This is a genomic window from Streptomyces sp. NPDC032721 (assembly GCF_055579625.1).
In genome coordinates this window covers 1-56,104 of record NZ_JBVIMX010000007.1, presented here as the reverse complement: position 1 = coordinate 56,104, position 56,104 = coordinate 1, and the positions used below count along the sequence as shown (strand labels likewise).

Annotated in this window: 51 protein-coding genes and 1 tRNA gene (1 of these 52 cut by a window edge); 27 read left to right on the top strand and 25 right to left on the bottom strand. The window is 71.2% G+C overall.

The genetic code is table 11. The features are described from left to right. A protein-coding gene (locus ACZ5PB_RS16340; RefSeq protein ID WP_468692092.1) for an ABC transporter ATP-binding protein crosses the window boundary here: on the bottom strand, positions 1-136 show its 5' end (the start). It extends 623 nt beyond the left edge of the window; the window shows 136 of its 759 coding nt (coding positions 1-136); the start codon lies at positions 134-136; its stop codon lies beyond the left edge, outside the window. A 451-nt stretch (positions 137-587) separates the two neighbouring features. On the opposite strand from ACZ5PB_RS16340, the gene ACZ5PB_RS16335 reads away from it, so the two are divergent. Together ACZ5PB_RS16335 and ACZ5PB_RS16330 are read left to right on the top strand one after the other, a co-directional pair. Continuing rightward, positions 588-670, top strand: a tRNA-Leu gene (locus ACZ5PB_RS16335). A gap of 164 nt (positions 671-834) precedes the next feature. Further along, the gene (locus tag ACZ5PB_RS16330) at positions 835-1,719 is read left to right on the top strand and encodes a Bax inhibitor-1/YccA family protein (RefSeq protein WP_468691646.1); all 885 of its coding nucleotides are present in this window, start codon (positions 835-837) and stop codon (positions 1,717-1,719) included. A gap of 143 nt (positions 1,720-1,862) precedes the next feature. Here ACZ5PB_RS16330 and ACZ5PB_RS16325 read toward each other — a convergent pair whose 3' ends face one another. Beyond that, complete coding sequence (locus ACZ5PB_RS16325) at positions 1,863-2,093, bottom strand: DUF4287 domain-containing protein (protein WP_398419646.1); 231 nt, start codon at positions 2,091-2,093, stop codon at positions 1,863-1,865. Between the two features lie 100 nt (positions 2,094-2,193). Here ACZ5PB_RS16325 and ACZ5PB_RS16320 point away from each other — a divergent pair, with 100 nt between their 5' ends. Then, on the top strand, positions 2,194-2,514 hold the full coding sequence (locus ACZ5PB_RS16320; RefSeq protein ID WP_468691644.1) for a hypothetical protein: 321 nt from the start codon (positions 2,194-2,196) through the stop codon (positions 2,512-2,514). 59 nt (positions 2,515-2,573) lie between these two features. Here ACZ5PB_RS16320 and ACZ5PB_RS16315 read toward each other — a convergent pair whose 3' ends face one another. The 3 genes from ACZ5PB_RS16315 to ACZ5PB_RS16305 form a co-directional block, all read right to left on the bottom strand. Beyond that, on the bottom strand, positions 2,574-3,467 hold the full coding sequence (locus tag ACZ5PB_RS16315) for a hypothetical protein (protein ID WP_468692091.1): 894 nt from the start codon (positions 3,465-3,467) through the stop codon (positions 2,574-2,576). A gap of 464 nt (positions 3,468-3,931) precedes the next feature. After that, positions 3,932-5,152, bottom strand: coding sequence for an acetyl-CoA C-acetyltransferase (locus tag ACZ5PB_RS16310; RefSeq protein ID WP_468691642.1), 1,221 nt, complete (start codon positions 5,150-5,152; stop codon positions 3,932-3,934). A 560-nt stretch (positions 5,153-5,712) separates the two neighbouring features. Continuing rightward, positions 5,713-6,708 carry an SGNH/GDSL hydrolase family protein gene (locus tag ACZ5PB_RS16305; RefSeq protein ID WP_468691641.1) on the bottom strand — a complete coding sequence of 332 codons (996 nt, stop codon included), beginning with the start codon at positions 6,706-6,708 and terminating at the stop codon, positions 5,713-5,715. 188 nt (positions 6,709-6,896) lie between these two features. On the opposite strand from ACZ5PB_RS16305, the gene ACZ5PB_RS16300 reads away from it, so the two are divergent. After that, positions 6,897-8,288 (top strand): cystathionine beta-synthase, encoded by a 1,392-nt coding sequence (locus ACZ5PB_RS16300; RefSeq protein ID WP_468691640.1) that lies wholly within the window; start codon positions 6,897-6,899, stop codon positions 8,286-8,288. A gap of 356 nt (positions 8,289-8,644) precedes the next feature. Here ACZ5PB_RS16300 and ACZ5PB_RS16295 read toward each other — a convergent pair whose 3' ends face one another. Together ACZ5PB_RS16295 and ACZ5PB_RS16290 are read right to left on the bottom strand one after the other, a co-directional pair. Next, positions 8,645-9,091, bottom strand: a complete 447-nt coding sequence (locus ACZ5PB_RS16295; protein ID WP_468691639.1) for a hypothetical protein — start codon at positions 9,089-9,091, stop codon at positions 8,645-8,647. Positions 9,092-9,101: 10 nt separating this feature from the next. Next, on the bottom strand, positions 9,102-10,577 hold the full coding sequence (locus tag ACZ5PB_RS16290) for a purine-cytosine permease family protein (protein WP_468691637.1): 1,476 nt from the start codon (positions 10,575-10,577) through the stop codon (positions 9,102-9,104). A 102-nt stretch (positions 10,578-10,679) separates the two neighbouring features. Here ACZ5PB_RS16290 and ACZ5PB_RS16285 point away from each other — a divergent pair, with 102 nt between their 5' ends. Next, positions 10,680-11,615: a MurR/RpiR family transcriptional regulator gene (locus ACZ5PB_RS16285; protein ID WP_468691636.1), complete on the top strand. Its 936-nt coding sequence runs from the start codon at positions 10,680-10,682 to the stop codon at positions 11,613-11,615. A gap of 81 nt (positions 11,616-11,696) precedes the next feature. Here ACZ5PB_RS16285 and ACZ5PB_RS16280 read toward each other — a convergent pair whose 3' ends face one another. The 6 genes from ACZ5PB_RS16280 to ACZ5PB_RS16255 form a co-directional block, all read right to left on the bottom strand. Then, positions 11,697-12,068: a hypothetical protein gene (locus ACZ5PB_RS16280; RefSeq protein ID WP_468691634.1), complete on the bottom strand. Its 372-nt coding sequence runs from the start codon at positions 12,066-12,068 to the stop codon at positions 11,697-11,699. 40 nt (positions 12,069-12,108) lie between these two features. Further along, positions 12,109-12,615, bottom strand: coding sequence for a roadblock/LC7 domain-containing protein (locus ACZ5PB_RS16275; protein ID WP_468691632.1), 507 nt, complete (start codon positions 12,613-12,615; stop codon positions 12,109-12,111). Beyond that, a complete protein-coding gene (locus ACZ5PB_RS16270; protein WP_468691631.1) occupies positions 12,612-13,415 on the bottom strand; it encodes a transcriptional regulator in 804 nt (267 codons plus the stop codon). The genes ACZ5PB_RS16275 and ACZ5PB_RS16270 overlap by 4 nt, the downstream gene beginning before the upstream one ends. Continuing rightward, positions 13,412-13,846 carry a hypothetical protein gene (locus ACZ5PB_RS16265; protein ID WP_468691630.1) on the bottom strand — a complete coding sequence of 145 codons (435 nt, stop codon included), beginning with the start codon at positions 13,844-13,846 and terminating at the stop codon, positions 13,412-13,414. Before ACZ5PB_RS16265 ends, ACZ5PB_RS16270 begins: the two co-directional genes overlap by 4 nt. 186 nt (positions 13,847-14,032) lie before the next feature. Further along, on the bottom strand, positions 14,033-15,397 hold the full coding sequence (locus ACZ5PB_RS16260; RefSeq protein ID WP_468691628.1) for a type III PLP-dependent enzyme domain-containing protein: 1,365 nt from the start codon (positions 15,395-15,397) through the stop codon (positions 14,033-14,035). A gap of 254 nt (positions 15,398-15,651) precedes the next feature. Next, entirely contained in the window at positions 15,652-16,164 is a 513-nt protein-coding gene (locus ACZ5PB_RS16255) for a pyridoxamine 5'-phosphate oxidase family protein (protein WP_468691626.1), read from the bottom strand. A gap of 144 nt (positions 16,165-16,308) precedes the next feature. Between ACZ5PB_RS16255 and hutU the strand changes: the two genes are divergently transcribed. From hutU to hutI, 4 genes are read left to right on the top strand one after another with little or no spacing between them, the layout of a single operon-like run. Further along, a complete protein-coding gene (hutU, locus tag ACZ5PB_RS16250; RefSeq protein WP_468691624.1) occupies positions 16,309-18,003 on the top strand; it encodes a urocanate hydratase in 1,695 nt (564 codons plus the stop codon). A gap of 17 nt (positions 18,004-18,020) precedes the next feature. Then, positions 18,021-19,211: an allantoate amidohydrolase gene (locus ACZ5PB_RS16245; protein ID WP_468692089.1), complete on the top strand. Its 1,191-nt coding sequence runs from the start codon at positions 18,021-18,023 to the stop codon at positions 19,209-19,211. Beyond that, entirely contained in the window at positions 19,208-20,551 is a 1,344-nt protein-coding gene (locus ACZ5PB_RS16240) for a formimidoylglutamate deiminase (protein WP_468691622.1), read from the top strand. Before ACZ5PB_RS16245 ends, ACZ5PB_RS16240 begins: the two co-directional genes overlap by 4 nt. A 50-nt stretch (positions 20,552-20,601) precedes the next feature. Then, positions 20,602-21,774 (top strand): imidazolonepropionase, encoded by a 1,173-nt coding sequence (gene hutI / locus ACZ5PB_RS16235; RefSeq protein ID WP_468691620.1) that lies wholly within the window; start codon positions 20,602-20,604, stop codon positions 21,772-21,774. A gap of 120 nt (positions 21,775-21,894) precedes the next feature. Here the strand turns inward: hutI and ACZ5PB_RS16230 are convergent, their stop codons facing one another. Then, positions 21,895-22,878, bottom strand: coding sequence for an RNA polymerase sigma factor SigF (locus ACZ5PB_RS16230; RefSeq protein WP_468691618.1), 984 nt, complete (start codon positions 22,876-22,878; stop codon positions 21,895-21,897). Positions 22,879-23,208: 330 nt separating this feature from the next. Between ACZ5PB_RS16230 and ACZ5PB_RS16225 the strand changes: the two genes are divergently transcribed. From ACZ5PB_RS16225 to ACZ5PB_RS16200, 6 genes are all read left to right on the top strand, one after another. Beyond that, positions 23,209-23,577, top strand: coding sequence for an STAS domain-containing protein (locus tag ACZ5PB_RS16225; RefSeq protein ID WP_468691616.1), 369 nt, complete (start codon positions 23,209-23,211; stop codon positions 23,575-23,577). A 146-nt stretch (positions 23,578-23,723) separates the two neighbouring features. Beyond that, the gene (locus ACZ5PB_RS16220) at positions 23,724-24,446 is read left to right on the top strand and encodes an ATP-binding protein (RefSeq protein WP_468691614.1); all 723 of its coding nucleotides are present in this window, start codon (positions 23,724-23,726) and stop codon (positions 24,444-24,446) included. A 176-nt stretch (positions 24,447-24,622) separates the two neighbouring features. Beyond that, on the top strand, positions 24,623-25,351 hold the full coding sequence (locus ACZ5PB_RS16215; RefSeq protein WP_468691613.1) for a peptidase: 729 nt from the start codon (positions 24,623-24,625) through the stop codon (positions 25,349-25,351). Between the two features lie 21 nt (positions 25,352-25,372). Further along, complete coding sequence (locus ACZ5PB_RS16210; RefSeq protein WP_468691611.1) at positions 25,373-26,257, top strand: COG1470 family protein; 885 nt, start codon at positions 25,373-25,375, stop codon at positions 26,255-26,257. Beyond that, complete coding sequence (locus ACZ5PB_RS16205; RefSeq protein ID WP_468691609.1) at positions 26,247-27,458, top strand: hypothetical protein; 1,212 nt, start codon at positions 26,247-26,249, stop codon at positions 27,456-27,458. Before ACZ5PB_RS16210 ends, ACZ5PB_RS16205 begins: the two co-directional genes overlap by 11 nt. A 14-nt stretch (positions 27,459-27,472) precedes the next feature. Next, a complete protein-coding gene (locus tag ACZ5PB_RS16200; protein ID WP_468691607.1) occupies positions 27,473-28,867 on the top strand; it encodes a hypothetical protein in 1,395 nt (464 codons plus the stop codon). Positions 28,868-28,951: 84 nt separating this feature from the next. On the opposite strand, the gene ACZ5PB_RS16195 is transcribed toward ACZ5PB_RS16200, so the two are convergent. Continuing rightward, positions 28,952-30,472 carry a peptide MFS transporter gene (locus ACZ5PB_RS16195; RefSeq protein ID WP_468691605.1) on the bottom strand — a complete coding sequence of 507 codons (1,521 nt, stop codon included), beginning with the start codon at positions 30,470-30,472 and terminating at the stop codon, positions 28,952-28,954. A 435-nt stretch (positions 30,473-30,907) separates the two neighbouring features. Between ACZ5PB_RS16195 and ACZ5PB_RS16190 the strand changes: the two genes are divergently transcribed. Together ACZ5PB_RS16190 and ACZ5PB_RS16185 are read left to right on the top strand one after the other, a co-directional pair. Next, on the top strand, positions 30,908-31,585 hold the full coding sequence (locus ACZ5PB_RS16190; protein ID WP_468691603.1) for a response regulator transcription factor: 678 nt from the start codon (positions 30,908-30,910) through the stop codon (positions 31,583-31,585). A gap of 223 nt (positions 31,586-31,808) precedes the next feature. Continuing rightward, positions 31,809-33,086, top strand: a complete 1,278-nt coding sequence (locus ACZ5PB_RS16185) for an ATP-binding protein (protein ID WP_468691602.1) — start codon at positions 31,809-31,811, stop codon at positions 33,084-33,086. Here ACZ5PB_RS16185 and ACZ5PB_RS16180 read toward each other — a convergent pair. After that, entirely contained in the window at positions 33,079-33,633 is a 555-nt protein-coding gene (locus ACZ5PB_RS16180; protein ID WP_468691600.1) for a GtrA family protein, read from the bottom strand. The two genes, ACZ5PB_RS16185 and ACZ5PB_RS16180, sit on opposite strands and share 8 nt — an antisense overlap. Positions 33,634-33,851: 218 nt before the next feature. On the opposite strand from ACZ5PB_RS16180, the gene ACZ5PB_RS16175 reads away from it, so the two are divergent. The 5 genes from ACZ5PB_RS16175 to ACZ5PB_RS16155 are packed head-to-tail and all read left to right on the top strand — an operon-like array spanning position 33,852 to position 37,342. Then, a complete protein-coding gene (locus ACZ5PB_RS16175; protein ID WP_468691599.1) occupies positions 33,852-34,991 on the top strand; it encodes a 5-(carboxyamino)imidazole ribonucleotide synthase in 1,140 nt (379 codons plus the stop codon). After that, complete coding sequence (gene purE, locus ACZ5PB_RS16170; RefSeq protein WP_468691597.1) at positions 34,988-35,521, top strand: 5-(carboxyamino)imidazole ribonucleotide mutase; 534 nt, start codon at positions 34,988-34,990, stop codon at positions 35,519-35,521. The genes ACZ5PB_RS16175 and purE overlap by 4 nt, the downstream gene beginning before the upstream one ends. A gap of 5 nt (positions 35,522-35,526) precedes the next feature. After that, a complete protein-coding gene (locus tag ACZ5PB_RS16165; protein ID WP_468692088.1) occupies positions 35,527-36,726 on the top strand; it encodes a dipeptidase in 1,200 nt (399 codons plus the stop codon). 29 nt (positions 36,727-36,755) lie between these two features. Beyond that, positions 36,756-37,040: a type II toxin-antitoxin system RelE/ParE family toxin gene (locus tag ACZ5PB_RS16160; protein WP_468692087.1), complete on the top strand. Its 285-nt coding sequence runs from the start codon at positions 36,756-36,758 to the stop codon at positions 37,038-37,040. After that, the gene (locus ACZ5PB_RS16155; protein WP_468691595.1) at positions 37,037-37,342 is read left to right on the top strand and encodes a helix-turn-helix domain-containing protein; all 306 of its coding nucleotides are present in this window, start codon (positions 37,037-37,039) and stop codon (positions 37,340-37,342) included. Before ACZ5PB_RS16160 ends, ACZ5PB_RS16155 begins: the two co-directional genes overlap by 4 nt. Positions 37,343-37,424: 82 nt before the next feature. Here ACZ5PB_RS16155 and ACZ5PB_RS16150 read toward each other — a convergent pair whose 3' ends face one another. Then, positions 37,425-38,600 carry an acyl-CoA dehydrogenase family protein gene (locus ACZ5PB_RS16150; RefSeq protein ID WP_468691593.1) on the bottom strand — a complete coding sequence of 392 codons (1,176 nt, stop codon included), beginning with the start codon at positions 38,598-38,600 and terminating at the stop codon, positions 37,425-37,427. 219 nt (positions 38,601-38,819) lie between these two features. Between ACZ5PB_RS16150 and ACZ5PB_RS16145 the strand changes: the two genes are divergently transcribed. Beyond that, positions 38,820-40,157, top strand: a complete 1,338-nt coding sequence (locus ACZ5PB_RS16145) for a UDP-glucose dehydrogenase family protein (protein WP_468691592.1) — start codon at positions 38,820-38,822, stop codon at positions 40,155-40,157. A 24-nt stretch (positions 40,158-40,181) separates the two neighbouring features. Here ACZ5PB_RS16145 and ACZ5PB_RS16140 read toward each other — a convergent pair whose 3' ends face one another. Then, the gene (locus tag ACZ5PB_RS16140; protein ID WP_468691591.1) at positions 40,182-41,282 is read right to left on the bottom strand and encodes a dipeptidase; all 1,101 of its coding nucleotides are present in this window, start codon (positions 41,280-41,282) and stop codon (positions 40,182-40,184) included. A 159-nt stretch (positions 41,283-41,441) separates the two neighbouring features. After that, positions 41,442-41,990: an acyl-CoA thioesterase gene (locus tag ACZ5PB_RS16135; RefSeq protein ID WP_468691590.1), complete on the bottom strand. Its 549-nt coding sequence runs from the start codon at positions 41,988-41,990 to the stop codon at positions 41,442-41,444. Between the two features lie 106 nt (positions 41,991-42,096). Between ACZ5PB_RS16135 and ACZ5PB_RS16130 the strand changes: the two genes are divergently transcribed. After that, positions 42,097-43,419: an LCP family protein gene (locus ACZ5PB_RS16130; protein WP_468691588.1), complete on the top strand. Its 1,323-nt coding sequence runs from the start codon at positions 42,097-42,099 to the stop codon at positions 43,417-43,419. A 73-nt stretch (positions 43,420-43,492) separates the two neighbouring features. On the opposite strand, the gene ACZ5PB_RS16125 is transcribed toward ACZ5PB_RS16130, so the two are convergent. Next, on the bottom strand, positions 43,493-44,983 hold the full coding sequence (locus ACZ5PB_RS16125; RefSeq protein WP_468691586.1) for an LCP family protein: 1,491 nt from the start codon (positions 44,981-44,983) through the stop codon (positions 43,493-43,495). 135 nt (positions 44,984-45,118) lie between these two features. Between ACZ5PB_RS16125 and ACZ5PB_RS16120 the strand changes: the two genes are divergently transcribed. Then, positions 45,119-46,153, top strand: coding sequence for a glycosyltransferase family 2 protein (locus ACZ5PB_RS16120; protein ID WP_468692085.1), 1,035 nt, complete (start codon positions 45,119-45,121; stop codon positions 46,151-46,153). An 82-nt stretch (positions 46,154-46,235) separates the two neighbouring features. On the opposite strand, the gene ACZ5PB_RS16115 is transcribed toward ACZ5PB_RS16120, so the two are convergent. The 4 genes from ACZ5PB_RS16115 to ACZ5PB_RS16100 all read right to left on the bottom strand — a co-directional run bounded on the left by ACZ5PB_RS16115 (position 46,236) and on the right by ACZ5PB_RS16100 (position 52,347). Beyond that, positions 46,236-47,942 carry an LCP family protein gene (locus ACZ5PB_RS16115; protein WP_468691585.1) on the bottom strand — a complete coding sequence of 569 codons (1,707 nt, stop codon included), beginning with the start codon at positions 47,940-47,942 and terminating at the stop codon, positions 46,236-46,238. Positions 47,943-47,995: 53 nt separating this feature from the next. Beyond that, the gene (locus tag ACZ5PB_RS16110; RefSeq protein ID WP_468691583.1) at positions 47,996-49,789 is read right to left on the bottom strand and encodes an LCP family protein; all 1,794 of its coding nucleotides are present in this window, start codon (positions 49,787-49,789) and stop codon (positions 47,996-47,998) included. Positions 49,790-50,017: 228 nt separating this feature from the next. After that, entirely contained in the window at positions 50,018-51,412 is a 1,395-nt protein-coding gene (locus tag ACZ5PB_RS16105) for an LCP family protein (RefSeq protein ID WP_468691582.1), read from the bottom strand. Positions 51,413-51,576: 164 nt separating this feature from the next. After that, positions 51,577-52,347 (bottom strand): TIGR03089 family protein, encoded by a 771-nt coding sequence (locus ACZ5PB_RS16100; RefSeq protein ID WP_468691580.1) that lies wholly within the window; start codon positions 52,345-52,347, stop codon positions 51,577-51,579. Positions 52,348-52,475: 128 nt separating this feature from the next. Here ACZ5PB_RS16100 and ACZ5PB_RS16095 point away from each other — a divergent pair, with 128 nt between their 5' ends. Both ACZ5PB_RS16095 and manB read left to right on the top strand, forming a co-directional pair. After that, positions 52,476-53,780 (top strand): N-acetylmuramoyl-L-alanine amidase, encoded by a 1,305-nt coding sequence (locus ACZ5PB_RS16095; RefSeq protein WP_468691579.1) that lies wholly within the window; start codon positions 52,476-52,478, stop codon positions 53,778-53,780. A 130-nt stretch (positions 53,781-53,910) separates the two neighbouring features. Continuing rightward, positions 53,911-54,993, top strand: a complete 1,083-nt coding sequence (manB, locus tag ACZ5PB_RS16090) for a mannose-1-phosphate guanylyltransferase (RefSeq protein WP_468691578.1) — start codon at positions 53,911-53,913, stop codon at positions 54,991-54,993. Positions 54,994-54,997: 4 nt separating this feature from the next. Here the strand turns inward: manB and ACZ5PB_RS16085 are convergent, their stop codons facing one another. Beyond that, on the bottom strand, positions 54,998-55,909 hold the full coding sequence (locus tag ACZ5PB_RS16085; RefSeq protein WP_468692084.1) for a DNA-3-methyladenine glycosylase family protein: 912 nt from the start codon (positions 55,907-55,909) through the stop codon (positions 54,998-55,000). Positions 55,910-56,104: the final 195 nt, after the last annotated feature.

Sequence of the window (56,104 nt, the reverse complement as noted above, 5' to 3'; positions counted from 1 at the left end):
TGATCGCCGTGAACTCGCCCTGCCGGAAGTCCACCGAGACCCGGTCCAGCGCGACGACCTGCGTCTCACCGTGCCCGTAGACCTTGGACAGCTCGGTGGCGCGGGCCGCCACCGCTACGGCGCGGTGCTGCTGCATGGCGTGGGGGAACGTGGTCACAGTGGTGCTCCTGTCGGGACGCTTGGGGGGACGTTTCCCATCCTCACCTCGCTTTTACGTCCGCGAGTCAGTCCGCGTGCCCGTTCCCCGGCCCCTCTCGGGTCTGACCCGGGCAGGCCTCCGTCCTCCTTGAGTATGACGGCGACCCCGAGAGCGGGGCAGGGCTCCGGAGCGGGGGCGCCCGTGGCCGGCGGGAAGGGCGAAAGGACGGTCCGACCCGAGCGGAAGAGGGCTACTTTCCGTCAATCCCGTACACGCACCGACAGCGGACGGTACGGCTCCGCACCTGGTCGGGCATGCGACGGAGGTTCCGTCCACTGTGTGACGGTCCATCAAGCGCCCATAAAATAAGACAGCATTGGGGCGATGTACCGCTGTTCGGGGGATGCCTGCGGATAGGCTCTGAGCCATTGTCGCGGCCGCGCGCCCTGCCCGGATGGTGGAATGCAGACACGGCGAGCTTAAACCTCGCTGCCCCTCGGGGGCGTACCGGTTCGAGTCCGGTTCCGGGCACATTCGCGCCTGAAGCGGAGCGCGCCGGCCCCTCTTCTCCTTGTCCTCTCCTCCGCATCGATCACTGCGATCGGGGAAAGATCCTCCTCTGGTACAGGGGTGGTTTCTTTGCGACCCCATTACTCTTGAGTCAAGGCCGCATACGGTGGCCATGGAGGAGTGAAATGAGGAGCAGCAACCCGGTCTTCTCGCGACGGGGGTTCAGCCGCGACAACGGCTCCGCGGGCTTCAACGCGCAGCAGCCGCAGGCCGGGGGCCCCGCCGTCGGAACCGCGGGCAACCCGTACGCCCAGGGCAACCCCTACGCCCAGGACGCCACGAACCCGTACGCGACGAACCCGTACGCACAGCAGGACCAGTACGGCGCCCCCGTGGCGCCCCCGCGCGGCAGCGTCATGACCATGGACGACGTGGTCAGCCGTACGGCGATCACGCTCGGCACCGTGATCGCGGGCGCGACTGTCGCCTGGGTCACACAGATGGGCCTCGGCCTGGCCATCGGCGCCGCGCTCGTGGCGATGGTGCTCGGCCTGATCCAGTCGTTCAAGCGCAAGCCGATGCCGCCGCTGATCCTGGCGTACGCGGCATTCGAGGGACTCTTCCTCGGTGCGCTCAGCAACTACGTCAACACCTTCATCGCGCCGGGCGCGGCGATGCAGGCGGTACTGGGCACGATGGCGGTCTTCGTCACCATGCTCGTGCTGTACAAGACCCGGATCATCCGGGTCACCGCCCGCTTCACCCGCTTCGTGATCATCGCCGCGATCAGCTTCATGGTGCTCACCGCCGTGAACCTGCTGTTCATGGTGTTCGCGGGCGGTGACGGCCTCGGCTTCCGCAGCGGTGGCCTGGGCATCCTGTTCGGCGTGGTCGGCGTGCTGCTCGGCGCGTTCTTCCTGGCGCTGGACTTCAAGCAGGTCGAGGACGGCGTCGCCTACGGCGCCCCCCGCGAGGAGTCCTGGATGGCGGCCTTCGGCCTCACCATGACCCTGGTGTGGATCTACCTCGAAATGCTGCGTCTCGTCTCGATCCTGAGCGGCGACGACTAGCAGCACCCCGCTCCCGCCCGCCGGGAGCGAAGCGAAACGAAGGGCCCGCAGACCGTCTCGTACGGACTGCGGGCCCTTTTCGATGTCGATGTCGGGGTGGGGGTCGGGATCGCTCGGGGACCGGGGTCGTGGGGGGAACGGGGTCAGAGGAACTTGCGGGCGGCTCGCCTCAGGTCGTACTCGTGGATGATCGCCTTGGCGTGACCATGAGCGAGGTTGTGCTCGCTGCGGAGCCAGCTCACCTTTTCCTCGAAGCGGAAGAGGGAGGGACCGTCATCGACAGTGCGCAGCCAGTCGGACACTTCACGACCGGTGCAGTGGGGGATGCGGGAGAGCAGGTTGCGGTGGGTCTCTTCGGAGAAGACTTGGGACATCGGCGCCTCCGGAGGCATTGCGCTTGCTGGTCCTTCACGCCACCGTGCCTGAGGGTTGGCCTGTTGGCAACAGTCCGCGGCAGGCGCGTAGGGTCGCGATGTGCTGGATACGACACCCCTGTTGACCGCCGTGGAGCGGCTCGCCGACCGCCTGCGGACCACCCCCGAGAGCCGGCTGAGGCAAGGTGCGGCGGCCGAGGGACTGGCGCTGGCCAGGGAACTCGCGCTGCGCGCCCAGCGCCTGGAGTTCCCCGGCCGGGACCCGCTGCCGATGCCGGACGCGGGCATGTTCGTCGTCGCCGACCAACTCGCGGTCGCCGGACGGGATTTGGCAATGATCATGGGAACGGCCCCGTCCGGTGAACTGGACGAGGCCGTGGCGCTGGTGGAGGCGGCCGGGGCGAGGATCGCGAGGATCTAGCCGATCCGGCCGCGGGACCCGGACAGGGCTTCGGGACCCCGGACGGGGCTCCGGGACCCCTAGTCGGGCATCGAGGCGATGACGCGGTCCGCGAGGATGTAGACGTTCTCCTCGCCGCAGGAGAAGGTCAGCGCGTACGCCCCGGAGAGGCTGGAGCCGCCGAGCAGCACCGGCGGGTTGCCGTCGCGCAGGGCCTGGCCCAGCAGCTCCGCGGTGTCGCGGTGGCCGGGGGTCATGCCCAGCGTCGTACCGTCCGTGAAGACGTACATGTCGAGGGTGCCGAGCGGGCCGGGGCGGATGTCGGAGAGGACCACCCGGGCCTCCGCGAGCTCCTCCAGGCGACGCAGCGTGGACTCGTCGTCACCGGCGATGGCCGTGGGCCTGCGGACCGGTACGAAGTCGGGGTGCGAGGGGTGCCGGCGGCGGGCGGCGGCCAGCTCGGCGGAGTCCTCGGGGAAGTCCTCGGCGGCCTCGGCCGCGTCCTCGGCGTCGACCCGGGCCTGGGCGGCCTGGAGCATCCGCTGGAGCTCGCTGTCGTCCATGCCCTCGAACTCGAAGAACTCGGCGGGCTCCGGGCCGAGATAGGTGAAGCCGTCCTGCTCGGCGGCGGTGAAGCCGGTCAGCAGGGACGGGGCGTCGGCGGCGTCGCGGGCCTCCTGTGCGGCCCAGAACGCCCGCGCCTCGGCGAGCTCCCGCTCCCGCTCCTCGGCCAGGGCCTCGGTGACGGCTGCCCGTATCTCGGCGGCCGGCGTGAGCTGCGTCTCGCCGCTGCGGGTCTGGTGGGGGAGAGCGGCGAGCGCTGCCCGATCACGCTGCTCGGCGGCCTCCGCGCGGTCGGCCGCACGGTCGGCGCGCAGGGCGGCGACCTCCTTGCGGAGGCCGGCGACGGTGTGCAGGGCGGCGCCGCCGACGGCTGCGGTGGCAGCGGTGGCGAGCAGCAGGGCAACAGACATGGCGCTCACTGACGTACTCCTGAATTCATTGCGATCCCCTGACCGACATCGGTCCCCCGACCGATCCCCCGGACTTCCTACCTCAGCTTCCCGTGTACGTCTGCTCACCGGCAGTGCATTACGTCATGAAATGGACAGGTCTTTGGACCTGGTATTTCGTCCGTAAACCGCTGTGACCTGCGATGACCCACCTCCCCCAGGTGAGAGGTCACATCCTGGGGGAGATTGGGTCACGACTGGGACGCGAAGCGTGTGACGGGGCGCGTGGGGGAGCGGAAGGGTGGGTGCTCCCCGGGTGCGCTCAGACGATTGTGCGCTTCGGGCGCCGTGCGCGCGCGGTGATCGGGGGGATTCGTGAGGCGTCACACATTGAGGGCGAACGCGGGCGTGTGCGGGGGCCGGTGGGACAGGGTGGGTCCGGCGTGCACCGGCGTCACCCGGTGTGATCCGCCGGACCCGGTGGGTCAGCTGAGGCGCTCGATGACCATGGCCATGCCCTGGCCGCCGCCGACGCACATCGTCTCCAGGCCGAACTGCTTGTCGTGGAACTGGAGGCTGTTGATGAGGGTGCCCGTGATACGGGCGCCGGTCATGCCGAAGGGGTGGCCGACGGCGATCGCGCCACCGTTGACGTTGACCTTGTCCAGGTCCAGGCCGAGGTCCTGGTACGAGGGGATCACCTGGGCGGCGAAGGCCTCGTTGAGCTCGGCGAGGTCGATGTCGCCGATGGTCAGCCCGGCGCGCTTGAGTGCCTGCTTGCTCGCCTCGACCGGCCCGTAACCCATGATCTCGGGGGACAGTCCGGAGACACCGGTGGACACGATCCGGGCCAGCGGGGTGAGGCCCAGCTCCCGGGCCTTGGTGTCGGACATGATCACCAGGGCGGCGGCGCCGTCGTTGAGCGGGCAGCAGTTGCCGGCGGTGACCAGGCCGTCGGGGCGGAAGACCGGCTTCAGGCCTGCGACGCCTTCCAGCGTCACGCCCGCGCGGGGGCCGTCGTCCTTGCTGACGACCGTGCCGTCCGGGGTGGTGACCGGGGTGATCTCGCGCTCCCAGAACCCGTTCTTGAGGGCTTCCTCGGCGAGGTTCTGCGAGCGGACACCGAAGGCGTCCATGTCGGCGCGGGTCACGCCCTTGAGGCGGGCCAGGTTCTCGGCGGTCTGCCCCATGGAGATGTACGCGTCCGGCACGAGGCCGTCCTCGCGGGGGTCGTGCCAGTCGGTGCCCTCGCGCTCGGCGTTGGCGGCGGTGCGGGCCTCGGCCTCGGCGAAGAGGGGGTTGTGCGTGTCCGGGAGGGAGTCCGAGTTGCCCTTGGTGAAGCGCGACACCATCTCCACCCCGGCGGAGATGAACACGTCGCCCTCGCCGGCCTTGATGGCGTGCATGGCCATGCGGGAGGTCTGGAGCGAGGAGGAACAGTAGCGGGTGACGGTGCAGCCCGGGAGGTGGTCCATGCCCATCGTCACGGCGACGATGCGGCCGAGGTTGTTGCCCTGCTCGCCGCCGGGGAGGCCGCAGCCGAGCATCAGGTCGTCGATGTCGCGGGGGTCGAGCTCGGGGACCTTGGCGAGGGCGGCCTGGATGATGGTCGCGGTGAGGTCGTCGGCGCGGAGGTCCTTGAGGGAGCCCTTGAAGGCGCGGCCGATGGGGGAGCGGGCGGTCGAGACGATGACGGCTTCGGGCATCGGGGGCTCCTGGGGTGCGCGGGTGGTGAAGTGGGCGGTCCTCTTTCGAAGTTACCGGGCCGTACCGGGGGTGGTCACCGGGTGGGTGGTGTGACGCGGGCCGCACTTCTAAGCGGTTGCTCAGGGGTGGGGGAGGTGGCGGGCCCGGCCACGGCCGGTGGTCATGTGCGGGTGCGATGTGGCTGGCCGCGCAGTTCCCCGCGCCCCTGAGTACTCGTAGTCAACGCGCGCCGGGAACTGTGCGGCGCTGGACACGAGTACCTGGGGGCGCGGGGAACTGCGCGAGCAACCACCCACCGGCCCGCGCGTGCGGACCCCTGACCCCGCGGCCAGCGGTCTAGGGAAGGGGCGGGGAGGGGCACAGTCCGCCGCAGGCGCGACACGCTCGCCAGCTCGCACTGCCAGCGCCACGCGGCGGCAGCCGCAAATCCAGCGCAGCGGGAAGGGGCGGGGAGGGGCATCGCCCGCCGCAGGCGCGGCGCCGCACGAGGCTTGGGGTGCCGCGCGGCGGCGGCCGGATGCCTCGCACGCCGCTCGGCGAGTTCGGCCCGGCAGGATCCCTAGTGCGCCGCGTCCTGCGTCCTCGCCGGGTCCGGAGCCGTCGGGATCCGCCTCCGGCGGCGGTGTTTGAGGAGGGCCCAGGGGGCGCGGGCGCCCGTGACCTCTGTGCCCGCTTCGGCCGCCGCCTTGGTCGCGGCGCGTGCCACCGGCAGCATTCCCTCGTCCCGCGAGCCGTCCAGACGGTCGGATTCCGGCCATAGACCGAGCGCCGCGCACAGCGTGGGCAGAACCGCCATGGCCGCCGTGGAATAGCCCTCCGCCGAGGGATGGTAATTGTCCGGACCGAACAACTCCCGCGGATTGGCGGCGAATTCGGGACCCAGGAGGTCGCCCAGCGAAACCGTCCGGCCGCCCTGTTCCACCACCCCGATCGTCTGCGCCGCCGCCAGCTGCCGCGAGACCCGGCGGGCCAGCCACCGCAGCGGCTGGTAGACGGGCTCGATCGTGCCCAGGTCGGGGCAGGTGCCCACGACGACCTCCGCGCCCGCCGTACGCAGCCTCCGTACCGCCGCGGACAGATGCCGTACCGACTGCGTCGGAGGCATCCGGTGCGTCACGTCGTTCGCGCCGATCATGATCACGCATACGTCCGGGGGCCGGAGCGGATCCCGCACGAGGAGCGAGACCTGGCGGTCCAGGTCGTCGGACATGGCCCCGGGCAGCGCCACGTTCCGCAGCTCGACCGGCCGTTCGGCCACCGCCGCGAGCCCCGACGCGAGCAGGGCGCCCGGCGTGTGGCCCGCTCGCCGTACGCCCTGACCTGCGGCGGTCGAGTCCCCGAGGACGGCGAGCCGCAGCGCGGGCAGGTCCGAGCAGCGCCCTGCGAAGGCGGTGCCGTACAGACCGTCCGCGGGCGGTGCGATCGGCGCCACCCCGCCGCCCACCGCACGTTTCGCCAGCTGCACCTCCGCAATCACCAGTCCCACCGTCGCGGCCCCGATCAGCCCGATGCCACCGCCGCCGTACGCCGCGCCCGCGGCGATTCGCCGTGCCACCCTCGCCCTCGACACAGTCGCAGCCACCTCCTCGAAGAACCATGCGCAGGAACATCCGTACGGTTGCCGGTCCGTACATCTGCTAACTGCCCGGTAGGGGGTGTTGCTCAATCTCACCCGAAGGTGAATACGGACGGACGGGGGGCGGTCTAGTCTGGCCGCACCATCACGGAGACCCCGGAGAAGACGTGCGATTTCACGACTCGATGATCAGCCTCGTAGGCAACACCCCGCTGGTGAAGCTGAACCGAGTGACGGCAGGCATTCAGGCGACAGTCCTTGCGAAGGTCGAATACTTCAACCCCGGCGGGTCCGTGAAGGACCGGATCGCCGTCCGCATGATCGAGGCCGCCGAACAGAGCGGTGCGCTCCAGCCCGGCGGCACCATCGTCGAGCCGACCTCCGGCAACACCGGCGTCGGACTCGCGATCGTGGCCCAGCAGAAGGGCTACAAGTGCATCTTCGTCTGTCCCGACAAGGTGTCGCTCGACAAGATCAACGTGCTGCGGGCGTACGGCGCGGAGGTCGTGGTCTGCCCGACCGCCGTCGACCCCGAGCACCCCGACTCGTACTACAACGTCTCCGACCGGCTGGTCCGCGAGACCCCCGGTGCCTGGAAGCCCGACCAGTACAGCAACCCGAACAACCCGCGCTCGCACTACGAGACGACGGGCCCGGAGCTGTGGGACCAGACGGACGGGAAGATCACCCATTTCGTCGCAGGCGTCGGCACCGGAGGCACCATCTCCGGCACCGGCCGCTACCTCAAGGAGATCAGCGGCGGCAAGGTCACCGTCATCGGCGCCGACCCGGAGGGCTCGGTCTACTCCGGCGGCTCCGGCCGGCCGTACCTCGTCGAGGGCGTCGGTGAGGACTTCTGGCCGACCGCGTACGACAAGACCGTCACGGACGAGATCGTCGCGGTCTCCGACAAGGACTCCTTCCAGATGACGCGGCGGCTCGCCAAGGAGGAGGGCCTCCTCGTCGGCGGCTCCTGCGGAATGGCGGTCGTGGGCGCGCTGCGGGTGGCGGAGCGGCTCGGCCCGGACGACGTGGTCGTCGTCCTGCTCCCGGACAGCGGGCGCGGCTACATGAGCAAGATCTTCAACGACGAGTGGATGGCCGACTACGGCTTCCTGGAGGACGCGGGCCCCTCCGCGCGCGTCGGCGACGTGCTCCAGTACAAGGAGGGCGGCGCGATGCCGCACCTGGTGCACATGCACCCGGAGGAGACCGTCGGCGAGGCCATCGACGTGCTGCGCGAGTACGGCGTCTCGCAGATGCCGATCGTGAAGCCGGGCGCCGGGCACCCGGACGTGATGGCCGCCGAGGTCATCGGCTCGGTCGTCGAAAGGGAGCTGCTGGACGCACTGTTCGCCCAGCGCGCCTCGCTGAGCGACCCGCTGGAGAAGCACATGTCCGACCCGCTGCCGCAGGTCGGTTCCGGCGAGCCGGTCGAGGACCTGATGGTCGTCCTCGGCGGCAAGGGCGGGGCGGACGCGGCGATCGTGCTGGTCGAGGGCAAGCCGACCGGGGTGGTGAGCAGGCAGGACCTGCTGGCCTTCCTCGCGAAGGGCTGATGACCGGTCACGGCTGCGGCCGCTGATGCCGTACGGGCCCGGACCGGCCGTCGGGGCTCAGGCTTTGGCCTGAGCCTCACGGGACGGTTCGGGCCTGTGTGCGACCGGACTTCGTACGAACGGTACGAGCACGTCATGCCGTCGCAGCACTCGCTTAACACGGCTGCGGCACAGTGGTCCTTGTCGGCGTCACGGACAACCGGAGCGGCTCCCGGGCCTTCGTGGACGTCGGAACACGGCATCCGGCCCTGACCCGGGCCGTGTTCCTGGCGGGGACCGTCGTCGTCCCGCCCCCTGGGCAGCCGGGGGTGCGTCGGTCCCCGCGCCAGACACCTGCGGCGGCCGGGCGCCCGGTGCTAGAGGTCCCACTCGGAGGTCTTCGCGCGGTCGCGGTCCCCGTGGAGCCACCTCCACCCCCTGGACGCGTGCACCGCGTTCACGCCGAAGATGCCCACCCAGCTGACCAGCAGCCCCGGCAGCCCGGCGTTGACCACGGCGATCGCGGACAGCGGGACGGCGAGGATCAGCGAGATGATGGCGAAGCCGAAGCGTTCGCCGAAGCCGCCGTCGCCGGACGGGGCCCTGGCCGGGCTGGACGCGCCCCTCGCCACGACGAGCTGCTGTTCGGCCAGCTGCCGGCGGACGCGGCGGTCGACCGTGGTGTCGAGGCGCTGCTCGACCTTCTCCAGGAACGATTCGACGAGGGCCGCCTCGTAGTCCGCCCCGAGTTCCCTGCGGGCGTTCACCGTGGCGTCCAGGTCCTTCTTCAGCTCGGCGTCGCGAGCGCGGCCTGATGCTTCCATGCCTTCGACGTTACGGAGCGGGAGCGCCCTTGGCAGTGGGGGAAGCCCCCGTATTCGGCTGCGGAATACCCCCGCCGCCCCCTGCGGTGTTCCCCGGAATGTGTGCGGTGTTCCTCCTTGCCAGCAGCCAGTACAGGAGTGCGGGCACCGCCAGGCCGATGATCCAGGAGATGTCCGCGCCGCCCAGCGGAGCCACAAGCGGGCCCGTGTAGAAGTGCGTGACCAGGAAGGGGAGCTGGGCCAGGACGCCGAGCACGTACACCGACAGCGCGTCCCACCGCCAGGCACCGTACCGGCCTCCGGGGTCCGACAGCGCCTCGATGTCGTAGCGCTCGCGCGAGATCAGGTAGAAGTCGACCAGGTTGATCGCCGACCACGGGGTGAAGAAGGTCAGCAGGAAGAGCAGGAAGTCCTTGAACGAGGTCAGGAAGCTGTCCTTGCCGAGGAGCGCGACCACCGTGCCCGCGACCATGATCCCCGCGATGTACGCCGACCTGGCGCGCGGCGACAGCGTCCGCTGCCCCCGGAAGCCGCTGATGCTGGTCACCATCGACATGAAGCCGCCGTAGGTGTTGAGCACGTTGATCGTCAGCTTGCCCAGCGCGATCACGAAGTACAGGAAGGACGCGATCAGGCCCGCGCCGCCGAGCCCGACCACGTACGACACCTGGCTCTTCATGAACGCGCCGCCCGAGGTGGCCGCCACCAGGACACCGAAGGTCATCGACCACTGTGACCCGATCCCGGAGCCCGCCAGGGTCCACCAGAAAGTGGCCTTGCCGGAGGTGCTGCGCGGCAGGTAGCGGGAGTAGTCCGCGACGTACGGGCCGAAGGCGAGCTGCCAGGAGGCCGAGAGGGAGACGGCCAGCAGGAACATCGGCAGGTCGAAGCCGGGGTCCGTGGTGAGGACCGCGCCCAGGTCGATGTCGCCCAGCAGGCGGATGCCCAGGTAGACGAAGGCCAGGGCGCAGATCACGCTGGCGACCCGGCCCAGCGCGTGGATCACCCGGTAGCCGACCGCCGCCATCACCGCCGTGATCACCGCGAAGACGATGATGCCGGTGGTGTCGCCGAGGTGGGTCAGCTCGCCGACCGCCTGGCCCGCCAGGACACTGCCGCTCGCGAAGAAGCCGACGTACATCACGATGACCAGCAGGAGCGGCACGACCGCCCCCTTGACGCCGAACTGGGCGCGGGACTGGATCATTTGGGGCAGGCCCAGCTTCGGGCCCTGTGCCGAGTGCAGGGCCATGACGGCGCCGCCGAGGACGTTGCCGAGGAGGAGACCGATGATCGACCAGAGCGGGCCGCCGCCGAAGACGACGGCCAGCGCGCCGGTGACCACGGCGGTGATCTGGAGGTTCGCGCCGAGCCAGAGGGTGAACTGGGAGAAGGCGGTGCCGTGGCGTTCCCCGTCCGGGACGACGTCGATCGAGCGCCGCTCGACGAGTGAAGCAGCCGGTACGTCAGCCGGTGAGCCAGCCATGTGTGTGCCCCTCCCATGCAGTCTGTATATGGTCATGCAGGGTTCTGGGTGACTGAATAGATGTCAATGGGTCGGCTGAAAATCGTGGAGGCGGGGTCGGTTATGGAGGGTTCGAGTGGGAAATCGGACGTGGATTCCGGTACGGACCGGGAGGCGGGGCGGACCGCCGGACAGGCTGCCGGACGGGCTACCGGACGGGCTGCCGGGTCGGCCGCCGCGCGGCTCCAGCAGCTCTTCGAGGGGCGGCGGCTCACCCCGACCCAGCGGCGGATCGCGCACAGCATGGTGCGGCGGGCGGGTGACGTGCCGTTCCTGTCGAGCGTGGAGCTGGCCGAGCTCGCGGGGGTCAGCCAGCCGTCGGTGACCCGGTTCGCCGTCGCGCTCGGCTTCGACGGGTACCCGGCACTGCGCAAGCACCTGCGGGAGGTCGCGCCCGCCGGAGCGGCGGCGGGCGCCTCGGCCTCGTACAACGAGTACCAGCAGGCGGTCCTCGGCGAGATGGAGAACCTGCGGCACCTCGCCGAGCTGCTCGCCGACCCGGCCCCGGTCGAGCGTGCCGGTCAACTCCTCGCCCGGTCACAGGTGTTGCCGGTGCTCGGGCTGCGGGCCGCGTCCTCGCAGGCGCGTGGCTTCGCCTACTTCGCGGCCAAGGTGCACCCGGACGTACGGCTGCTCGACGAGGGCGGCTCCATGCTGGCCGACCGGATCGACGCGGCCCGGCGGGCGGGCGCCGAGGTGCTGCTGTGCTTCGCGCTGCCGCGCCATCCGCGCGAGGTGGTGGAGGCGCTGGCGTACGCGCGTGAGCAGGGGCTGACCGTCATCACGGTCGCCGATTCCGCGTTCGCGCCGGTGGCCGCCCACAGTGACCTGCTGATCCCGGCCGCGGTCGGCACCGGGCTGGCCTTCGACACCGCGTGCGCGCCGATGCTGCTGGGGCGGGTGCTGCTGGAGGCGATGTGCGACGGGCTGCCGGACGCGCAGGCGCGGCTGGAGGAGTTCGACGTACGGGCCGGGGTGCGCGGGCTCTTCGTCGAGTAGCCGCAGGAGTGGAGTGGAGTGGAGTGGAGTGGCGGGGCGGAGGCGCGGTGCCGGGGATGCGCCTCCGCCCCCGGTGGCGGCTCAGACCTCCAACTCGCTCTCGATGCGCTTGAGTTGGTGACGGGCCATCGCGAGGTTCGCGCGGTCCTTGTCGAGCGCCAGGTAGAGGAACAGGCCGTTGGTGCCCCGGCCCTTGAGCAGCCGGATCAGGTGGTACTGGCTGCCGAGCGTGATCAGGATGTCCTCGATCTCGTCGTTCATGCCGAGGTGCTCCAGGGTGCGGACCTTGGCCCGCACCACGTCGGTGTTGCCCGCGGAGGCGACCGTGAGGTCGAGCTCCTTGCTGCCGCCCGCGGTGCCCAGCGCCATGCCGCTGGTGTAGTCGACGAGGGCGACGCCGAGGGTGCCCTCGATGGTCATTGCCTCTTTGAGAGCGGCTTCGGTGTTGGCCATGAGTGGTCGCACTTCCTTCTGTCGGTTGGGTGGGACGAGTTCAGGTGGTGGCGGTCGTGGTGGTCGAGGCGGTCGTGTCCGGTGCGGAGGGGTCCGTACGGTCGACGAGTTCGCCGATCCGGGCACCCGCCCGCCGGGCTTCGAGGTGCAGCCGGCCCACGTTGATCCGGGGCTCGGCGAGCAGGGTCAGTACGGCCGAGGCGCCCGCCGCGTAGGTGGCGACGTAACCCTCCTCGCCCCGTACCAGCAGCTCCTTGAAGCCGCCCTGGCCGGTGGCGTCGGCCAGCCGCACCGAGACGCCGAGTGCGGCGGCGGTGAGGGCGGCGATGCCCTCCGCCTCGACGGGGCCCGCGTCCTCGGCGAGGACGAGACCGTCGACGCTGGCGGCCAGCACCCCGGTCAGCTGGGGGAGCCGGGCCCTCAACCGCCGCAGTTCCTCAAGGACGTCGGGGTCCGGCGGCCTCGGCGCGGGCACCGTCCGCCTGCGCTCCGGGCGGGGCCGGTCGACGGCGGCACGGACCGTGAGGGTGCGCAGAGCTCTTTTCACAGTGCCTCCAGGGCGTTGCGGAGCCGGCGCAGCAGGGCGACGTCCGGGTCCTCGGTGACCTGGCCGACCCATTCCGGTACGGCGACGGGGGCGGGCAGCGGTGCCTCGCGCGGGGTCGCCACCGCACCGGCCGCCGCCAGGCGCCGTACGTCGATCAAGGTGTGGAAGGCGGGCCTGCCGAGGGCCCGGGCGATGTCGGCGGGGGTGCGCACCCCGTCCGCGAGGTCGAGCACGTCCTGCTGGCGGCGGGTGATGTGGGCGTCCGAAGTGCCGCGTACGACGGGGGAGTTGTCGGTGTCGGGGTAGGGCCACAGCTCGTCCAGGAGTTCGCGGCGGCGCTGGCACTCGCGGGCCACCAGGCGGGCGGAGACCGGGCGTACCGGGCCCATCCAGTGCGCCACGCCGTGCCGGAAGCGGGTCGGGCCGCTGCCCGGTGCGAGGGCGAAGAACGCGGCGTCGAACAGGGCTCCCAGATGGGCGAGTTCGAGCTCGCCGCCCGCGAGGCGCCCGCTGTCGACCAGGAAGCGGCCCACCCGGCCGTGCGGTCCGGCCCGGTCGAAGGCCTCCTGCCAGCCCTCGCGAGGCAGCCGGTTGGTGAGCAGCACCTCCAGGCCGGGTGCGGCCGGGCTCTCGGCGTGCACCACCTGTCCTTCGTCGAGGTAGAGGGTGCCGTGGTCACGCAGCAGGGCGCCGGTGGCGCGCTCGTCGGCGAGGCGAACGAGCATGGGGGACAGGGCACTTGGTGCGTCCGCGGTCGCGGTGCGTGCGGTCGTTGCGCCGGTCGTCGTGGTCGCGGTCATCCCAGTACCAGCCGTTCTGCGAGGTCGGCGAGGCGCAGTCGGGCGAGGGCGAGGTTGCCCAGTTCCCGGTCGAGCCAGAGGTGGAGGAAGACGCTGCTGTCGAAGGAGGTCTCCACGTACCGCAGCAGGTGGTAGTCGGTGCGGGTGGTGATGATGACGTCCTCGACGGGGAGCCCCTTGGCCTGGCTCTGGCTCTGGCCCCCGCCCTCCCCGCTGTGCGCGGGACCGGCTCCGGGGCCGGGGGCGAAGGTGCCGTGCTCGGCGGCCATCCTGGCCAGCTCGGCGGACTCGGCGGCGGCCGTCTCGCTGTCACCGCCGGCGGCCTCCCCGGCGGTGCCGAGCGCGAGTCCGCTGGTCCAGTCGACGAGGGCCGCCCCGCGTGCACCGGGCAACTCCATCGCTTCGACCAGGCATGCATCGATTCCCGACACGCGGAACTCCCCTCTCCCCAGGCCCCACCGGGGGCGGCGCGATGGGCCAGAGATTACGCAACCGGCATGCGCTTGAGGGGAGTTCTGGCATATTCCAACGGAACACCCGTGCGGCTGGCTAGGGTGTCCGCACCGCCGCTCCGGGGCAATTCTCCGGCCACGAAGCGCGCGCGGGATTGGGCGGGGTTAGAAGCGCTCGCGAAGCCCCCCGCCCGCCTCCGCGACGATCTCCCGCATGCTCTGCGCCGCCCGCGCGAGGACGAACCGCACCCCGGTCGGGGTCGCGTCGAAGCCGTAAAGGGCAGGCCGGGGAAGGGAGTTGTACGCGTAGTGCGCCGCCATCGCGTATGCCCCGACGTCCAGCACCGCCACGTGATCGTCGGCCTCCAGGGCAGGCAGCGCACGGTTCTCGGCGAGCAGGTCGCCCGAGAAGCAGGCGGGCCCGGCGATGTCCTGCGGAACGGCCGGTCCCGGCTTGGGCCGGCCCTTCTCGTCGTACGCGGCGACCCTCAGCGGCCACACCTCCGGCAGGTACACACTGCGGGTCGCGACCTGAACTCCCGCGTGGGTCACGGCGATCGGCCGCCCGCCGGACGTCTTCACGTACTCCACCCGGGTCAGCAGCGTGCCGTGCTTGGCGACGAGGGCGCGCCCGAACTCGGTGACCAGCCCGTACCGCCCGTCGAACAGCCCCGGCACCTCGCGGGCGAGCAGCGCGGCGTACTCCGCGAACGACGGGGTGTGCGTGTCGGAGGCGAAATTGACCGGCAGCCCGCCCCCGATGTCGATCGTGTCGACCCGCCGCTCTCCCGCCAACTCATTGATCTCCTCGGCCAGTTCATAGGTGGCACGCACCCCCGCCGCCATCCGCTCCAGCGGAACGCCCTGCGACCCGGTGTGGGTGTGCAGTCGGGTCAGCCAGGGCCGCTCCTGATACGCCCGGACCACCCATTCACGGGCCCCCGGGTCCAGGAGCGCGACGCCGAACTTCGAGGTGGCGGTGGAGGTGGAGGTCGCCGCGATGCTCCCCGCCCCGACCTGCGGATTGACCCGAATGCCGAGCGGGGAACGGGTCGGCGCTGACCGGACGAGAGCGTCGATACGGGCCAGCTCCTGGGCGGAGTCGGCGTTCACGGCGATCCCGAGGGCGAGTGCCTCGCGCAGTTCTGCGGGGGTCTTGGCGGGCGAGTCGAAGACGGTGTGGGCGGGCAGCACCCCCGCGGTCCGCGCGAGCGCCAGCTCACCGGGGCTCGCCACTTCCGCGCCGATCTGCCCGTCCTCGTACAGCATCCGCAGCAGCGGTACGAGCGGTGCGGCCTTGACGGCGAAGGTGTGCAGGACGGGAGTGCCGGGCGCCGTGACCTGAGCGAAGGCGTCCCGCAGGGCTTGGGCCCCCGCCCGGATCCCGGCGAGGTCGAGGAGCCCGACGACGGGACTCCCCGCCCCGGTCAGCCCCTGCTCCACCGCCGCCCGCACGGCCTGCTCCCGCCGGACGACGGCCTCGGGGACGGGGGAGGGGACACCGGAGTCGTGCGCATCGGATGTGGTCATCCCCCCAGCCAAGCAGGCGTGAGGCGCCGACACCGGCAATTCCCACACCCCCCGCCCCCTTGGGCGGCGGGGCCGCACCCACCCCCTAGCCCCCTTGGGCGGCGGGGCCGCACCCACCCCCGAGCCCCCTTGGGCGGCGGGGCCGCCCCCCGGGGGCGGAACGGGCGGGCAAGGGGGCGGCCCCCGGCGGAGCCGAACCCCCCGACCCCGCCCCACCTGCGCCCCGGCCCCCACCCCGGGACCCGCCCCGCCCCTCACCCCCCAAAACGCCACCGCGTCTGGCTGAACGGGGTGCCCTTGCCGAAGCCGAAGACGGTTTTCGGGGGGACCTCGAAGACCACCGCGCGGCCCTCGCCATGGCCGAAGTGGCCGTCGGCGACGTCGAAGTGCCAGTCGCTGCCGTACTTGGTCTCCCAGGCCTCGGCGAGTACCTGGAGGCGGGCGTCGTCCGTGACGCGGGTCGCCGTGCCTTCGTAGACGAGGTCGAAGCCCTCGTTCCAGCGGTTGTTTCCGGTGGTCAGGACCAGGTGGGGATTGGCGGCCAGGTTCTTCGCCTTGCGTTCGCCCGGGCCGGTGCAGAAGTGCAGCCGGCCGTCCAGCCACACGGCGGGCAGCGGCGTCACATGGGGCCGGCCGTCGCTCCGTACCGTCGAGATCCAGAAGAGCTCGGCCGAACGGAGGATCTCCTCGGCCCGGGACCAGGGTGCCGCGACCGCCTTCTCCTCGCTGTAGTCGGTGCTGAGGGTCGTGTCAGGTGTCTGCGTCATGCCATGAGGACTCCCCGGAGGGGCGGAAATCATCGGTGCGGCGGGGTGCGAGTGCCGTCGGGCCCGCCCGGGGTGTTGACTGGATCTATTCATCTCGCCAGGATGTGAATAACAAATCAACGGCTCTGCCCCAGGAGGCACTCCATGTCAGGACCCCGACCCGTACGAGCCCCGCGCGGTACGGAGCTCAGCGCCCTGGGATGGCAGCAGGAGGCCGCCCTGCGCATGCTCCAGAACAACCTCGACCCCGAGGTCGCCGAGCACCCCGACAAGCTCGTCGTCTACGGCGGCACCGGCAAGGCGGCCCGCGACTGGCGCTCCTTCGACGCCATGGTGCGGACCCTGAAGACGCTCAAGCAGGACGAGACGATGCTCGTCCAGTCCGGGCGTCCGGTCGGCGTCATGCAGACCCACGAGTGGGCGCCGCGCGTGCTCATCGCCAACTCCAACCTGGTGGGCGACTGGGCGAACTGGGAGGAGTTCCGCCGCCTGGAGCAGCTCGGACTCACCATGTACGGGCAGATGACCGCCGGTTCGTGGATCTACATCGGTACGCAGGGAATCCTCCAGGGGACGTACGAGACCTTCGCCGCCGTCGCCGCGAAGAGGTTCAACGGCACCCTCGCCGGGACCATCACCCTCACCGCCGGGCTCGGCGGCATGGGCGGCGCCCAGCCGCTCGCCGTGACGATGAACGACGGCGTCGCGATCTGTATCGACGTCGACCCGCGCGCCATCGAGCGCCGGATCGAGCACAAGTACCTGGACGTGAAGGCCGACTCCCTGGAACACGCACTCCAGCTCGCCGTCGAGGCCCGTGACCAGCGCAAGCCGCTCTCCATCGGCCTGCTCGGCAACGCCGCCGAACTGCTGCCCCGGATGCTCGCCGAGGGCGCGCCCGTCGACATCGTCACCGACCAGACCTCCGCCCACGACCCGCTCGCCTACCTCCCCGTCGGCATCGGCTTCGACGACATGGCGGACGCGGCGGCCAAGGACCCGGCCGGGTTCACCACCCGCGCCCGCGAGTCCATGGCCAAGCACGTCGAAGCCATGGTCGGCTTCATGGACGCCGGTGCCGAGGTCTTCGACTACGGCAACTCCATCCGCGGCGAGGCCCAACTCGCGGGCTACAGCCGGGCGTTCGACTTCCCCGGCTTCGTCCCCGCGTACATCCGCCCGCTCTTCTGCGAGGGCAGGGGCCCGTTCCGCTGGGCCGCGCTGTCCGGCGAGGCGTCCGACATCCACAAGACGGACCGCGAGCTGCTCAAGCTCTTCCCCGAGAACGAATCCCTGCACCGCTGGATCAAGATGGCCGGCGAGCGCGTCCACTTCCAGGGCCTGCCCGCCCGGATCTGCTGGCTCGGCCAGGGCGAGCGCGACAAGGCGGGCGAGCTCTTCAACAACATGGTGGCCGACGGCACCCTCGCCGCCCCGCTCGCCATCGGCCGCGACCACCTCGACTGCGGCTCGGTGGCCTCCCCGTACCGCGAGACCGAGGCCATGCGCGACGGCTCCGACGCCATCGCCGACTGGCCGCTGCTCAACGCCATGGTCAACGTCGCCTCCGGCGCCTCCTGGGTCTCCATCCACCACGGCGGCGGCGTCGGCATGGGCCGCTCGATCCACGCGGGCCAGGTGTCCGTCGCCGACGGCACCAAGCTCGCGGGCGAGAAGATCCGCCGCGTGCTGACGAACGACCCCGGCATGGGCGTCATCCGGCACGTCGACGCCGGTTACGAGGAGGCGGAGGCCACCGCCGACGCCCAGGGTGTCCGCGTCCCGATGCGCGAGGGCGACAGCAGCGAGGGCGACAGCAGCAAGGGCGACGACGCGTGAGCGACAGCTTCCACAGCATGTGGGCGGAGCTGCTGCCGATCGGCCGCAGCTCCGCCACCGGCGGGTACCGCAGGTACGCCTGGACGGCCGCCGACGCCGACTGCCGCGCCTGGTTCAAGGCACAGGCCGAGTCCAGGGGCCTGACCTACGAGCTCGACCGCAACGGCAACCAGTGGGCCTGGCAGGGCGACCCCCTCGCCGGGGACGCCGTCGTCATCGGCTCGCACCTCGACTCGGTGCCGGACGGCGGCGCCTTCGACGGCCCGCTCGGCGTCGTCTCCTCCTTCGCCGCGCTCGACGAACTCCGCCACAGGGGAGTGGAGTTCGCCAGACCGGTCGCCATCACCAACTTCGGCGACGAGGAGGGCGCCCGGTTCGGCCTCGCCTGCGTCGGCTCGCGGCTGGCCGCCGGCCAGCTCACCCCCGAGAAGGCCTGCGAGCTCCGCGACGGCGACGGCATCACGCTGCCGCAGGCGATGGAGGCGGCCGGCTACGACCCGGCCGCCATCGGCCCGGACCCCGAGCGTCTCGCCCGTATCGGCGCCTTCGTCGAGCTCCACGTCGAGCAGGGCCGCGCCCTCGACCTCACCGGCGACCCGGTCGGCCTCGCCTCCGCGATCTGGCCGCACGGCCGCTGGCGGTACGACTTCCACGGCGAGGCCAACCACGCGGGCACCACCCGCCTCGTGGACCGCCGCGACCCCATGCTCACCTACGCGGAGACCGTCCTCGCCGCCCGCCGCGAGGCCGAACTCGCGGGCGCCGTCGCCACGTTCGGCAAGATCAGCGTCGAGCCGAACGGCGTCAACGCGATCCCGTCGCTGGTCAGGGGCTGGCTCGACTCCCGGGCCGCCGACCAGTCCACCCTGGACAAGGTGATCGCGGGCATCGAGACCGCCGCCCAGGAAGCCGCCTCCCGGTCCGGCATCGACCTCAAGGTCGTACGGGAGTCCTTCACCCCGGTCGTCGAGTTCGAGCACGCCCTGCGCGACGAACTCGCCCGGCTGCTGGGGGAGAACATCCCCGTCCTGGGCACGGGCGCGGGACACGACGCGGGAATCCTCTCCGCGTCCGTCCCGACCGCCATGCTGTTCGTACGCAACCCCACCGGCGTCTCGCACTCCCCGGCGGAGTACGCAGCCGAGGACGACTGCGTCGCCGGGGTGCGCGCACTCGCCGACGTCACCGAAGGGCTCGCCTGCGCATGACACGTACGACGACGTACTGGATGGAACACGCCTGGCTCGACCCGGTCGTCGAGCCCGGCGTCGCGGTGGACGTCGCGGACGGCCGGATCACCGCGGTGCGCAAGGGAGTTGTGGCCCCGCCGCCGGACTCCGTCGCGCTGCGCGGACTGACCCTCCCCGGCCTCGCCAACACCCACTCGCACGCCTTCCACCGGGCGCTGCGCGGAGCCGTCCAGGTCGGCTCGGGCACCTTCTGGACCTGGCGCGAGGTCATGTACTCCGTCGCCTCCCGCCTCACCCCGGACTCGTACCACGCACTCGCCCGCGCGGTGTACGCGGAGATGGCGCTCACCGGGATCACGGCGGTCGGCGAATTCCACTACGTGCACCACGCCCCGGGCGGCAAGCCCTACGCCCACCCCAACGCCATGGGCGAGGCCCTGATCGCGGCGGCCCATGACGCGGGCATCCGCCTGACCCTCCTCGACACCGCCTACCTCTCCTCCGGCTTCGGCGAACCCCCCAACTCCCACCAGCTCCGCTTCTCGGACGGTACGGCCGAGGCGTGGGCGGAGCGGGTGTCGTCGGGCCTGACCGATTCCGCGTACGTACGGCACGGAGCGGCCATCCACTCGGTACGGGCGGTCCCGGCGGCGGAACTGGCCACCGTCGCCAAATGGGCCCAGGACCGTCAGGCCCCCCTGCACGTCCACCTCTCGGAACAGACCGCCGAGAACGACGCCTGCCGGGCCGCCCACGGCTGCACCCCCACCCAGCTCCTCGCCGACCACGGCGTGCTGGGCCCGCACACCACCGGCGTCCACAACACCCACCTCACCCCCGGGGACATCGCCCTGCTCGGCGAATCGGGCACCGGCACCTGCATGTGCCCCACCACGGAACGCGACCTCGCGGACGGCATCGGCCCCGCCGTCGCCCTCCAGCGGGCGGGCTCCCCGCTCTCCCTCGGCAGCGACAGCCACGCGGTCGTCGACCTCTTCGAGGAAGCCCGCGCCATGGAGCTGAACGAACGCCTCCGCTCCCGCACCCGGGGCCACTGGACGGCGGCGGCACTGCTGCGCGCCGCCTCCGCCGACGGCCACGCCGCCCTCGGCCGGCCGGACGCGGGCACCATCGAGCCCGGCGCCCTCGCCGACCTCACGACGATCGCCCTGGACACGGTCCGCACGGCGGGCCCGGTCCCGATACTGGGCGCCGAAACGGCCGTCTTCGCCGCCTCCGGCGCGGACGTCCGCCACACGGTCGTCGGCGGCCGGGAGGTCGTCAGGGACGGCGTGCACCTGTCCGTACCGGACGTGGGGGCCGAACTGGCGCGGACGGTGGCCGCGTTGAGGGCATGACGGCCCCCCTCCGCCCGCCCCGAACCTCCCCACCCCCACCAGGAGCGACCATGACCACCACCCTCCTCACCCACATCGGCAGCCTCGTCACCAACGACCCCTCCCTCGGCGCGGGCGGCCCCCTCGGCCTGGTCGAGGACGCGGCCGTCGTCATCGACGGCGACCGGGTCGCCTGGGTCGGCGAGGCGGCCCACGCGCCCGACGCGGACACCAGGGTCGACGCGGGCGGCCGGGCCGTCGTCCCGGGGTTCGTCGACTCGCACTCGCACCTCGTCTTCGGCGGCGACCGCACGGCCGAGTTCAACGCCCGGATGTCCGGCCGGCCGTACCAGGCGGGCGGGATCAGGACCACCGTCGCCGCCACCCGCGCGGCCGACGACAAGGCGCTCGGCGACAACGTGGCCCGCTACCTGGCCGAGGCCCTCCGCCAGGGCACCACCACCCTGGAGACCAAGTCCGGGTACGGGTTGACCGTCGAGGACGAGGCGCGGGCGCTGCGCATCGCGGCCGAGCACACCGACGAGGTGACGTACCTCGGCGCGCACATCGTGTCCCCCGACTACGCCGACGACCCCGCCGGGTACGTCGACCTGGTCACCGGCGAGATGCTCGACGCCTGCGCCCCGTACGCCCGCTGGATCGACGTGTTCTGCGAGAAGGGGGCGTTCGACGGGGACCAGGCCCGGACGATCCTCACCGCGGGCAAGGCCAGGGGGCTGCATCCGCGCATCCACGCCAACCAGCTCTCCTACGGGCCCGGGGTCCAGCTCGCCGTGGAGGTGGACGCCGCGTCCGCCGACCACTGCACCCACCTCACGGACGCCGACGTGGACGCGCTCGCCCACAGCGCGACCGTGGCGACGCTGCTGCCCGGCGCCGAGTTCTCCACCCGGGCCCAGTGGCCGGACGCGCGGCGGCTGCTCGACGCCGGGGCGACCGTCGCGCTGTCGACGGACTGCAACCCGGGGTCGTCGTTCACGTCCTCGATGCCGTTCTGCATCGCACTCGCGGTACGGGACATGGGCATGACCCCCGACGAGGCGATCTGGTCCGCCACGGCGGGCGGCGCACGGGCCCTGAGGCGTACGGACATCGGACGTATCGCGCCCGGAGCGCGCGCCGACCTCGCGCTGCTCGACGCCCCCAGCCACGTACACCTGGCCTACCGGCCGGGCGTTCCGCTGGTGTCGGAAGTCTGGCGGAGCGGCGTGCGTACGGTGTGAACCGCTGGGTAGGCGGAGCTCCGTACAACGCGGTATCAACGCGGTGAAGGACTGCCCCGGATACGGCCTGGGGCAGCCCTTCACATACGGCGGTGACAACGGCGACAGCCGGGGAAGGAGTCACTCCTCCACGGTCAGGCCCTTGCGGAGCTTGACCAGCGTGCGCGACAGCAGGCGCGAGACGTGCATCTGCGAGATGCCCAGCTCGTCGCCGATCTCCGACTGCGTCATGTTGGCGACGAAGCGCAGCGAGAGGATCTGGCGGTCGCGGGTCGGGAGCCCGGCGATCAGCGGCTTGAGCGACTCGACGTACTCGATGCCCTCGATGCCGTGGTCCTCGTAGCCGATGCGGTCGGCCAGCGCGCCCTCGGAGTCGTCCTCCTCGGGCTGGGCGTCCAGCGAGCTCGCCGTGTAGGCGTTGCTCGCGGCCATGCCCTCGACGACCTCTTCCTTGCTGATGTCCAGGCGCTCGGCCAGCTCCGCGACGGTCGGGGAGCGGTCCAGCTGCTGGGCCAGCTCGTCACCGGCCTTCGCCAGGTCCAGGCGGAGTTCCTGGAGGCGGCGCGGGACGCGCACCGACCACGAGGTGTCGCGGAAGAAGCGCTTGATCTCGCCGATGATCGTCGGCATCGCGAAGGTCGGGAACTCGACGCCGCGGCTGAGCTCGAAGCGGTCGATCGCCTTGATCAGGCCGATCGTGCCGACCTGGATGATGTCCTCCATCGGTTCGCTGCGGGTGCGGAACCGGGAGGCGGCGAACTTGACCAGGGCGAGGTTCAGCTCGACCAGGGTGTTGCGGACGTACGCGTGCTCGTGCGTTCCCTCTTCGAGGGATTCGAGGCGCTCGAAGAGCGTCTTCGACAGGGCCCTGGCATCCAGCGGCCCCACCTCGTCGTACGGCGGAATCTCAGGGAGGCCGGTGAGGCCGGGAGGCCGCTCCGACTGCTCCGACAGCTCCGTCTGCGTGGCTGCGGTCCTCTGCTGAGGTACGCGGCCGGCGGCGCCGGTTCCGGTCTCGATCTGCTCGGGCGGGGGTGTCGACGCCGCGACCTGTTTGGAGTGGGTACGCGTTTCGTCGAGCCGGGGTGACATGGTCTCCTCCATCGTTCTCGGCATATGGCTGCCGATGCCGATACGTGTTTCCTGCGGTGAAGCGGCGCCTCCAAAGCCGGTGGTGGGCGGGCGGTGGTCGGATCTGTCTCTACTAGGCCTACCCGCTCGCCGCACGGACGTGCAAGTGCCTTATGTCCGAATAAGCCCAGTTCAGGGCGTTGTTCGACTACCCGTGCGTGTGAAGAAGGCGTAGTCTTCTGCTGCTGTCGAGGGCATTCCTCGCTGCCTTGACGCGTCCCTGAGGTGCGGCTACGGGTGGCGGGGGGCAGGCCCGGGGCAGCACTTGTACACACAGAATCACGACGGCGAAATGGGACGGGCATGGACCGCGGGACGGTCGGCAGCGCGAACCGGGGCCGGCTTCAGGTCGAAGTGCGGACCGAGGGCCTCAGTGAAATCGTGACGCCGGCAGGTGAGCTGGATCACCACACGGCCGAACTGCTCAGGGAACCCCTGGAGCAGGCGGTCGAGGGCGGGCGGACACGCCTCGTCATCGACTGCTCACTGCTCGAATTCTGCGACTCCACCGGGCTGAACGTGCTGCTCGGCGCCCGCCTCAAGGCGGAGGCGGCCGGCGGTGCGGTCCATCTGGTGGGCATGCAGCCCGTGGTCGCCAGGGTCTTCGAGATCACCGGGGCGGAAGCGGTCTTCACCGTCCACGACACGCTCGAAACCGCCCTCCGCGACTGACCCCCTCCTCCTCCCGGTGCGCATCCCGCGCACACGCGCGTGTCGCGACCCGTACCGAATAGTGGGTGTTCTCACGGATCGGTCGGGCAGGAGGAAACTCAGACCCTGCAAACGACGACTTGGTGAATCGGTGAGGTGAAACGCTGATGAGCACCACCCGGCAGCATCCGCCGGGCGACCTCGGCCCCGAGCCGGACGGCATCATCTCCGCCTCCGCCTCCGCCTCCGACGAGCCCCCGTCGGTGTCCGCCGCGCCCCAGACCCGTACCGCCCCGGCGGCCGGGGCGGAGGTCGGCTTCGTGGCGGACGAGGGTGCGGGTGGAAGCGCGGGTACGAGTACGGCGGGTACGAGTGCGAGTGAGGCTGTCGGCGCCGTTTCCGGCGGCGAGCACCCGGTGCTCGCCGCCGCCCGGGCCGCGGGCCAGATCCGCTCCCTCCCGTTGAACGGTGCCAGCGGCATCGTCCCGCTCGCCCGCGACTTCACCCGGCAGGCGCTGTACGACTGGGGCTGGCTGCCCGCGTCCACCGCCGACCGCCGTGCCGCCGCCGAGGACGTCCTGCTCGTCGTCTCCGAGCTCGTCACCAACGCGTGCCTGCACGCCGAGGGTCCCGACAGCCTGCGCGTCGCCAGCGACGGCAAAGTACTCCGCCTGGAGGTCACCGACCGCAGCGGCGGCGAACCCGCGCCGCGCACCCCGCACCGGGCGGGCCGGCCCGGCGGGCACGGCATGTTCATCGTGCAGCGGCTCTGCCTGGACTGGGGGGTCCTCAGGGCGCCACAGGACGAAGGTGCAGGTGCCGGTACGGACACGGACGCCGCTGAGGTTGTCGGCAAGACGGTCTGGGCGGAACTCGCCGCACCCGCTTAGCAGTTGGTGTTGAGGCTGTTGTGAGAGAGCACGTCGATACGGCGTGCTCTTTGTCTTCCCCTCCCAAGGTCCCCGGCGTACCTTGAGCGCCCAATCTGATGCGCCGTCAGTAACTTGGCCGGTCATGCCCGGCCCCGTTGCCCCGGCGGCGCTCCGGCGCACGAGGGGATCACAAGGTGTCGTACCAGAAGCGGACAACTCTCGCACTGGCGGCGGCGGTTGCGGGCTCGGTGGTGCTGCTCACCGCCCCCGCCGCCCAGGCCGACGTCGTCGACGTCAACTACCAGTGCAAGACCCCGATCGGGAACAAGGGTGCGGTCTCCCCGATCGACATCAAGGCGGTCAAGGGCGGCAGCGGCTACACCCTCACCATGTCCTTCCAGAAGGGGGTCTCCTCCAGCCCCATCGAGCTCGGCAAGGGCGCGATGAAGCCGAGCGCGGTCATCAAGCTGGGCGGCGCCGAGAGCGGCACCGTCGCGGTCGCCGGACCCACCAACTCCGAGGCCCTGCCCGCCAATACGCCCATCAAGATCAGTGACCTGTCGGGCACCTACACCCCGAAGAAGAGCGGCAAGGTCACCTTCACCGCCTCGATCCTCACCATCAAGGCCATGGGCACCACCACCACCTGTACTCCCTCCAACAGCCCCAAGCCCTCGCTGGAGCTCGACGTGAAGGGCTCCGGCGGCGGATCGGGCGGGGGCGACGGCGGCTCCGACGCGTCCGGCGGCACATCGCAGAGCGGGCCCTCCGGCAGCGGCGAGCTCCCGAGGACCGGACCGCTGGACTCCGCCGCCGCGCTCGGCGCGCTCGGCGGCACCGTACTGCTGTCCGGCGCGGCCGGTGTGCTCTGGCTGACCAGGCGCAACCAGCGCGCCGGGCACACCCAGCGGTCCGCGGGCTGAGCCGGTCCGCCCCTGATGCGTGTGCGCCGCCGCCGAGACCGCCGCCGGGCCCCGCTCCGTACCGCGGCAACCCTCCTGGGGTTACTGCTGCTGTACGGAGCCGGACCCGTGCCCGCCGCCCTGGCGGCCGCCGACCCCTGGACGGCGGGCCCTGCCTCCGGCGGCGGCACCCGGCCCGACCGGGACGGACGGCCCTACTTCTACCTCCAGGGCGCACCCGGCACGGTCTTCGCCGACAAGCTCTCCGTCACCAACCCCGGCCACGAGACCGCCACCGTGCAGCTGCGCACCGAGGACGCCGAGGGCGCCTGGATCGCCCTGGCGTCGGCACGCGTGAAGGTGCCGCCGCGCACCCGGGCGGACGTCCCCTTCACGGTGACCGTCCCCGCCGCCGCACCGCCGGGCGACCACCCCGGGGCCATCGTGGCCTCGGCGGCGGACGGCCGCGAACAGCGCGTCGCCGTCCAACTCCGAGTCAGCGGGCCCACGTTGGCCGCGCTCTCGGTGGAGGACGTCGAGATCGGCGAGGACGGCATCCGGTACGCCCTGGTCAACCGGGGCAACACGACGCTCGCCCCGCGCGTCGCCGTCCGCGCCGAGGGCGTCTTCGGCGAACTGCTGCGCCGCGACCCCCGTCCGGTACGGGAGCTGGACCCCGGCCGCCGCGTCGAACTCGCCGAGCCCTGGCCGGACGGCGACGCCCCCGCCCTCGACCGGGCCGACGCCAGGCTCACCGTCACCGCGGGCGGCGGCATCCACGAGGAGGCCACGGCCACCGCGCACTTCGTGGGAACGGGACCCCTGCTCGGCACGGCGGCGGCGGTGCTGCTCGTGGGGGCGGGCGGGGCGCTGTGGATCGTACGACGCAGGAGGGGTGGCGAGGAGGGTGAACCGAATGAGGGCTAGCCGACAGCGCATCGCGGCTGTACTGACAACGGCGTTACTCCTTCTGGGAGTTGGCGGCATCGCGCCCGTGCTCGCCGTGCCCGGCGGGGATGCGGTCGCGGTCGAGGCGGCGGCCGAGCCCGTCGTCACGCTCTCCAAGGGAGAGGCGGGCAAGGGTGGTGACATCACGGTCAAGGGCACCGGCTGGCGGGCCGGTGCCCTGCTCATGCTGCTGATCTGCGGCGAGTCCTCGCCCGCCACCGGCGTGCTCGGCGGCACCAACTCCTGCGCCAACGCCGAAGGCCGCGCCGTCACCACCGACGCCAAGGGCGGCTTCAGCCGCAAGCTGGCGGTCGCCGAACCGCCCAAACCGTGCCCGTGCGTCGTCCATGTGGCGACGGTGACCGGCCAACAGGCAGCCGTGGACGCCGAGTTCAGGGTGGCGGGGCACCCCGTCGCACCGCTGCCGAAGCCCGCGCCGAACGCCGGGCGGCTCGCGGTCACCGACCCTACGGTACGGCTCGAAGGGGCGGGCTCCCTGCTCACCTGGTTCGGCGCCCCGCAGGCCCGCAGGATCGTCGTCCGGTTCGGCAACCTCGGCTCCGCCCCCGTCACCGACCCCCTCTTCCAAGTGGGCACCTCCCACGGCGTGTTCGCGCCCGTCTGGGAGGAACGCCAGTGGCGCGGCACGATCGCCCCCGGCAAACAGGCCGAGGTCGCGCTCGACGTCCAGCTCCCGGCGGGCGCCCACGGCGACTACCTGGTCTCGGTGAAGTACGGCACCAAGGTCCTCGCCGCCCAGCCGTGGGGCGTGGACCGGCCGTGGGGCGTGGTCCTGTTCTGGGTGCTGCTGGGGATCGTGGTGCCGGCGGGAGTGTTCCGGATCGGCATGGCGGTGGTGGACCGGGTACGGCCGGGCTCGAACGGGGCCCGAGCCGGGGCCGGGCGCCGCTCGCCCCGCCGGGAGGCCCGCCATCGCACCGTACGACGGGACGAGGCCGATCCGCGCCCGGTCGCGGGCGTTCCGGCGACGGCGGCCACGGCTGAGGCGGCCGCTGCTGCGGCGACCACCACCGCCACCCCCCTGCCCTGGTTCACCCCGGACACCAGCCCCGGGGCGACGACCACGCAACTGCCCACCCAACTGCCCACGCACGCACAGGTTTCCGCACCGAAACCGCACGAGAACACCGACCCCCCTACGTCGAGAGGCAATTCGTGAACACGCAACGGAGGATGGGCGCGGCAGGGACCGCGCTGATGCTCGCAGGTGCGGGAATCCTGCTGGGCGCCGGGCCCGCGCAGGCCGCCGAGGTGTCGTACAGGACGGAGTGCATCCCTCCGCCCATCTCCGGTCTCCCCGCGGTCCAGGGCACCACCAAGGTGTCGCTGACCGCGCCCGCCACCGCGAAGGTCGGCGACGAGATCGAGGTGGTCCTCAAGACGGTCGAGGCCGCGTCCAAGAACCCGGACGTCCTCAACCTCGACAAGGACACCGTCAAGCCGACCGGCACTATCAAGATCGGCGGCGCGGCGACCGGCGAGCTGAAGATGGAGGGCCCCCGCCAGAACCCGCCCATCCCCAAGAACAGCCCCATGGTCCTGCCCGACATGAAGGGCAAGCTCAAGCTGGAGAAGGCGGGCGAGATCACGCTCACCCCCGGCGCGTACAACATCAATGTCAGCAAGCCGATGTCCACCGACACCAAGTGCACGCCCAAGGAAGAGGTGAAGCCCGCCGCGACCATCAAGGTCACGGACGGCGGCGGCGGAACCACCGGCGGCACGACGGCGGGCGGCACCACGGCCGGAGGTACGACCGCCGGAGGGACGACGGCCGGTGGCACCACCGCGGGCGGTACGACGACCACGGGCGGCTCCGCTGCGGGCGGCAGCGACTCCGGCGGGTCCGACTCCGGCGGGTCCGCCACCGGTGGCGGCGGCGACGGCGGCAAGACCGACTTCCCCGGCAAGGAGGTCGCGGTCGAGTACGCCTGCAAGTCCCCGGGCCCGGCGAGCATCAAGACCAGGATCACGGTCGGTGCGAAGAAGGACGGCGGCAGCTACAGCCTCACCGTCGCCACCGCCAAGGGCGTCATGAACAGCCCCGCCGCCCTCCCGGCCGGTGCTCTCAAGCCCTCCATGCAGCTCACCCTGGGCGGCGCGGACAAGGGCAGCGCGAACGTCGCGGGCCCCGGCAACAAGGACCCCCTGGAGCAGGGCAAGCCGGTCGACCTCCCCGAGATGACCGGCACCTACAAGCCCGGCGCCAGCGGCAGGACGACCCTCGCCCCCGGCACCCTCAACATCGACGTCTCCCTCGGCGGCCAGAAGATCGCCATCCCCTGCACCGTCAACGGCGCGGCCCCCGTCTCGCTGGAACTCGACACCTCGGCCCAGCCGGGCGGCGCGAGCGGCGGCAGCACGACGGGCTCCGCGGGCGGCGGCGACTCCGGCGCGGGCGGCACGGGCGGCACGGGCGGTGCTGCGGGCGGCGACCTCGCCGACACCGGTGCCGAGGACAACGACGCCCTCCAGGCACTCGCCCTGGTGGCCGGCACCGTCATCCTCCTCGGCGGCGCCGTCTTCACCTTCACCCCTTGGCGGCGCCTGCGCGGCGGCTCGCGCTAGTACGACGAAGGGCCCGCCGCACCGAACCGGTGCGACGGGCCCTCCCGTACGTTCAGCCGCGTACGGCCGGGGACGGGAACGCGATCAGTGGATCTCGCCCATCATCGTCTGGACCTTCTTGCGGTACGACCAGACCGCGAAGCCCGCGAGCACCGCGAGCGAGGCCTCCGCCGCGATGATGCCGAGCCCGTTCAGGCTCACACCGCCCAGCGACAGCAGACCGGTGAGGCAGTCGCCCGCCGTGACGGCGAGGAACCAGACACCCATCATCTGCGAGGCGTACTTCTGCGGGGCCATCTTCGTGGTGACCGAGAGGCCGACCGGGGAGAGGCACAGCTCACCGATGGTCTGGATCATGTAGATCGAGACGAGCCACATCGGGGAGACCTTGTCGCCGCCGCCCGCCATGTTCATCGGGACGATGAAGACGAAGAACGAGGCGCCGACCAGGACGATGCCCATCGCGAACTTCACGATGGTGTTCGGCTCCTGGTTCTTGCGCGCCAGCCACAGCCACAGCCAGGCGAAGACCGGAGCCAGCGCCATCACGTACAGCGGGTTGAGCGACTGGTACCAGGTGGCCGGGAAGCCCAGGCCGAAGACGGTCGACTCGGTCTTGGAGGAGGCGAACAGGGCGAGCGTGGAGCCGCCCTGGTCGTAGATCATCCAGAAGACGGCGGCCGCGACGAAGAACCAGATGTACGCGCTCATCTTGGACTGCTCGGGAGCGGTCAGCTGCTTGTCGCGCTTGATGCGCGTCAGCACGGCGACCGGGATCAGCAGACCGGCGAGGGTGATCGGGACGAGCGCCCAGTTCAGCGTGAAGACGCCGATGGAGACGATGACCGCGTAGAAGACCACGACGGCGGCGGCGATGCCACCGGCCTTCAGCAGCAGGCCCTTGCGCTCGTCGGCGCTCAGCGGGTTCGGGACCACGCTGGACTTCGGGCTCATGCTCTTGCCGCCGAGCAGGAACTGGACCAGGCCCAGACCCATGCCGACCGCGGCGAGGAGGAAGCCGAAGTGCCAGTTGACCTTCTCGCCGACCGTACCGACCACGAACGGGGCGATGAACGCACCGAGGTTGATGCCGATGTAGAAGAGCGTGAAGCCACCGTCACGGCGCGGGTCGTTCGGCCCGTCGTAGAGGTGGCCGACCATCGTCGAGATGTTGGCCTTGAGCAGACCCGAGCCGACCGCGACCAGGATCAGACCCGCGAAGAACGCGATCTGGCCGGGCAGCGCCAGGCAGAGGTGACCCGCCATGATCACGCACGCGGCGACGGTGACGGTCTTGCGGGCGCCCCAGACACGGTCGCCGAACCAGCCGCCGGGCATGGCCATGAGGTAGACCATCGCGACGTAGACGGAGTAGATGGCGGTGGCCGTGGCCATCGTCATCGCAAGGCCGCCGCCCTGGCTGCCGGTGGCGGCGTCGGCGCCGCCGGAGACCAGGTAGAGCACCAAGAGTGCGCGCATGCCGTAGTAGGAGAAACGCTCCCACATCTCGGTCATGAACAGTGTGGCCAGTCCGCGGGGGTGGCCGAAGAAGGCGGTGTCCCCGGCAACTGCCCCGGGGGTTTCCTTCGTCAGGCTGGACGCCATGGTCGATCCTTGCTTGCTCGGGACGCGTCCGCGTGAGGTCACGGGGTACGCGCCCGGTGGGGGGCGGCCGGCACCGGTGCGGGGTACCGCACCGGGATCCACGCCCCGCGAAACGCATCGTCGCGCGCGGGGCCCGGCCCATAGGTCATTCACTGGCGTGCGGACCGGCGATTACCACTGCCGAACCACACAAAAAGAGACCCTCAGCAGTCATTGCTGCCAAAGGCCCCCGAATACTGCAACAAACGTGCTCGCCACCTTACGACACGACAGTGCGGCATATGGAAGGACTTGAGAGATGGATCACAGGTGACAATGGAACCAACTCAGCACATTCAAAGGTCCTGCACAGGAATGAGTGCTTGAGTCGCAGGCGCTCTGCCGTCCTTGTTGATCATGCTTGGCCCGCCCGCCGCGCCGACTAACATTCCCTGCATGACCCGTGTACTGCTCGCCGAGGACGACGCATCCATTTCGGAGCCACTGGCCCGCGCACTGCGTCGGGAGGGTTACGAGGTCGAGGTCCGCGAGGACGGACCGACCGCCCTGGACGCCGGGCTTCAGGGAGGCATCGACCTCGTCGTGCTCGACCTGGGACTCCCCGGCATGGACGGCCTGGAGGTCGCCCGCCGACTGCGCGCCGACGGCCTCACCGTGCCGATCCTGGTGCTCACCGCGCGCGCCGACGAGGTGGACACCGTCGTCGGGCTCGACGCCGGAGCCGACGACTACGTCACCAAGCCCTTCCGCCTCGCCGAACTCCTCGCCCGCGTACGGGCCCTGCTGCGGCGCGGCTCCACCGAGCCGACCCCGGCCCCGGCCACCCACGGCGTACGGATCGACGTCGAGTCGCACCGCGCCTGGATGGGCGAGGAGGAACTCCAGCTCACGGCCAAGGAGTTCGACCTCCTCCGCGTACTGGTCAGGGACGCGGGCCGGGTCGTCACCCGCGACCAGCTGATGCGCGAGGTCTGGGACACCACCTGGTGGTCCTCCACCAAGACCCTCGACATGCACATCTCCTGGCTCCGCAAGAAGCTCGGCGACGACGCCGCCAACCCCCGCTACATCGCCACGGTCCGAGGCGTAGGCTTCCGCTTCGAAAAAAGCTAACCCCCTCGTGCGGCGGAGCCGCACCCGTTGCCCCGCCCCCTTGCGCGGCGGGGCCGCACGCCGAGCCCCCTTGGGCGGCGGGGCCGCCCCCCGGGGGCGGAACGGGCGGGCAAGGGGGCGGCCCCCGCCGGAGCCGAACCCCCCGACCCCGCCCCACCCCCGCCACGGCCCCACCCCCACAACAAGTGGCTCACCCCAGACCCCCACCATGCATGCTTGACCCATGCGCCGCCGCCTGATCAACTCCACCCTCGCCGTAGTCCTGGTAGTGATCGCCGTCTTCGGCGTATCCCTGGTCATCGTCGAGACCCGCACCATCAGCAACAGCGCCCAGGAGTCCGTCGACTCCGAAGCCCTCCGCCTGGTCAGCGTCGTAGAGAGCCGCCTGGGCGGCGACGGCGCCGGCGACGTCAGCCGCGAAGTCCTGGTCAAGCAGATCGGCGACCACCGCTACGCCCGCATCGAGATCCCCGGCCGCGCCCCCATCGAGATCGGCACCCGCCCCACCGACGGCGTCATCGAGAGCCGCGCCACCGGCGGCCGCGGCGAGTCCGTCACCGTCCAGGAGTCCCGCTCCACCGTCACCCGCGAGGTCGGCCGCACCCTCCTGATCATCGGCGCGGTCGCACTCCTCGCCGTCGTGGCGGCCGTACTCCTCGCCGTACGACAGGCGAACCGCCTCGCCTCCCCCCTCACCGACCTCGCCGAAACCGCCGAACGCCTCGGCTCCGGCGACCCCCGCCCCCGCCACAAGAGGTACGGCGTCCCCGAGCTCGACCGGGTCGCCGACGTACTCGACTCCTCCGCCGAACGCATCGGCCGCATGCTCACCGCCGAGCGCCGCCTCGCCGCCGACGCCTCGCACCAGCTCCGTACCCCCCTCACCGCACTCTCCATGCGGCTGGAGGAGATCACGCTCACCGACGAGCTGGAGACGGTCAAGGAGGAGGCGACCATCGCCCTCACCCAGGTCGAGCGCCTCACCGACGTCGTGGAACGCCTCCTCACCAACTCCCGCGACCCGCGCACCGGATCGGCCGTCGCCTTCGACCTCGACGAGGTGCTCAAGCAGCAGATCGAGGAGTGGCGGCCCGCCTACCGCAGCGCCGGGCGGGCGATCGTACGGTCGGGAAAGAAGAACCTGCGCGCCGTCGGCACCCCCGGCGCCGTGGCCCAGGTGCTCGCCGCACTCATCGAGAACTCCCTCATGCACGGCGGCGGCACCGTCGCCCTGCGCTCCCGGGTCACCGGCAACCAGGCCGTCATCGAGGTCACGGACGAGGGCCCGGGCGTCCCGGTCGAGCTCGGCGCCCGCATCTTCGAGCGCACCATCAGCGGCCGCAACTCCACCGGCATCGGCCTCGCCGTCGCCCGTGACCTCGCCGAGGCGGACGGCGGCCGGCTGGAACTGCTCCAGCAGAAACCCGCGATCTTCGCCCTCTTCCTGAGCACCGTGGTGCCGGACAGCAGGTCGGAGACGGAGACGAAAACAGTCAGGTGAGCCGACTGGGCACCGGAGCGGACCCGGACCCGGACCCGGACTCGGACCCGGACCCGGACTCGGACGCCGACTTCGTCGCGGCCTCCGCCTGCTCGACCGCGGCCTTGGCCGGCAGCGCCCGGAACACCCACGTCCGGTACGACCAGAACCGGAACAGGGTCGCCACCCCGATCCCGAACACCTTGAAGAAGTTGTTCTGCAGCGGGGTGTTCCAGTCGAACCAGTACGTCGCCGCGTACAGCACCCCGGTCTCGATGACCGCGCCGATCACGCTGAACAGCAGGAAGAGCGTCATCTCCCTGGCCCGCCCGCTCTTGTCGCGCTCGCGGTAGGTGAAGTACCGGAAGCCGACGTAGTTGAAGAGGATCGCGATCCCCGTCGCGATCAGGCCGGCCCGCACCAACGGGAGGTCGGTGGTGCGCCACAGCAGGTTGGACGCGGCAATGTTGACCAGCAGCCCGAGCCCCCCGACCGCTCCGAACTTGGCGACCTCGCGTGCGAGCTGCTCCAGCCGGGTGCGCAGCGTCGTTCCGCCAGGCTCGCTCATGATGTCCGTCGACCCCGTTCGGTTGATGTCGTCAACCCAGCCATGCTAACGGTCACCCTCCCGGCCGAGCGGGGAGACGTGCGCCCTCCGCTTGTGGAACGGGTCTCGCCCGGACACTGCGGCCGGATCCCGTCACACCCACCCCCTGTAGGTTCGTACGAACACCCGGAGGCCCGGGGTGGTGTGTGCCTACGGATGGCCTGGAATACCCTGTCCGAGTGACGTTCCCGGTAGTCGGCATGGTCGGTGGCGGTCAGCTCGCCCGAATGACCCACGAGGCGGGCATCCCCCTCGGCATCAAGTTCAAGCTCCTCTCGGACACCCCCCAGGACTCGGCGGCCCAAGTGGTCAGCGACGTCGTCATCGGCGACTATCGCGACCTGGACACGCTGCGCGCCTTCGCGCGCGGCTGCGACGTGATCACCTTCGATCACGAGCACGTCCCCACCGAACACCTGCGAGCCCTGGAAGCGGACGGCATCCCCGTCCGCCCGGGGCCCGACGCGCTGGTGCACGCCCAGGACAAGGGGGTGATGCGCACGAAGCTCACCGAGATCGGGGCGCCCTGCCCCCGGCACCGCATCGTGAGCGACCCGGCGGACGTGACCGCCTTCGCCGCCGAGGGCGACGGGTTCCCCGTCATCCTCAAGACGGTGCGCGGCGGGTACGACGGCAAGGGCGTCTGGTTCGTACGCTCCGAGGCCGACGCGCACGACCCCTTCCGCGCCGGGGTCCCGGTCCTCGCCGAGGAGAAGGTCGACTTCGTCCGCGAGCTGGCCGCCAACATCGTGCGCTCCCCGCACGGCCAGGCCGTCGCGTACCCCGTCGTCGAGTCGCAGCAGGTCGACGGCGTCTGCGACACGGTCATCGCCCCGGCGCCCCACCTCTCCGAGGCCCTCTCCGGCGAGGCCCAGCAGCTCGCCATCCGGATCGCCGTCGAGCTGGACGTCGTGGGCCACCTCGCCGTCGAGCTCTTCGAGACGAGGGACGGCCGCATCCTGGTCAACGAGCTCGCGATGCGCCCGCACAACTCCGGCCACTGGACCCAGGACGGCGCGATCACCTCGCAGTTCGCCAACCACGTCCGCGCCGTCCTCGACCTCCCGCTGGGCGACCCGCGCCCGAGGTCCACCTGGACGGTCATGTGCAACGTGCTCGGCGGCGACTACCCCGACATGTACAAGCCGTACCTCCACGTCATGGCGCGCGACCCGCAGGCGAAGATCCACATGTACGGAAAGGACGTGAAGCCCGGCCGCAAGGTCGGCCACGTCAACACCTACGGCGACGACCTCGACGACGTGCTGGACCGCGCCCGTCACGCCGCCGGCTACCTCCGAGGAACGATCACCGAATGACTGCTCCCGCCCCCCTCGTCGGCATCGTCATGGGCTCGGACTCCGACTGGCCCGTCATGGAGGCCGCCGCCACCGCGCTCGCCGAGTTCGAGATCCCGTACGAGGTCGACGTCGTCTCCGCACACCGGATGCCGCACGAGATGATCGCGTACGGCGAGGAGGCGGCGGGCCGCGGCCTCAAGGCGGTCATCGCGGGCGCGGGCGGCGCGGCACACCTCCCGGGCATGCTGGCCTCGGTGACCCCGCTCCCCGTCATCGGCGTTCCGGTACCCCTCAAGTACCTCGACGGCATGGACTCCCTGCTCTCCATCGTGCAGATGCCGGCCGGCGTCCCGGTCGCCACGGTCTCCGTCGCCGGCGCCCGCAACGCGGGCCTGCTCGCGGCCCGCATGCTGGCCGCCTTCGACCCCTCCCTCCTGGCCCGCATGCAGGAGTTCCAGCAGGACCTGAACGCCCAGGCCACCGAGAAGGGCAAGCGCCTGCGCACGAAGGCCATGGGCGGCCAGGACCACTTCGGCTTCGGGAAGTGACCGCGATGACCACCCACGCCTCGGACCACCTGGACGCGGCCCTGGCCCTCCTCGCCGACTTCCCCGTCGTCGACGGCCACAACGACCTCCCCTGGGCCCTGCGCGAGCAGGTCCGCTACGACCTCGACCGCCTCGACATCGCCGCGGACCAGTCCGCCCACCTGCACACGGACCTGGCGCGGATGAAGACGGGCCGCGTCGGCGCCCAGTTCTGGTCGGTCTACGTACGTACGGACATGACCGGCGACGAGGCGGTGAGCGCCACCCTCGAACAGGTCGACGTGGTCGCCCAGCTGATCGCCCGCTACCCCGGTCACCTGGTCCGCGCGCTCACGGCCGACGACATGGAGTCGGCCCGCAGGGACGGCCGCATCGCCTCCCTGATGGGTGCCGAGGGCGGCCACTCCATCAACAACTCCCTGGCCACGCTGCGCGCGCTGCACACCCTGGGCGTCCGCTACATGACCCTGACCCACAACGACAACATCGCCTGGGCGGACTCGGCCACGGACGAGCCCGGCGTCGGCGGCCTCTCCGCCTTCGGCCGCGAGGTCGTACGCGAGATGAACCGCGTGGGCATGCTGGTGGACCTCTCCCACGTGGCCGCCTCCACCATGCGCGCGGCCCTGGAGACGACCGAGGCGCCGGTCATCTTCTCCCACTCCTCGGCCCGCGCGGTCTGCGACCACCCCCGCAACATCCCGGACGACGTCCTGGCCGCCCTGCCCGCCAACGGCGGCGTGGCGATGGCCACCTTCGTCCCCAAGTTCATCCTCCCGGAAGCCGTCTCCTGGACGCTCCGCGCGGACGAGAACATGCGCGCCCACGGCCTCCACCACCTGGACACCACCGCCGAGGGCATGAAGGTCCAGCACGCCTTCGAGGCCGCCAACCCCCGCCCGATGGCCACCCCCGCCACGGTCGCCGACCACCTCGACCACATGCGCGAGGTCGCCGGCATCGACCACATCGGCATCGGCGGCGACTACGACGGCACGGCGTTCACCCCGGCGGGCCTGGAGGACGTCGCGGGCTACCCCAACCTCATCGCCGAACTCATCTCCCGCAACTGGTCCACCCAGGACCTGGCCAAACTCACCTGGCAGAACGCGGTCCGCACCCTCCGAGACACCGAATCGGTCGCCCGCAACCTCCAGCAGCACAGGACCCCGTCCAACGCCACCCTGGAACAACTCGACGGCTGAGAGTGGGGGAGCTCCCATTTGCATAGGCACTGGAGCGGCTCCAGGAAGCGGGCCCGGCTTTGCGTCGCCCCACCGTGGGCACATTGGACCACAGCCGGTTTCGCAACATACGGGAGCTCCGGCCGCGCAGCGGGGGCACGGTCAGCATCCGGATGCTGTTCGTCTTTGACCCGGTGCGGCGAGCCGTCTTTCTCGTTGCGGGCAACAAGGCGAGCGGGCGGCAGTGGGCATCCTGGTATCCGAAGGCGATCAAGGAAGCCGATGCCAAGTACAGCGCCTACTTGGAAGCGTTGAAGGAGGAGGGCGAAGCATGAAGCTCGGCGGCATGGACGATCTCGCAGCAGACATCACGCCGGAGAAGCGCGAACGGATCGACGCCATCAAGCGCGAGATGGTCGATGCGGAGCGCGGGCATGAGCTGGCTGCGCTCCGGAAGGCGCAAGGTATGACCCAGGCGCAGGCGGCGAAAGCCATGGGGGTGACGCAGGGGCGCATCAGCCAGATCGAACGTGGAGGCGTGCGGCTGGACACCTCAACGATGGCTTCCTATCTCGAAGCCATCGGTGGCGAGCTGACGATACTGGCCACAGTGGGCAACGTATCTGTGCGTCTCTGATGCCTGGACCAGGGGCTTCTTTTGAGCGCGGCAAGAAGGGGGCGCCCGATGGGCGCCCCCTTGGCCTGGTTGCCTGAATCGACTACTTCGGCAGGTTGCGCGCCATCACGATGCGCTGGATCTGGTTCGTGCCCTCGTACAGCTGCGTGATCTTGGCGTCGCGCATCATCCGCTCGACCGGGTAGTCCCGCGTGTAGCCGTAGCCGCCCAGGAGCTGGATGGCGTCCAGGGTGATCTCCATGGCGGCGTCCGAGGCGTAGCACTTGGCGGCGGCGCCGAAGAAGGTCAGGTCCTCCTTGTCGGCGCCGGCGGAGACGCGCTCCGAGCGGGCGGCGGCGGAGTAGGTGAGCTGGCGGGCCGCTTCCAGCTTCATCGCCATGTCGGCCAGCATGAACTGGACGCCCTGGAAGTCGCCGATCGGCTTGCCGAACTGCTTGCGCTCCTGGACGTAGCCCTTGGCGTAGTCCAGGGCGCCCTGGGCGATGCCGACGGCCTGGGCCGCGATGGTGACGCGGGTGTGGTCCAGGGTCTTCATCGCGGTGGCGAAGCCGGTGCCCTCCTCGCCGATCATGCGGTCGGCGGGGATGCGGACGTTGTCGAGGTAGACCTCGCGGGTGGGGGAGCCCTTGATGCCGAGCTTCTTCTCCGGGGCGCCGAAGGAGACGCCCTCGTCGGACTTCTCGACGACGAAGGCCGAGATGCCCTTCGAGCGCTTCTCCGGGTCGGTGACCGCCATGACCGTGTAGTACTCGGACTCGCCCGCGTTGGTGATCCAGCGCTTCACGCCGTTGAGGACCCAGAAGTCGCCGTCGCGGACCGCGCGCGTCTTCATGCCCGCGGCGTCCGAGCCCGCGTCCGGCTCCGAGAGGCAGTACGAGAACATCGCGTCGCCCTTGGCGAGGGGGGCGAGGTACTTCTTCTTGAGGTCTTCGCTGCCCGAGAGGATGACCGGGAGCGAGCCCAGCTTGTTGACGGCGGGGATCAGGGAGGAGGACGCGCAGACGCGGGCCACCTCCTCGATCACGATGACCGTGGCGAGCGCGTCCGCGCCCGCGCCGCCGTACGCCTCGGGGACGTGCACCGCCTGGAGGTCGGAGGCGATGAGCGCGTCCAGGGCCTCCTGGGGGAAGCGGGCGTTCTCGTCCACCTCGGCGGCGTGCGGGGCGATCTTCGCCTCGGCCAGCGCGCGCACCGTTTCGCGGAGCAGGTCGTGCTCTTCGGACGTGCGGTACAGGTCGAAATCGGGCGAACCTGCCAAGGTCACTCACTCCCAAGGGTGCGGACTGCGATGCTAACTACCGTTAAGTAACCCTGATTTTAGGCGTTCGGGCCGATCAGGGATACGTGAGTTTGCCGACAGCTCCCGGCCGGCGTCCGGTCGGGCTGAATTTGCCCCTACAAGCACCCGGATATGCTCGGGCGCGTTGTCCCGCGCCGAAGTCCGGCGCTGTCCCGCCCGTATCACTAGGAGCACCACATGGCCCTCAGGATCACCGTGATCGGCACCGGCTACCTCGGCGCCACCCACGCAGCGGCCATGGCGGAACTGGGGTTCGAGGTGCTCGGGCTCGACGTCGTACCCGAGAAGATCGAGATGCTGTCGGCCGGGCGGGCGCCGATGTACGAGCCGGGACTCGAAGAGCTGCTGGCCAAGCACGTGGAAGGGCTGCCGGGGGCGAGCGGGCGGCTGCGTTTCACGAGCGACTGGGCGGAGGTCGGGGCGTTCGGCGATGTGCACTTCCTGTGCACCAACACCCCGCAGAAGCACGGCGAGTACGCCAGCGACATGAGCTACGTGAACAGTGCCTTCAACTCCCTGGCGCCCGTCCTGAAGAGCGACGCGCTGGTGGTCGGCAAGTCGACCGTGCCGGTGGGGACGGCGGCGCGGCTCAAGGAGCTGCTGGCGGAGAAGGCGCCCGAGGGCGTCGAGCTGGCCTGGAACCCGGAGTTCCTGCGCGAGGGCTTCGCCGTCCAGGACACCCTCCACCCGGACCGGATCGTGGTCGGCGTGGAGAGCGAGCGCGCCGAGAAGATCCTGCGCGAGGTGTACGCGGCGCCGCTGGCGGAGGGCTCGCCGTTCGTGGTGACGGACTTCCCGACCGCGGAGCTGGTGAAGACCGCCGCGAACTCCTTCCTCGCCACGAAGATCTCCTTCATCAACGCCATGGCCGAGGTCTGCGAGGCCGCCGACGGGGACGTGGCGAAGCTGGCGGAGGCGATCGGGCACGACGACCGGATCGGGAAGAAGTTCCTGCGGGCCGGGATCGGCTTCGGCGGCGGGTGCCTGCCGAAGGACATCCGGGCGTTCATGGCGCGCGCCGGTGAGCTGGGTGCCGACCAGGCGCTGACATTCCTCCGCGAGGTCGACTCCATCAACATGCGCCGCCGCGGCCACATGGTCGAGCTGGCCCGCGAGGCGCTCGGCGAGGGCGGCTTCCTGGGCAGGCGGGTCGCCGTGCTCGGTGCCACCTTCAAGCCCGACTCGGACGACGTACGCGACTCGCCCGCGCTGAACGTCGCAGGTCAGATCCACCTCCAGGGCGGTCAGGTGACCGTGTACGACCCCAAGGGAATGGCCAACGCCCGGCGCGTCTTCCCCACCCTCGGGTACGCCGATTCCGCGCTCGACGCGGTGCGCGGCGCGGACGTGGTGCTGCACCTCACCGAGTGGACCGAGTTCCGCGAGCTGGACCCGGCGGAGCTGGGCAAGGCCGTCGCGAACCGGCTGATCCTCGACGGGCGCAATGCGCTGGACTCGGCGAAGTGGCGCGAGGCCGGATGGACGTTCCGGGCGATGGGCCGTCCGAAGGCCTGATTCCGGTTCCGGGAAAGGGGTGGCTCAGCCGTCCATTTCCTCGATGCGGGCCGTGGAGGGGCCCCTGCGCTGCTGGGCCGTGCGGGCGGTGAACTCCACGTCGCGCAGCACCCGCTGGAGGTTGCCCCAGGTGAGCCTGGCCAGGTCGGCCTCCGGCCAGCCCCGGTCCAGGAGTTCGGCGATCAGCAGCGGATAGCCCGCCGTGTCCGCCAGCCCGGCGGGGCGGCCGGCGCCCGTGTCGTACGTACCGGAGAGACCGACGCAGTCCGGGCCCGCCAGCGAGCGGACGTGGTCGAGGTGGTCGGCGACGCTGCGCAGTGAGGGGCCGGTGCGGTCGGCGGCGAAGGGCACCATGCACAGGCCGCCGTTCTCGCGCAGCGCCGTCAGTACGTCGTCGGGGACGTTCGCCGGGTGTTCCCTGAGGGCCAGCGCTCCGGAGCGGCCGAAGACCACCGGGGCCCTGGACACGGCGAGGGCCGCGCGGGCCGTCTCGACGGTGGCGCCGCTGAGGTCGGCGAGCATGCCGATCCGGTTCATCTCCCGTACGACTTCCTGCCCGAACCTGGTCAGCCCGGTGGGCGGCGCCCAGTCGGTGCCGGTCAGGGTGACGCTCCGTACGCCCAGGGCGTGCAGGGAGCGCAGGGCGCCCAGCGAGTCGCCCAGCGCGGTGGCCTCGGCCGGGCCGAGCAGCGAGGCGATCCTGCCGCAGGACCTGGCGTCGCCGATCTCGCCCGCGCTCAGCGCGAGCCGCAGGCCCTCGGGGTGGCTGCGGACCAGGGCGAGTACGCGGTCGATCTGTTCCAGGGTGGTGGCGACGGCGCAGGCGGCGTCGCCGTGCGCGGTTCCGCCGGTGTGCAGCGACCAGAACTGTGCGCCGACGCCGCCCGAGCGCAGCCGGGGGAGGTCGGTGTCGAGGCTGCTCTCGCCCAGCTCTATGTCGGACCAGGGGACGGAGCGCAGCGCCCAGGCGAGGCCGTTGTGGCCGTCGGCGACGGGGTGCGCGGCGAGCAGGGCGCGGGCCTGGTCGAGGAGGCCCGGGGGAGGGGCGGTCGCGTCGTGCACCGGCTCCGGGGCGAGCTCGCCCGCGGCGGGGGAGGCGTGCGGGTCGTCCTGCAGCAGTGCCATGAGGGGGGCTCCGGTTCCGCGACGGCAGACGGCTGTACGGGCAGTACGGGCAGTACGGCAACCGTGGCACGGGAGCGGCGGGGGTTCACGGCGGGTGTGGCGTTCGGGGGTACGGGCGCGGGTACGGCGGGGCAGGGTCCGGCCGAGCCCCGGCGGCGGTCAGTCGTTGAGGCCGTCGGCCGCCCGGCGGTCGCGGAGCTCCTTGATGGCGCGGCGGCGGGCGAGGCGGTGGGTGCGCCGGATCTGGGCCTCCTGGTAGCGCCGCTGGTCGCGTTCCGTCTCGGGGAGCACCGGCGGTACGGGCCGGGTCTTGCCGTCCGCGTCGACGGCGGCGAACACGAGGTACGCGGAGCCGACCTGCTGGGCGGGCGTCGACTCGTTCCACCGCTCGGCCAGCACCCGTACCCCGATCTCCATCGAGGAGCGGCCGGTCCAGTTGCACTGGGCCTTGACGTGCACCAGGTCGCCGACCTGCACCGGCTCCAGGAAGACCATCTCGTCCATGGAGGCGGTGACGGCCGGGCCGCCGGAGTGCCGGCCGGCCACCGCGCCCGCCGCGTCATCCACCAGCTTCATGATCACGCCACCGTGCACGGTGCCGAGCAGATTCGTTTCCGCAGCGGTCATGATGTGGCTCAGCGTGGTGCGGGAAGCGGAGGTGGGCTTGCCCGGAATGAGTTCTTCCGGGGCCTGGGCCTGATCTGTCATGCCCTCTACTTTATGCGCGTGCACATTGCATCAGCTCTGCAACAGCCAGGCCCCGATTCCCCACCTGGCCTTCTGACCACCCCCGCGCAGACGGCACACTGAATGAATGAGCGACTGGCCCAGTGCACGAAACGACGACCGCGGCGACCGGTACGGCCGAGGCAGCGCAGGCGCGCAGCCCGAGGGCCCCCGGGTGATGCGGCATGTGCAGCGCGGCCAGGCCCCGCGGCCCGCACCCCAGCGTCCGTCCGCCCCGCCGCACGGCGTCCCGCCGCAGCAGTCGCAGGGCTACGACGACGACTACCCGGTGTGGGACGGCGGCGGCGCGCAGCAGGGCAGCCGCAACGACGGCTACAACACCGGCCAGGTCTACGGCGGCAGCGGCAACGGCAACCGCTCCGGCGGCCCGCAGGGCCCCGGCGGTGGCGGCGGACGCGGCCCGCGCCTCGCCCCCAACTGGGGACGCCGCATCAAGATCGGCGCGATCACCGTCGTCTCGGTGCTGGCCGTCACCTCCGTCGCCACCTACTTCTGGGCCGACTCCAAGGTCCGCCGCGAGGTCGACCTCTCCAAGGTGATCGACCGGCCCGAAGAGGGCGACTGCACGACGTACCTGATCGTCGGCTCCGACAGCCGCGAGGGCATGACGGCCGAGGAGAAGAAGAAGCTGCACACCGGCTCCGCCGAGGGCAAGCGCACCGACTCGATGATGATCCTGGCGTCCTGCTCCAGCGGGAACACCATGGTCTCGCTGCCCCGCGACTCCGACGTGGAGATCCCGTCCTTCGTCGGCTCCCAGTCCGGCAAGCGCTTCGAGAACAAGCACCGCCGGGTCAAGCTGAACGCCGCGTACGCCGAGGACGGCCCCGAGCTCCTCGTCCGTACCGTCGAGCACAACACCGGACTGCGCATCGACCACTACGCCGAGATCGGCTTCGCCGGTTTCGCGAACATCGTGGACGCGCTGGGCGGCGTCGAGCTGGACATCCCCCAGGCGTTCAAGGACAAGAAGTCCGGCGCCGACTTCCAGGCCGGCAAGCAGACCCTCAACGGCGAGCAGGCCCTGGCCTTCGTCCGCACCCGGTACGCCTTCAAGGACTCGGACTTCGCGCGCACCAAGAACCAGCAGAAGTTCCTGTCGGCGCTCGCCTCGCAGGCGGCGACGCCGGGCACCATCCTCAACCCGTTCGCCCTGTACCCGACGCTGGGTGCGGGCCTGGACACCCTGATCGTCGACAAGGACATGGGGCTGTTCGACCTGGCCGAGATGTTCTTCGCGATGAAGGGCGTCCAGGGCGGCGAGGGCAAGTCGATGAACATGCCGAAGTCCGGCATCCGGAACGGCAACGTGATCTGGGACAAGGAGAAGATGCGGCAGCTGGTCAAGCAGATCAAGAACGACGAGCCGGTGACGGTCACCGCGGACTGACCACCGAGGGGGCCCGGGCCGGGACCGGGGCCGGGGCCAGGGCCGGTCCCGGGCCCTCCGGAGTTTCCTGGGCCTACGGGCAGGTGACCTGGTCGCCCGTGGCCGTGCCGAACTCACCCTGATACGGGTTCTCCGCCCTGACCGGGGTGACCGCACGGTAGTCGGCCCCCGCCGTCACGCGCATCAGGCTGCCCTGCCCGGGCACCGCCTTCAGCCCGCAGCCCGGCAGCGCCGCCGCCAGTGTCTTGGCGGAGCGGTCCCACCGGGGGTCGTACGTCACCAGGGTGCGGGTCAGATCGCGGCGCGCCCCGTTCCCCGGTACGCCCGAGGTCCGGAAGCCGGTGGCGCGCAACGCCTTGTCGACGCGCCCCGCCAGCCCCGCCGTACGCGTGCCGTTGTCGACCTGGACGCGGACCTGCTGCGGGGCGACGTCCACCAGGGTCGCCCGGGGCTTCTTCGGCCGGGGCACGGTCAGCGGCCGGTCCTCGCGCAGCGCCTGGAAGAGCTTCTTCGACTTGGCCGCGTCCCACTTCAGGGTCGAGCCGATGCCCTTCACCGGGAAGCTCATCTGCCCGATCGGCACCGACGTGAACTCCGACGACGCCGGGGAGAAGCCCCGCATCGCCCGCGCGAGCGCGAACATCTCGTCCGTACCGAAACCGCTGTCCGCCCGTACGGACCCCAGCAGCGTCCCCGCCACCTCCCGGAACTTCACCGGGTTGAGCAGCGCCCCGCTGTCCGTCGCGCGGGCGATGAAGGCCGCCAGGAAGCGCTGCTGGCGCTGCATCCGCCCCAGGTCGGAGGCCCCGTCGATGTGCCGGGAGCGTACGTACTGGAGGGCCTCGCCGCCGCCGAGACGGTGCGTGCCGGGCGGGAGGTCGAGGCCGGTGTAGCTGTCCTTGAGCGGGGCGGCCGTGCAGATCTCGACGCCGCCGAGCACGTCCACCGTCTTCATGAAGCTGGTGAAGTCGACCTCCAGATAGTGGTCGATCTTGACGCCCGTCATGTGCTCGACGGTGCGGGTGGTGAGGGCCGGGCCGCCCTCCGCGTACGCCGCGTTCAGCTTGACCGGGTGTGCCTTGTGGTGGTCGCCGGTCGTCTCGTCGGTGTGCTCGGGCAGCTCCGCGTAACTGTCCCGGGGGAGGCTGACGATGCTGGCACGGTCCCGGTCCTCGGAGACGTGCACGACCATGACCGTGTCGGTGCAGTGGCAGGGGGCGCCGCCGAGCCGGTACTTCTTCTTCTCCTCGGCCGTGATCCTGTCGCGGCCGTCGGTGCCGACCAGCAGGAAGTTCATGCCGTGCCCGCCCTCGGGCCTGTTCTTCATGTCCTTGAACGGGTCGACCCGGCTGATCTGGGTGTTCATGCCGGTCAGCACCGCGTGCCCGATGCCTCCCGCGGCCAGGACGAGCACCGACAGGGTGGTCGCGGCCCGCATTCCCCAGCGCGGCCGCTCGTCCTGCCTGCGCCCCCTGGCCGGTGCCCCGTGCGGGTCCCGGGACTGCTTCGGCCGTCGGCGGCCCTTTCGCGGGCGCGGTGCTGGCGGACGGGGCGGCACGGGCACGGGGGACACCTCCGCAAGGCACAGGACGGGGATCGGGTGCACCGTATGCCGATACGATCTGCAGCCCGCGGCAGCGCCACGGCCGCCGCGCGAGGCTGTCCCCCGTTCGCGGTAACGTGAGCCGGTGTGAACGACATACCCGCCGCCGCCCCCGCTGTCTCCGTGATCATGCCGGTGCTCAACGAGGAGCGGCACCTGCGCAGCTCGGTCCGTCACATCCTGGAGCAGGAGTACGACGGCGAGATGGAGGTGGTGATCGCGCTCGGCCCGTCCACGGACCGCACCGACGAGATCGCCGCGGAGCTGGTACGGGAGACCGCGTCTCATCCCCGGGCCCGGGTGTACACCGTTCCCAACCCCACCGGCCGTACCCCCGCAGCCCTGAACGCCGCGATCAAGGCCTCCCGCCACCCGGTCGTCGTCCGCGTCGACGGCCACGGCATGCTCTCGGCCGACTACATCGCCACCGCCGTCCGCCTCCTGGCGGAGACCGGCGCGATGAACGTCGGCGGCATCATGAACGCCGAGGGCGAGACCCCCTGGGAAGAGGCCGTCGCCGCCGCGATGACCTCGAAGATCGGCGTGGGCAACGCCGCCTTCCACACCGGCGGCGAGGCCCAGCAGGCCGAGACCGTCTTCCTCGGGGTGTTCCGCCGCGAGGCCCTGGAGCGGCAGGGCGGCTACAACGAGGAGTTCATCCGCGCCCAGGACTGGGAGCTGAACTTCCGCATCCGCGAGGCCGGCGGCCTGATCTGGTTCTCGCCCGAGCTGAAGGTCCAGTACCGCCCGCGCCCGTCCGTGAAGGCGCTCGCCAAGCAGTACAAGGACTACGGCCGCTGGCGGCACGTCGTCGCCCGCTACCACCCCGGCTCGATCAACCTCCGCTACCTCGCCCCGCCGGCCGCCGTCTGCGCGATCGCGGCGGGCACCCTGGCCGGCGCCCTGGTCACCCCGTGGGGCTTCGTCGTCCCGGCCGGCTATCTGGCCGCGATCACCGCGGGCTCCCTGCCGGCGGGCAGGGGCCTGTCGCTGAAGGCGCGCGCCCGGATCCCCGTCGCGCTCGCCACCATGCACATGTCGTGGGGGTACGGCTTCCTGACCTCGCCGAAGTCCCTCGCGAAGCGCGTCATCGCGAGCCGCAGGCCCGCCGTGCAGGGTGCGGGCGTGTAGCCGTCCGTTTCATACGTACGAGAGAAAAGAGAAGGGGCCCGGGACGCGAAGTCCAGGGCCCCTTCTCCTTGCGCGGACGGGATCAGTCCTTGCCGTTCCACTGGTACACGCTGTACACGTCCATGCAGCCCTTGTCGTTGCCCTTGACCGCCTCGGCGGATTCCGGGACGTCGCCCGCCTTCGGCACCTCGGCCTTCGGGTAGGAGGAGCCCGTGCGCCAGTCGGCGCCGACGGTCAGGGTGACGCCCGAGGCGTCCGTGGACCTGCTGATCGCCGAGGACGGCAGGCCGAGCGCCTTGGCGACCGCCTGGGCGTCGCCCTCCAGTTCGGCGCTGGGGAAGCTGACCGTCGTGCGTTCGACGTGCGGGCCGCCCTTGACGGCCGAGGCCCGGGTGTAGCCCTTGCCGGACAGGATCTGCGCGACGGCGGAAGCCCGGCCCGGCGTGGAGGCCCGGGTGTCGCTGCCGGTGCCGTTCTGCACGGTGACCGCCAGCTCCCCGGGGGTGGCCGAAGGTTTCTTCGCGGGCTTCTCGGCCGGCTTCTTCGCGTTCTTGCCGTCGGACTTCCCGCCGTTCTTGTCGAACGGGATGTCGTCCTGGAGCAGCTTGAGGACCTTGGGGGAGTCCTTCGGGTCCACGATGTAGTGGGCGAGGGGGTTCCGCGGGTCCGCGATCGTCGGCAGCGAGGTCATGGTGATGCTGTCCGAGGGGACGTCCTTGAGCTCCATCGCCAGGTCGAAGAGCTTCTTGGGCGTGCCGATCTCGTCGGAGACCTGGAGGGCCTTCGTCGCGGTCTCGGCGAGCGAGGTGATCCGGCCGACGTTGGTGAACGCGTCCTCGGCCTGGAGCTCGCGCATCATCGAGTTCATGTACATGTGCTGCGCCTTCGCGCGGCCCTTATCGCTTCCGAACGCGTGCCGGGTGCGTAGCCACTGGAGAGCCTGCTCACCCTGGATCTTGTGCGAGCCCTTGGCCAGCTTGAGGCCCGAGCCGCCCTTCTCCGTCCTCGTCGGCCTGTCCCACACACCCTGGTTGAGGCAGACCTCGACACCGCCGACGGCGTCCGACATCTGCACCACACCGGAGAAGTCGATCATCAGCCAGTGGTCGATGTAGACGTTGGTGAGCTTCTGCCAGGTGTCCAGGACACAGCTCGGACCGCCGCGCGCCAGCGTCTGGTTGATGATCGCGCTTCCCGCGGGGGTGACCTTCTGGGTCTTCTCGTCCTTGCACTCGGGGATGTTCACCCGGGTGTCGCGCGGGATGCTCACCACCGAGGCGTGCTTGCGGTCGGCGGAGACGTGCAGCAGCTTCTGGACGTCGGCGAGCGGCGGGTTCTTAGTCAGGTCCTTGCCACCGCCCAGCTTCACGTTCTTCGGATCGGCGCGGCTGTCGGAGCCGATCAGCAGGATGTTCAGCGGGGTCTGCCCGGCCGCGTTCGCCTTGGGCTTGTCCGGGCCGCTGCCGTTGCTCCGGGCACTGCTGCGCAGATTGCTGTTGAGGTGTTCGTAATAGAGGTAACCGGCGCCGGCCGTGCCGAGGATCAGCACGGCCAGGGATATCGCGGTCCAGCGCAGGATGCCCTTGCCCTTGTTCCGGCCACCGCCGCGCCCGCGCCGCCGGGAGCCGCCCCGGCGGTGCCCCCCGCCGTCGCCCCCGCCGTCGGCGGTCACCGCTGTCGTTCTGTCCGCCGGATCCGTGTCCCCGCGCGCGCCGTCCTCGTAGAGACTCTCGTCCCAGCCGAGACTGCCCGCGCGGGTTCCCTCCCCGTGCACACTGCTGCTGCCCACCGGGCCCCCACCCACTCCCACTCAGATTCTGTTCTCTGCCCGGTGACCGGCGGTCACTTGGCGCATACCGACTTGTCGGCGTTGGCCCGCTGGATTCCCTCCGGCACCTTCGCCGGTCCGCCGATCGGCTGACCGGCGGCCTTGAAGTCCGAGCCCAGCGTGAGCGTCATCGGTACGCGCTCGCCCGCCTGCTGCCCGGTCGGCTTCATCGCCGAGGAGGGCAGCCCCATCATCGCCGCCAGCGCACGCGCCTGGTCGGCCTGGTTCTCGCCGTACTCCAGCGTGGTCTTCGGGATGTCGGGCCCCGGCGAGTTACCGCCGTTGGTCGCCAGCTTGACGCCCTTGGTCAACTGGAGCCAGGACAGTGTCTCCTGGGCGGCACCACTGGGACCGCCCCCGTTGAAGACATTGACCCGTACGTCGTCGGCGGCGGCCTTGGCGCCCTTCAGCAGGGCGTCCTGCTTGGCGCTGGCCTGTGCCTTCTGCTCCTTCTCCTTCTTCTTCACCTCGGTCAGCGAGGTGTCCGACCGCAGCAACGCGAAGAGCGGGTCGGCCTTCTCGCTGTTGACGACCACGGTGGCCTTCTTGCCCACCGGCTCGTCGGGGTTGTCGAGCACCGGCAGCGTCGTGAAGGTGATGTTCTTCGGGTCGACCTTGGCGACCTCCTCGGCCAGCGACTTCAGCTTGAGGATGCTGCCGATGCCGGAGTCGACGGTCATCGCCTGGGTGGCCGCGTCCGCCAGGTCGTAGAGCTTGGTCGGGTTGGTCAGCGTCTCGCTGGACTTCATCTTGCGGATCATCGAGCCCAGGAACTGCTGCTGGGTCTCGATCCGGCTGAGGTCGGAGCCGCTGCCGAAGCTGTGCCGGGTGCGTACGAAGGCCAGCGCCTGCTCACCCTGGAGGGTGTGCGTGCCCTTGGCCAGCTTGAGGTGCGAGTCCTTGTCGTCGACGTCCCTGGCGACACAGACGTCGACGCCGCCGACCGCGGTGCTCAGCGTCTTCACCGCGTTGAAGTCGACCATCATGAAGTGGTCGACGGTCAGCCCGGTGATCTCCTTCACCGTGCGCATGGTGCAGCCGGGGTCGCGCCCCGACTGGCCCAGGCTGGTGTTGAAGCGCTCCTTGGGGCTGCCCGGGACGACCTTCTCCGAGCCGTCCTCCTGCTTGGTGGGGCAGTCCGGGATACGGGTCTTCAGGTCGCGCGGGATGGAGAGCGCGGTCGCGTTCGTCCGGTCCTTGGAGACGTGGAAGAGGATCGTGGTGTCGGCGTGGCCGGGGCTGTTCTTGTCGCCGTAGCCCTCGTTGCCGTCACCGGTGCGCTTGTCGGTGCCGATGACCAGGATGTTGACGGCCTGGTCCTTCTTGAAGCCGCCCGAACCGCCGGAGACGTCCACCGACTTCAGGTTGCCGTTGAAGTGCTCGTACAGCGCCCACGCGCCGACCGAGCCCGCGACCAGGACGACGCCCATGACGATGCCGGTCGTCCTCAGGGCGCGCTTGCGCGGCTTGGCCTGCTTGCGCTTGCGGCGGCCCGCTTGCTGCGCGCCGCCGCTGCTGCCGTTGCCGCCCGGAACGCCGCCCGGGGAGCCGCCCGGACCGCTGTCCGGGCCCTGGCCGCGGCGACTTCGCTGGGGCGGCACCTCGCGCCGGGGTGCCGCTGTGTCCCGGCCCCGCTGCTGGCGGGCGTCACGGCTGCGTCCGCGACGGCTGCCCGGTGGCTGCCCCGCGTTTCTTGAGGACCCTGCGGAATGATCCAGTCGCAGTTCGTAGTTGCCGGTGTGCGGGTTGAGAACCCACTGGTCGGCGGGGTCGATCTCGTCCGCCCCGCCTCGGCTGTGCGCGTCCACGGTTGCCTGAGTCCTCCGTCGGTCCCACGCGAGGCGCCTCCCCCCAGGCGGCTCTTCTTACGGTCCAGTCGTGTGTGCGAGACCCGATGAGCGGCTCGTTGCACTGGATCGCGTCACACTATCTGTCCAGATCAGCGCCTAGCGACGTCAGTGACAAATTCCACGCCCCTTACAACCGGGCAATCCATCCAAAACGCAACGGGGAACGTCCCCGGTTTGGGAATCGCTTTACTCGCACATGCCCGTGGCGGCGTTTGTACCGGCGAAAGTCGGGGTCGGCGACGGGGTGGCAGGACCCTCGTCGTCGGGCTTCCCGTCCTCGCCCGCCCTCTCGGCGGAGGGGTTTTTGCCTGGTTCGTCCCCCGGCTTCAGGGACTTGGCGGGCGCCACCGTCACGGGGGTGTCCTCGCGGAGCTGCTTGAAGAGCGTCGCCGCCTGCGGCTGGACGAGCTCGTCGCGGTTGCTGTCGTACCGGTAGGCACGCCGGGGCACCGTCATGAACTGGATCTTGTCCGACGGCACGTCCCTGGCACTGCTCACCAGGTCGTACAGATCGCGCAGCGAGGCCAGACCGGGGTCCGTGGTCAGGGACTTGGTCGCCGCGTCGAGCACCGGGTAGAGCTTCGTCGGGTTCAGCAGGACGCCGTTGCTCTGCATCTTGTTGACGAGCGAGGCGAGGAACTGCTGCTGGCGGTCCATCCGTTCGGTGTCACTGCCGCCGCCGATCGACTTCCTGGCGCGTACGTAGCCCAGCGCCTGCTCCCCGTTGAGGGTCTGCGGGCCCGCCGGGAGCCGCAGGTGCGCGTCCCGGTCGTTGATCGGCTCCTTGAGGCAGACGTCGACGCCGTCGACCGCGTCCACCATGTCCTTGAAGCCCTGGAAGTCGACCACCATGTGGTGGTCGAGGCGCACCCCGGTCATCTTCTCGACGGTACGGATCGTGCAGGCCGTGCCGCCCATCTCGAACGCCCAGTTGAACTGCGCGAACATCGCCCGGGTGCGCGTCCCGTCCGACTTCGTACAGGCGGGGATGTCCACCATCAGGTCGCGGGGGAGGGACACGGCGGTCGTGCTGGAGCGGTCGGCGGCCAGGTGCAGCAGGATCGTGGTGTCCGAGCGCTGGGTGCCCTCGTCGCGGCCGTACTTGGAGTTGCCGCCCGCGCGGGAGTCGGAGCCGATCAGCAGGATGTTCTGCGCGTTCTGCGCGACCGGGGCCTGGGTGGGACGTTCCTTCTCCCAGGTGCGGAGCTCGGCGGCGGCACTGGTGTCCGTCGTGATGTTGCCGTCCAGCTTCTGGTAGAAGTACCAGCCCGTCCCGGCCGCCCCGAGCACCACCAGGGCAGCTCCTGCGGCGGACCAGCGGATCCAGTGGCGACGGGGGCGGGGCGGGGAGTCGGCGGTGGACTCGGCGGGGTCGTCCGGGGCGGCGGACCCGGTGGACTCGGCGGAGCCCTCCGGGACGGCCGGTTCGGGGGAGTCGGCCGGGTCGCCGCCCCCGGGAGTTCCGTCCTTGGCGCTGCTGGCTCCCGACGCGCTCTCCGGTGGTCCGGCCGCGGCTGCGGCCGCTGCCGACTCGTCCGGTTCGGGGGGCGTGCCAGCAGTGTCGGTCACGTCTGCGTCCATCCTCGTACGGAGTCGGCGGCACGCTGGGCCGTCGATCGCAGGAGTAGACGGCTGAAACCAGCGCTTGGTTGTGCGTGCAACCGATCATGTACCGGGGCCGCTCCCGCGCCCGCGAGGCCGCGCCCCGGTTCACCGGATGGACGGCCCCCGGCGGCGTATCTCCCCTACGACCCGGCGGGACCGCCCACCGTGTGCGTGACGCGCTCGCTCCCGACGCGCGCGGCGAGGCCCTCGGCGGACAGCTCGCCGAGGTTGCGGCACAGCACGATCGAGCCACCCGAGACCAGCGGGGCGTACAGACCGGAGGACAGTCCCTCCCAGGTGTCGTACGAGAGTCCCGACAGCACGCGGGACCCGGGGCCAAGACCGAGCGCCACCGCGTCCTCGTGCGCCCGCTCCACCAGCTCGGCCGCCGTCAGCTCGCTGCCGCCGACGCTCAGCGCGGCGTCCTCCGGGTCGACGGGGGCGTAGGGAGCGAACCGGTCGCCCTGGGAGGGGACTTCGACCGCGTAGTCGGCGAAGCCCTCCGGCGGCCGCGGTACGAACCGGCCGCCCAGCGGACGCAGCGCCAGCGCGATCCGCTCGCCCCGCCCCGCCCGCGCCGTCTCCAGCGAGTCCGGCCCGCTGACCACCACGTCCGCGGCCTCCGGCTTGCCCCGTACGTCGGCCGCCACGCCCACCGAGGAACAGGCGAGCAGCCAGACCGCGGTCTGCCAGTGCGCCGGCAGGTACAGCGCGAGCCGGTCGCCGGGCCCCGCGGAGAGGTCGCCCTGAAGGAGGTTGGCGGTCTTGGCCACCCAATTGGCGAAGGTGGCGACGGACAGTTCGACGCGCTCGCCGGTCGCGTCGTCGTAGAAGGTGACGAGGGGACGGCCGGGGTCCGTGGCGAGTGCGGAACGCAGCAGGTCGGCAGGGGTGCGGTCGGTGGTGTTCATCCGAGGAGCGTACGCCCGGGGGTACCTCGGCGGCGGGCGCCGGGGGAGCGCGGGAGGCACCCGTCCGGCAGACAGGGCGTCAATTCACCGATGGACAGATTTATATGACTATGTCCAAGATTCAGGGCATGCGTGCACTCGTTGCTTCCTCGATCGCTTTCGCCTGCGCGTCCGTCATCGCGCTCCCGCTGATCCTGCCCGACGGTGTGGGTGCCGGGGCGGGTTCCGACAACGCGGGCCGGGGCGGCGCGCGGGCCGCGGACCTGCCGGGGTCCACCCGGTCGCTGCCGCTCTCGCCGCTGGGCGGGCGGAGTGCGGACCGGGCGCTGAGGGCGGCGCCCGCGGCTGCGGGTCCGGGTGCGGCTCTGGGCGTCAACTCCCGGGATGTGGCGCCGTTCTCGCTGGTCGGAGTCGTCTGGGACGATCCGCGTGCGGTACTGGAAGGACGGGTCCAGGTACGTACGAGAGCCGTCGGCGCCCGGACCTGGTCCGGCTGGCAGGACCTGGCGACCGGCCACGCCGACCACGGCGCCGACCCCTCGGCGGCCGAGGCCAACACCGGCCGTACCCACGGCGCGACGGCCCCGCTGTGGGTCGGCCCCTCGGACGGGGTCCAGGCACGGGTCCAGCGCCGTACGGAGGACGAAGCGGCACCCGGCGAGGCCGCCCCGCTGCCCCGGGGACTGCGCATCGACCTCGTCGACCCCGGCGCCGAACCGGGCCGGGGCTCCCTGCGCGCCGCGCCCGCCGCCGGTCTGGAGGTCCCGGAGCTCACCGTCGAGGAGACCCGGGCCCAAGCGGAAGCGGAGTACGGCGGTCCGAGGCGGTTCATCGGGGCCCGGCCGCGCATCATCACGCGCCGGGCCTGGGGCGCGGACGAGAAGCTGAAGGAGAAGGGCAATGTGTACACGAAGACGATCAAGGTCGCCTTCGTGCATCACAGTGCGTCTGGAAATGGGTACAGCTGTTCGCAGTCCGCCTCACTACTGCGCAGTATTTACCGCTACCACGTCAAGAGCAGTGGTTGGCGTGACTTCGGCTACAACTTTGCCGTCGACAAGTGCGGCAACGTCTACGAAGGGCGTGCCGGAGGTGTGGCCAAGGCGGTCCTCGGGGCGCACACTCTCGGTTTCAACACCAACAGCATGGGCATCGCCGTTCTCGGGACGTACACCCATTCAGCCCCGCCCGCCGCAGCGGTGAAAGCCGTCGCCAGACTCGCCGCCTGGAAGCTGGGACTGCACGGAGCCAACCCGAGAGCCACCACCTACCTCACCTCAGGGGGCAGCAACCTCTACAAGAAGGGCAGGAACGTCCGGCTCAACGTCATCTCGGGCCACCGGGACGGCTTCGCCACCGAGTGCCCCGGCGGGCACCTGTACCGGAAACTCGGGACCGCCAGAGGGGCCGCCGCCCGACTCCAGGGCCGCTGACGGGACCGCAACGTACACGCTGCGCCCCGTCACTCACCGCGCGGGGCTCCGACCAGGACGCACTCGAACAGTCTGCATACACTGGCCGCCCACTATCCGGCCGGCCCCAGCAGGAAGCAGAGACGACAAGGTGACTGAAGCGATCCTCCTGGTCGGGGGCAAGGGAACCCGGCTGCGGCCGCTCACGGTGAACACCCCCAAGCCCATGGTCCCGGCCGCCGGCGTGCCCTTCCTGACCCACCAGCTGGCCCGCGCGAGAGCGGCCGGAGTCGAACACATCGTCCTCGCCACCTCCTACCTCGCCGAGGTCTTCGAGCCGTACTTCGGCGACGGCTCCGCACTGGGTCTGCACCTCGAATACGTCACCGAGGACGAGCCGCTGGGCACCGGCGGCGCCATCCGCAACGTCGCCTCCCGGCTGCACTCGGGACCCGACGAACCCGTCCTGATCTTCAACGGCGACATCCTCACCGGCCTGGACATCGAGGCCCTCGTCACCACCCACCGCGACTCGGGCGCCGACGTCTCCCTCCACCTCACCCGGGTCGAGGACCCCCGCGCCTTCGGCCTGGTCCCGACGGACGGCACGGGGCGGGTCACGGCCTTCCTCGAAAAGCCGCAGACCCCCGAGGAAATCGTCACCGACCAGATCAACGCGGGCGCGTACGTCTTCCGCCGCTCGGTCATCGACACCATCCCGGCCGGCCGCCCGGTCTCCGTGGAACGCGAGACCTTCCCCGACCTGCTCTCCTCCGGCGCCCACCTCCAGGGCATGGTCGACTCCACCTACTGGCTGGACCTCGGCACCCCGCAGGCGTTCGTCCGCGGCTCCGCCGACCTGGTGCAGGGCCGCGCGCCGTCCCCGGCGGTCCCCGGCCGCTGCGGCGACCGCCTCGTGATGCCGGGCGCGACCGTCGCCCCGGACGCGAAGCTCACCGGCGGTACGACGGTGGGCGCCGACGCCGTGATCGGCGAGGGCAGCCGGATCGAGGGCAGCACGATCCTCGCGGGCGCGGTGGTCGAGGCGGGCGCGGTGATCACGGACTCACTGGTCGGCGCGGGCGCCAGGATCGGCGCCCGGACGGTGCTGTCGGGCGCGGTGATCGGCGACGGCGCGGTGATCGGCGCGGACAACGAGCTCCGCGAGGGAGTACGGGTGTGGTGCGACGCGGTACTCCCGGCAGCCTCGCTCCGCTTCTCCTCGGACCAGTAGGTATTCAGAGGTGTGAGATCCGCCCCGGAGCACGGCGAGGGCCGTGCCGGGGCGGAGTCAGCCCGGTGAGCAGGATCAGCCGGACGGCCCGGTGGCGCTGGCCCTCGTAGGGGGCCAGCAGCTCCAGCATGTCGTCGTCGGTCGCCCCGCGCCGCCCCGTCAGGGCGTACCCGACGATCCCCGGCAGGTGCAGATCGCCCACCGTCAGGGCGTCGGGTGCGCCGTTGCTGCGCTGGAGGGTCTCGGCGGAGGTCCACGGCCCGATCCCGGGAACCGCCTCCAGCCGCGCCTTCGCCCTCTCGTACGGCATCCCCGCCGCCTCCTCCAGCCGGGCGGCGACCCGTGCCGCCCGGACGACGGTGTCGGCACGCTTGGCGTCGACGTTCGCCCGGTGCCACTCCCAGGACGGAATCAGCGCCCACCCCCGGGCGTCCGGCATGACGAACAGCCCCTCCGGCACCCCGGGCCCCTCGGGCACCGGCGCGGGCTCCCCGAACTTCCGCACCAGGTGCCGCCATGACCGGTACGCCTCGGTGGTGGTCACCTTCTGCTCAAGCACCGACGGAATCAACGACTCCAGTACGAGGCCGGTACGGCACAGCCGCAGCCAGGGGTGCTGATGCTCGGCGCGGGCAACGACCTGGTGGCGCGCCACGAACGGCCCCGGATCGTCCCACTCCCCGAGCAGCCCGGGCAACCGCCCCATCAGCCACCCCGCCCCAGGCCCCCAGGCCTCAGCAGCCCCCGCTGCCACCCGCAAGGTCCCAGGCCCCTCCGGCGTCCTGCTCACCCGCCACACGGCCCCATCGGCCCCCACCTGATACGTCGGATCCGCCCCACCCCGCCGCAACGGCCCCAAAACCCCCCGAACCCCAAACCGCCCAGCCATCCCCATCACCCTTCCGCTCCCCCACAAATTCTCACCCACCCCGCTGACCGGCGTCGCGCCTGCGGCGGGCGATGCCCCTCCCCACCCCTTCCCTAGACCGCTGGCCGCGGGGCCAGGGGTTCGGACCTGCGGGCCGGTGGTGGGTTGCTCGCGCAGTTCCCCGCGCCCCCAAAACAACCACTCGTGCCCAGCGCCGCGCAGTTCCCTGCGCCCGTCGGCGAC

Bases quoted from the DNA above. Each gene is read 5' to 3' on its own strand.
- ACZ5PB_RS16290 (WP_468691637.1), bottom strand. From the start codon at position 10,577: ATGGCTGGCTCACCGGCTGACGTACCGGCTGCTTCACTCGTCGAGCGG.
- ACZ5PB_RS16310 (WP_468691642.1), bottom strand. From the start codon at position 5,152: ATGCCCGAAGCCGTCATCGTCTCGACCGCCCGCTCCCCCATCGGCCGC.
- ACZ5PB_RS16165 (WP_468692088.1), top strand. From the start codon at position 35,527: ATGACCACCCACGCCTCGGACCACCTGGACGCGGCCCTGGCCCTCCTC.
- ACZ5PB_RS16190 (WP_468691603.1), top strand. From the start codon at position 30,908: ATGACCCGTGTACTGCTCGCCGAGGACGACGCATCCATTTCGGAGCCA.
- ACZ5PB_RS16280 (WP_468691634.1), bottom strand. From the start codon at position 12,068: ATGGCCAACACCGAAGCCGCTCTCAAAGAGGCAATGACCATCGAGGGC.
- ACZ5PB_RS16230 (WP_468691618.1), bottom strand. From the start codon at position 22,878: ATGGAGGAGACCATGTCACCCCGGCTCGACGAAACGCGTACCCACTCC.
- ACZ5PB_RS16330 (WP_468691646.1), top strand. From the start codon at position 835: ATGAGGAGCAGCAACCCGGTCTTCTCGCGACGGGGGTTCAGCCGCGAC.
- ACZ5PB_RS16270 (WP_468691631.1), bottom strand. From the start codon at position 13,415: ATGACCGCGACCACGACGACCGGCGCAACGACCGCACGCACCGCGACC.
- ACZ5PB_RS16245 (WP_468692089.1), top strand. From the start codon at position 18,021: ATGTGGGCGGAGCTGCTGCCGATCGGCCGCAGCTCCGCCACCGGCGGG.
- ACZ5PB_RS16260 (WP_468691628.1), bottom strand. From the start codon at position 15,397: ATGACCACATCCGATGCGCACGACTCCGGTGTCCCCTCCCCCGTCCCC.
- ACZ5PB_RS16255 (WP_468691626.1), bottom strand. From the start codon at position 16,164: ATGACGCAGACACCTGACACGACCCTCAGCACCGACTACAGCGAGGAG.
- ACZ5PB_RS16195 (WP_468691605.1), bottom strand. From the start codon at position 30,472: ATGGCGTCCAGCCTGACGAAGGAAACCCCCGGGGCAGTTGCCGGGGAC.
- ACZ5PB_RS16240 (WP_468691622.1), top strand. From the start codon at position 19,208: ATGACACGTACGACGACGTACTGGATGGAACACGCCTGGCTCGACCCG.
- ACZ5PB_RS16185 (WP_468691602.1), top strand. From the start codon at position 31,809: ATGCGCCGCCGCCTGATCAACTCCACCCTCGCCGTAGTCCTGGTAGTG.
- purE (WP_468691597.1), top strand. From the start codon at position 34,988: ATGACTGCTCCCGCCCCCCTCGTCGGCATCGTCATGGGCTCGGACTCC.
- ACZ5PB_RS16100 (WP_468691580.1), bottom strand. From the start codon at position 52,347: ATGAACACCACCGACCGCACCCCTGCCGACCTGCTGCGTTCCGCACTC.
- ACZ5PB_RS16315 (WP_468692091.1), bottom strand. From the start codon at position 3,467: ATGTCTGTTGCCCTGCTGCTCGCCACCGCTGCCACCGCAGCCGTCGGC.
- ACZ5PB_RS16205 (WP_468691609.1), top strand. From the start codon at position 26,247: ATGAGGGCTAGCCGACAGCGCATCGCGGCTGTACTGACAACGGCGTTA.
- ACZ5PB_RS16220 (WP_468691614.1), top strand. From the start codon at position 23,724: ATGAGCACCACCCGGCAGCATCCGCCGGGCGACCTCGGCCCCGAGCCG.
- ACZ5PB_RS16155 (WP_468691595.1), top strand. From the start codon at position 37,037: ATGAAGCTCGGCGGCATGGACGATCTCGCAGCAGACATCACGCCGGAG.
- ACZ5PB_RS16180 (WP_468691600.1), bottom strand. From the start codon at position 33,633: ATGAGCGAGCCTGGCGGAACGACGCTGCGCACCCGGCTGGAGCAGCTC.
- ACZ5PB_RS16295 (WP_468691639.1), bottom strand. From the start codon at position 9,091: ATGGAAGCATCAGGCCGCGCTCGCGACGCCGAGCTGAAGAAGGACCTG.
- ACZ5PB_RS16325 (WP_398419646.1), bottom strand. From the start codon at position 2,093: ATGTCCCAAGTCTTCTCCGAAGAGACCCACCGCAACCTGCTCTCCCGC.
- ACZ5PB_RS16200 (WP_468691607.1), top strand. From the start codon at position 27,473: ATGGGCGCGGCAGGGACCGCGCTGATGCTCGCAGGTGCGGGAATCCTG.
- ACZ5PB_RS16225 (WP_468691616.1), top strand. From the start codon at position 23,209: ATGGACCGCGGGACGGTCGGCAGCGCGAACCGGGGCCGGCTTCAGGTC.
- ACZ5PB_RS16135 (WP_468691590.1), bottom strand. From the start codon at position 41,990: ATGACAGATCAGGCCCAGGCCCCGGAAGAACTCATTCCGGGCAAGCCC.
- ACZ5PB_RS16140 (WP_468691591.1), bottom strand. From the start codon at position 41,282: ATGGCACTGCTGCAGGACGACCCGCACGCCTCCCCCGCCGCGGGCGAG.
- ACZ5PB_RS16130 (WP_468691588.1), top strand. From the start codon at position 42,097: ATGAGCGACTGGCCCAGTGCACGAAACGACGACCGCGGCGACCGGTAC.
- hutU (WP_468691624.1), top strand. From the start codon at position 16,309: ATGTCAGGACCCCGACCCGTACGAGCCCCGCGCGGTACGGAGCTCAGC.
- ACZ5PB_RS16105 (WP_468691582.1), bottom strand. From the start codon at position 51,412: ATGGACGCAGACGTGACCGACACTGCTGGCACGCCCCCCGAACCGGAC.
- ACZ5PB_RS16285 (WP_468691636.1), top strand. From the start codon at position 10,680: ATGGAGGGTTCGAGTGGGAAATCGGACGTGGATTCCGGTACGGACCGG.
- hutI (WP_468691620.1), top strand. From the start codon at position 20,602: ATGACCACCACCCTCCTCACCCACATCGGCAGCCTCGTCACCAACGAC.
- ACZ5PB_RS16095 (WP_468691579.1), top strand. From the start codon at position 52,476: ATGCGTGCACTCGTTGCTTCCTCGATCGCTTTCGCCTGCGCGTCCGTC.
- ACZ5PB_RS16145 (WP_468691592.1), top strand. From the start codon at position 38,820: ATGGCCCTCAGGATCACCGTGATCGGCACCGGCTACCTCGGCGCCACC.